Genomic DNA, 57,454 nt, shown 5'->3' with positions numbered 1-57,454 from the left:
TGATCCTGACAAAGGTGCGCGATCCGCAACTGGCCGGTGTCAGCATCTCGCGGGTCGAGGTCAGTGATGACCTTCAGAATGCCAAAATATTCTTTACCATCCTTGGTGACCGCAAGGCGGTGCGGGCGGCAACGGAAGGACTGGAGCGGGCGAAGGGGTTTATGCGTACCCATCTCGCCAGGACCATGAACATGCGCTATACCCCGACCCTGCAGTTCAAGTATGACGAGGTAGCGGAGAAGGTCGAGCACCTGGATAGTATTTTCCAGGAAATTGCAGATGAGAGGGATCACGGTGACGGGAATTCCTGAGGCCATAACGAAGTGTATCTCCGACAATCAACGTTTCGTTCTGTTGACCCATATTCATCCGGATGGCGATGCGCTTGGCTCGATGTTCGGGCTTGCCGATGTCCTTGAAAGTCTCGGCAAGGAGGTCTTCTGTTTTGTCGAGGAACCGGTGTCGCAGCTGTACGCCTTCCTTCCCGGTGCCAGCAGGGCCAGTTGCGATCTCGATGCCCTGCATGACTTTGCCCGCCAGGTGCAAGACAAGACGGCGGTCATCGCCCTTGACAGCGGCGACGACAATCGCCTCGGCAAGTACAAGGATGAACTGCTGGCCATCACCTCTCTGATGGTGATTGATCACCATAAATCCCATAAGGAGTACGGCGTGTGCCGCTGGGTCGAGCCGAGCCGATCGTCTACCGGTGAGATGGTGTACGAACTGGCCATGGCCCTGGGGGTGGAGATATCGTATTCCTGCGCCTTTCATCTCTATGTGGCGATCTGTACCGACACAGGATCATTCCGCTTTGACTCGACCCATCCCCGAACCTTTGAAATTGCAGCCAAACTGCTTGAAGCCGGGGTCAATCCTGCCGAAATTTCCTGTAAGATCTATGATAATTACAGCGTCGTCCGGCTGAAACTGCTGCAGCTCGTCCTGGCGACGCTGACCCTCTACGCCGCCGACCAGATCGCCTGTATCCACGTGACGCCGGACATGTTCGTGGCGAGCGGTGCCGCGGCCCAGGACATTGAGGGATTCATCGATTATCCGCGGTCGCTGCAGACGGTGAAGGTCGCTGTTTTCATCAAGGAGGTCCAGCCGGGGAATATCTCCGTCAGCCTTCGGGCCAAAGGTGAATGCGATGTGGCCGAGATCGCGAAGATGTTCAATGGCGGCGGACACCGTAACGCTGCCGGTTTTCGTTTCGCCGATAAAAACCTGGCCGAAGTTCGAACCGAAGTGCTCAGCGTCCTGAGTCAGGATCTTGGCGTACAGCTGGACAAAACCGTCGGTTGATCGGTAATGGACCCAGTCGCATTGCCGGATAGCGTTGCCAGGGAACTGTCGTTTCAGGACACCGGCGGGATTTTTCTGGTCGACAAGCCCGCCGGTCCGACGTCTTTTGCCATGGTGCGGGGGCTTCGACGTGTCCTGGGCCTGAAAAAGGTCGGCCATGCCGGCACGCTTGATCCGTTTGCCTCCGGCCTGCTGATCCTCTGCGCCGGAAGGGCGGCGACCAGGTTGATTCCCCGATTTATGCACGGTGAGAAGGAGTACCTTGCCACCCTCTGTCTTGGCGTGGAGACGACAACCCTCGATCCCGAGGGAACCGTCACCAACCGTTGTGCTGTCGGCAGAAAAGATGCCGTCGAGATCGAACGGGTTTTGGCTGGATTCCGAGGCTCCCAGTTGCAGACCCCGCCGGCCTTCTCGGCTCTCAAGCATAAGGGCAAACCACTGTATCACTACGCCCGGCGGGGGATCACGATCGTCAAGGAGCCGCGGGAGGTGAATATCTTCGTGCTCGAGCGGACCGACGGTGAACATGATCTTGTCGGCGATGAATGCCTGCTTCGTCTGCGGGTGGTATGCAGCAAGGGCACCTATATCCGTTCCCTTGCCGCCGATATCGGGGCGAGCCTTGGCTGTGGCGCCTATCTCAAGGAACTCCGGCGAACGCGGAGTGGATGTTTTTTCCTCGACGGCAGTCTGTCCGGTGATGTGCTGAGAACTGGAGCCGACCGTCAGCAGGTGCTGAACGCGGCCATGTCCGTCGAGGATGCGTGTAATCTCTTGCAATAATCAGGATAGTCCGATAATATTGCACTCCGCAGAGGAAGATCATGATCTTGAGAAGTACCCCAGGGGACGCCACCTTGCTTTGGGAACTTCAGGGCATGATTGGAAGAGGCGGTCGAGCTGGTGATCAGGCTCACCCGAAACGAAAAGAAAAAATACCAACTTCATGATATCAACGAGCGTCTTGCTTCAGGAGGATCTGTTGTGGCTCAATCAGCAATAAAAAAATGTGAAATCATCGAGAAGTATAAAATCCATCCATCCGACACCGGTTCTTCGGTGGTGCAGATTGCACTGCTGACCGACCGGATCAAGTATCTGACAGAGCATTTCAAGGTCCATGCCAAGGATCATCATTCCCGTCAGGGGTTGTTGAAGATGGTCGGACAGCGCCGCAGCCTCCTCGATTATCTGAAAAAAAAGGATGTGCAGCAGTACCGTACCCTGATTCAGGACCTTGGTCTGAGAAAATAGTCCCATTCCCTGGTGTAGGGATCGAGTGGAGACGTACGTCGGTGCCATTGTGACGCTCAGCCTGTTCCGGACTGCCGGGACGGGCTGAGCTTTTTGTAGTTGAAGGCCATCGGATAAAAAAGAGCATACGGGGCTGGTGGATAATCCAGCCAGGAAAATGGCGCTTGGTCGTTCCCTGATGCTGAACATCTGGAGAAAACATGTATACAAAAGTTGAAGCCGAGATCTGTGGTAAGGTCATCTCCATTGAGACCGGTAAATTGGCGAAGCAGGCGTCAGGATCTGTTGTCGTACGGTGCGGCGGTACCATGGTACTGGTAACGGCGGTGGCGGCCAAGGAAAACCGGCCGGATGCCGGGTTTCTGCCCCTGACGATCGAGTATCAGGAGAAGCTGGCCTCGGTCGGCCGGATTCCCGGCAATTATTTTCGCCGTGAGATCGGGCGTCCAAGTGACCACGAGGTTTTGACCTGCCGGATCATCGACCGGCCCATGCGTCCGCTTTTTGCTTCCGGTTTCAGTGCCGAAACCCAGGTTATTGCCACGGTTCTTTCCGCTGACCAGCAGAACGATCCCGATGTCCTGGCGTTGACCGGGGCGTCCTGCGCCCTGACGCTCTCCGACATCCCCTTTGACGGGCCGGTTGCCGGCGGTCGGGTCGCCTATAGCGATGGGCAGTTCATCCTCAATCCCACCGCCAAGGAACTGTCCGGGTCAGCGATGGACATGATCGTCGCCTGTACCCGCAACGCGGTCGTGATGGTCGAGGGACGGACGGATGAACTGAGCGAGGACATTGTCCTGTCGGCGATCTTCTATGCCTTTGAACAGTTGCAGCCGTTGATCGATCTGCAGGAGAATCTGCAGCAGTCCAACGGCAAGACCAAAAGGGTTGTGGAGCAGATTACCGTCGACGAGACGCTTCAGGCCAAGGTCAGGGAAGCCGCCGCCGCCGGCTTGGATACGGTCATATCCACCGCCGACAAAATGGAACGAGGGCGCCTGTATGACGAATTGAAGGCAATGGTCATCGCCCAGGTTGACGACAGCGGTGAAAGAGCGGGGCAGATCAGCGACATGCTGTCATCCTACAAAAAGGAATTGATGCGGTCGATGATCGTCGACCGCCAGGTCCGGATCGATGGCCGGAGTTTCGACCAGGTCCGGCCGATCAGTTGCGAGGTGGGCTATCTGCCGATGACTCACGGTTCAGCGTTGTTCACCCGCGGCGAAACCCAGGCCCTGGTGTCCGCCACCCTCGGCAGCGAACGGGATCAACAGCGGGTCGAGACCTTGACCGGCGAAGAGAGCAACCGCTTCATGCTCCATTACAATTTTCCCCCTTACTGTGTCGGTGAGGCCAGGCCGCTTCGCGGACCGAGTCGACGCGACATCGGTCACGGCAACCTGGCGATGCGCGGCCTTTCCGCCGTCCTGCCTTCAGCGGAGGATTTCCCGTATTCGGTGCGGGTGGTTTCCGAGGTTCTCGAATCGAACGGTTCTTCGTCGATGGCGACCGTCTGCGGCGGCAGCATGGCCCTGATGGATGCCGGCGTGCCGGTGAAGGCGCCGGTGTCGGGCATTGCCATGGGGTTGATCAAGGAAGGCGACAAGGTCGTCATCCTCTCCGATATCCTTGGCGACGAAGACCATCTCGGCGATATGGATTTCAAGGTCGTCGGCACGCGCCACGGTGTCACCTCGTTGCAGATGGACATCAAGATCGCCGGTGTCGACAAGGCGATCATGGCGGCGGCCCTGGAGCAGGCGAAAAGCGGACGGATCCATATCCTGGGAGAAATGGAGAAGGGGATCTCGAAGGCCCGGGAAGAGGTGGCCGAACACGCCCCGAAATATTTCGTTCACAAGATCAATCCGGACAAGATCCGCGACCTGATCGGCCCCGGTGGCAAAGTTATCAAGGAGCTGTCGGCCGAGTACGATGCCAAGATCGAGGTCGACGATTCGGGCCTGGTAAAGATGTTCACCATCAACGGGACACTGGCCGAGGCCCTCATCAACCGGGTGCGCGAGATCACCGCCGAGGTCGAAATCGGTGCGGTATACAAGGGAGTCGTCAAGACGATCAAGGATTTCGGAGCCTTCGTCGAGATCCTGCCTGGTACCGACGGATTGATCCACATCTCGGAGCTCGATGTCAAACGGGTGGCGAAGGTGACTGATGTCCTCAAGGAAGGCGACGAGGTCGAAGTCAAGGTCCTCGATGTCGACAACAGGGGCCGTATCCGCCTGAGCCGTAAAGCGTTGATGGAATAGGCTCGGGATTTCGCAGTAATGAATCAGGAGATGCCGGCCCGTATGAGCCGGCATTTTTTTTAGGGGGTGTCCGGTGGGGCCAGGGAAATCGAGCGAAACGGAGAGAGTCGTCGTCAGGTTGCGCTGGTTGGATCCGCTGAAGACACAGGATCTCGATCTCCCCCGTTACCACTCCGCTCTTGCCGCCGGCATGGATGTCCGGGCGGCGGTGGAGCAGGATGTCGAGATCGATCCGGGGCGGATCGCCCTCGTTCCGACCGGCTTTGCCGTCGCCATTCCACCGGGGTATGAAATCCAGGTAAGGCCGAGAAGCGGCCTGGCCCTGCGGCATGGCCTGACCCTGATCAACAGTCCCGGGACGATCGACAGCGATTATCGCGGCGAAGTCAAGGTTGCGCTGATCAACCTTGGCGTGGCCCCCTTTCGGGTCAGTCGCGGCGATCGAATCGCTCAGCTGGTGCTGGCGCCGGTCATCCGGGCGGAATTACGGGTCGTCGAGCAGCTTGACGCCACCGACCGGGCTGCCGGCGGCTTCGGTCATACCGGTATTTGAGATGCGATTTTCCGTGCTCGGCAGCGGCAGCAGAGGGAACTGCGTCTACATCGAGAGTGGCGGGACAGCCATCCTGATCGACGGCGGCTTTTCCGGCAAGGAGATTGTCGGCCGGCTCAAGAGCATCGGCAGGGATGCCGCCGATCTTGACGCCATCTGCCTCACCCATGATCATAACGATCACATTGCCGGTGTCGGCGTCCTGTCACGCCGCTGCAGTCTGCCGGTCCATGCCAATCCCGGCACTTTTGCGGGTGGTGAGGCCACTCTCAAAAAACTGTGGAAACGGCAGGAATACGAGACCGGTGGCGAATTCACTGTCAACGATCTGATGATCCGGTCGTTTCGGATTTCCCACGATACCGCTGATCCCGTCGGTTACGTGATCAAGAGCGACCGGGTGACCCTCGGCTACTGCACCGATACCGGGCGGGCCAGCCATCTCATGCGGCAGCGGCTTTCGGCCTGCGACGCCATCATTCTCGAATTCAATCACAATCTACAGCTGTTGAAAAACGGTCCCTATCCACCGGCCCTGCAGCAGAGGGTCCGCTCCTCCCAGGGGCATCTGGCCAATGAAGATGCCGCGGCCTTCCTCCAGACGCTGCTCCATGAAGATCTGCAACTGGTGGTTCTCGCCCATCTCAGTGAGATGAACAATACCCCGCAGCTGGCAATGGCGGCGGCCAACCGTGTTCTTACCGATTCACAGCGGCCGGAACTGCTTCTTGCGAGCCAGGGCGGGGCCACTCGACTCATCGATCTCGTTTGACATCCGGGAAAGATATCCGTTGCCGCCAGTTGCCGCAAACGGGAGGGTGAAGGTCTGCCGCGGTCCCAATTGGAGCCGCAGTCAGCCTGACAAGATCAGGTGTCAAAATCCGGCAGGCCCTGTGAGGGGCGGGAGGATCCGGGTTTCAACCTTTCGGCAATACCAGCTGCTTTTCCTTCGGTCGTTCCGGATTTTTCCGGTAGAGGAGGACCGTCTTGCCAATGAGTTGGACGAGGGTGCTCTGTGTCGCTGCAGCAAGGGAACTGGCGGTTTCATGTTTTTCGAGGCCGCTGTTGTTGCCGATTTTGATCTTGACCAACTCGTGTCGGGTCAGTTCGAGATCGGTTGCACCGATAAGCCGGTCGCTCATCCCCTCTTTGCCGACCAGTATCACCGGAGGGAGATCGTGGCCGAGACCTTTGAGGAATTTTTTCTGACGGGGCGTAAGAATGGAGGCATATTGTTCTGTTATTTCGTTCATATGGGTAAATTACGATCAATAATGAGAGGTGGTGTCAGCCAACAAGATCACTCAGGATCCTGTAGCCGCCGACCCATGTGCCAAAGGCCGAGCCCAGGGTGGTCAGGAAGAAAACGAGAAGAACCCGCAGGAACTTGTTGCGCCACCAGCCCTTGAGCGTGGTCATGTCGACCCCGGCTGTCTCGAATTCGCGAACGACCGGCGGGCGCTGCATGACCTGGATGAAGGCGGTGACGTAACCTGCTCCAATCAGCGGGGTAAGACTGGTAAAAGGAGCGGCGGAAAATGCGCCGATGGTCGTATAGGGATGGGCCAAGGCGATCATGGCCCCAAGGGCGGCTGGAATGCCGTGAGCCAGGACCCAGAACAGAAAGTTGGCGCCGGCAACCGACGCCCCTTTCTGAATGCCGATGACAACGAGCGAGCCGATAATGAAGATTGGGATCCCCCAACCGGCAATTTTCCAGGTCGATGACACCTCCGGAATGGTGCTGATGTCGGCAATCCGCTGCCGATTGTCGATTGCCAGTTCCCGTACAATGCCGCTGATATGGCCGGCGCCGACAATGGCAACGAGGCGTTGGCCCGGCGAACTCTTGATCTTTTCGGCGAGGTAGATATCACGCTCGTCGATCAGGACGCGCTTGAGATCGGGAAGGGTCTCGCCCAGTTCGTCCATCAGCTCGGTGAGAACGTCCTTTCGCTTCAGTTCGCTCAGCTTTTCCTCGCTGATCTCGGTATCGTCAAAGATACTGGCGAGCAGCGAGGTCACCAGATAGCCTTTCTTCCACAGAGAGGTTGATTTCCAGGCGCGGCGGAGAGTGATCCGGATATCCCGGTCACAGAGAGAAACCGGGATCTGCCTGTCTTTGGCGGCTTGATCGGCGGCGAGCAGTTCCGCCCCCGGGGTGACTCCCAGTTTGTTGCCGAGTTTTTTCTGGTAAGAGGCCATGAACAGACTGATCACCAGGGTCGACAGTTGCTTGTTGCGGATTACCGCTTTCAGATCAAGGGATTGCCATCGTTCTTTCTGGGTAAGGGCCTGGTATCTTTTGTCATCAAGTTCAAGACAGACGCAGTCCGGTTGCATCCGGTCGATGACCGTTCGTGCAAGGTCGACTGATTCCTGGGAGATATGGGCAGTTCCGACCAGAATGATCTCCCGATCTCCATGCCTGAGAAAATGGACATCGGGACCGTATTCGTGAGTTTCAGCAGTTGCAATCATGAGACCATGTTGAGCTGGTTGAGCGATACCACCGCTCGCGAGCGATTGTTCGGAAGACGTTCATGCAGACAAATGTAATACGTGTCCGACGAAACGGAAAGGCAGGAGCCCCTGATTATGGTGCCGTAGTGAAAAAGAGGAGGTGATTACTTCAGACTCCTTTGACTTTCAGCTGGCTTCCAGGATGGATGACGTTGGATTTCAGGTTGTTCCACTCCTTGATGTGAACGGAGGAGACATTGAATTTTTTGGAGATAGTCCACAGGGTATCCCCATCTTTCACCTGATACAAGCTGTAGCTGTCTTTGAGCTTGACTCTGTTGCCATTGCTTTTCTTCTTGAGCGAATTAGCCAGGACGGTCTTACCCGTAGAGGAAGAGAGCGTTCGGGAGGTTTGGGCGGAGGATATGTTTTTCTGCACCGTCTGGGCGGAAATGGTCTGGGCGGTGTGTATGCGTGCTCCCCTGACGCTCGTCTTGTTCTGAGCGTGGGCAATGGCGCCATTTTTCCTGCTGGATGCCGCGACCGTGGTCGGCTGGTGCGACATTTTTTTCTTATCCGCTGTCAGCACCCTGACCGTATCGCTGCCGGAACGGGGGGCGGAGGCGGTTCCGATCTCGTCATCCTCCAGCGATGCAATCGTCACTGCCCCCGGGATGGTTGTTATCGTCCTGTCGGCCGGATACAGCGCCAACTGCTGACCGACGGAGATCTTGTTGACACTGCTCAAGCCATTCCAGGAGGCGATCATCTGGGGGGTGACGTTATACCTGGAGGCGATTTTCGAGATGTGCTCTCCCGCCTTTACACGGTGCAGGATCAGGTTGCTCTTGTTGGCGGCAAGGGCCATTTTGCTGCCCTCGGGCAGGATTTGATAGGACACGGTGTTATAGGGAATACGGAGGTACTGGCCGCGGGTGAGTTTCTTGCTGCGGAGATTGTTGACCTTGAGGAGGGTGGTCTTGTTGATGCCGTAGGTGCTGCAGATCGACGACAGTGTATCGCCGCGTTTGATCCGGTAGGATTTGAAGCCTGTCGTGACGACGCTATGCAGCCGCGAAATGTTCCTGCCGGCGATTTCCTGGGCGGCGACGGGAATTTTGGCCTCGTAATCGGGGCGATTGGGCGGGGTCTTGCCCTGACGTAATTCCTGGTTGAGAAATTTTATTTCCTTCACCGAGGTGTTGCATACCACGGCGAGGGCATCAAGGCTGAGTCCGGGCGGGACCTTCATCGTCGCGTATTGAAGGGGGCGGAACTTCTGCACCTTGGTGAATCCGTACTTTTCAGGATTCTTGCCGATGATGATGGCGGCAATCAGTTTCGGGACGTAGCGTTTTGTTTCCAGGGCGAGATAATCTTCCCGGGCAAGTTCCCAGAAACTGGAAACATTGTATTTCGTGAGACCCCTGCCGATCTTTCCCGCTCCGGCGTTGTAGGCGGCAACCGCCAGATGCCAGTCACCGAATTCCCGATACAGTTCAGACAGGAAGGCGGCAGCGGCCTTGGTCGACTTTTCGGCGTCCCGCCGCTCGTCAACAAAGGTGTTGATATCGAGATTATACTGCCTGGCAGTACCATCGATGAACTGCCACAGGCCAACGGCGTTGGCCGGAGAGCAGGCGCGCTGATTGTAGCCGCTTTCGATCATCGAGAGGTAGATCAGTTCGCGTGGCAACCCGGCGTTCTTCAACTCCTTCTCCATCAGCGAGAGATAAATCGAAGATCGGGAAAGCCATGATTCATAGATTTTACGATGCCGGGTCTGAAAGAGGTTGAGGTACATCTCGACCTGTTTGTTCATCACCAGTGGGAAAGTGTCGATAGATCTTTCCTTATCCCGCTGGGTGACGGGAGAGGTCTCGCTGTCCCACATCCCGGTCTGGCGCAGGGCCGCCATTTCCTGTTCAAGGCTTCCCTGGGCCTCGACGTCTTCGAGACTGAGGTCGGGATCCTCGCTTCCGTCTGCATTTCGCCTGTCGGACGACAGGGAGGACGATGGATCCGAAAGTGGGTTTAACCGGCTCTCACTGGCGCAACCGGTGAGTGACAAGGCGAAGAGGAGGACAAGGAGGAGGTGGAACTGTTCAAGGTGTTTGTAGAACATGCGTTGTCCCGTGTGTCTACAGCCTTTCGAGGAAGTGCGATCCGCGGCGTTTCTCTCTTCCAAAAGCTTGTTGAGATATCTTAAGTAACCATGTACATTGCACATCTGCCGATTCGGCACTGCTCACGCTGAAGTAGTTAAAACCGATGTTGTGAAGAATTGCAAGACATTATCCGCCCGGAAATGGTTTAAAGACGCCGTTGCGCCGTCGAGAACACACCAGGGGGAATCATCTTCCGGGGAACTCCCATGTTGAAGAAATTCGTTTTCCTCATCCTTACCCTTCTATGCGTTGGTGTAGCCGGTCTGGCAGCGACATACTACTGGTTTGTCGTCCTGCACCCAGGCGATCAGATAACAGTTGAAAATATTAAAAAAATTCTCAGCAAGGAGAGCGATGTCTACTACAATGACGGCGTTACCAAACTGGGAGTTTTTTTCGACGACGCCCACCGCCAGTACGTCGATTTCGAGCAGATGCCGCAGGCCTTTGTCAATGCGATGGTTGCCTCGGAGGATAGCAGGTTTTTCTCTCATATCGGATTCGATGCGGTCGGCATCATTCGTGCCGCGCTGAAGAATCTTCAGGCGCGAAAGGTCGTTCAGGGGGGCAGCAGCCTCACCCAGCAGACGGCAAAGAACCTGTTCAAGCGGACGGACCGGTCCCTGCGGGCGAAGTTGAAGGAGCTGCTGTATGCGCTGCGGCTCGAATACCACTATCCGAAGGAGAAGATTTTCGAGTTCTACGCCAACCAGTTCTTTGTCAGCGGCAATGGTCATGGCCTGGGGGTGGCGGCCCGCTATTACTTCGACAAGATGCCGGAAGAATTGACCCTGGTGGAGTGTGCGTTTATTGCCGGCAGTGTCAAACGGCCCAATTTTTACAATCCTTTCATCAAGAAGACCGATGTGGACGAGGCCGAGGCGCGGCGTCAGGCGGAGATCCGCAAGGACTATGTGCTCGATCAGATGCACGAATTGGGCATGATCAATGAGCCGACCTACAATCAGGCCCGTGGAGCCGCCATCCGGTTCAAGCAGGGGAGGGTAGGCTATTCCCTCAACTATGTCATGGAGATGGTCAAGGACGCGGTCTCCTCGGCCGAGGTTCAGGGGGCCTTGGCGGTCCACGGCATCGACAACATCGCCACCTCCGGCGTGCGGGTCATCACCACAGTTGACAAGAATCTGCAGGATCAGACTCTCTATGCCTTGCGTCGGGAACTGTCGAGGCTCGATGTTCGGCTCAGCGGGTATGAACGGGCTGAGGTCCAGGCCAGATTGAAGGAGCTCGACTATCAGGGTGACGGCGTGCTGAAAGAGGGGGCCTTCGTCTTCGGCGTCATCACAAGGATCGCCGGCAAGGGCAAAGAAGTGACGGTCGAGGTTGCCCTCGACAACCGACTGGGGCTGGGAACGATCGATTATCCCGGCCTCTCCCGTGTTGTCGAGGCCCGGGTCAAATGGGCCCAGGATTTGTGGTCGGAACCGTCGCCCAGGGATGCGGACCGTCTCCTGGCACAGATCAAGGAGGGCGACAGGGCCTGGGTCAGCATCCGCAAGGTCAGGGAGGATGGCACGGCGATCCTTGATCTGGAGAAATTTCCCGAGATCCAGGGCGGGGCACTGGTCATGAAGGACGGTCGGATCCAGGCGATGGCCGGTGGTTCGGAGAACCGCTTCTTCAACCGGGCGGTATATGCCCGAAGAACCATGGGCTCCTCGTTCAAGCCTTTCGTCTATGCCGCGGCGCTGCAGCTCGGCTGGAACAGCGCCGACCTGCTCAGCAACAAACGTGATATCTTTATCTTTCAGGGTATGCCGTATTTTCCCCGCCCTGACCACGTCAGTCCATTCGAGTCGGTATCGATGAGCTGGGCGGGGGTGCACTCGGAGAACCTCGCCTCCGTGTGGCTCGCCGCTCATCTCTGCGATCATCTCAATGCCCAGCAGTTCCGGGAGGTCGCCGAGAGGGTGGGTCTGGCCCCATACAAGACCGGAACTGCGGAGGAGCCGTACAAGACCTACCGGGGCAGGCTTCGTGACAAACACGGCATCCAGGTCAGCGACGAGGTCCTGCGGGCGGCCGCGTATACCAGTGCCGTCATTAACCTTGAGGCCGATTTCATCTTCGAAGGGATGGCCGACGAGTACAGAAAGCTGAAGAAACTGCATTACGGCCTCGGCTTCGAAAAGATTCGCCAAAGCGTCTACCGCGAATTTGCCAGCGGCCAGGCCGGAAATATCACCAACGAACGCCAGGAACTGGGGCGGCGGCAGAAAATCCTGTCCGAATCGTTTCTGGCTCTCGCCGATCTGCGTCGAAAATTCCGGGCCTATGTCCTCCAGGCCGAGACCCCGCTTGGCCCCTTCGAACCGGACTCATTCGGTTCCGGCGTATCTTCCGCCGACCTCTATTATGACCGCTCTACCGGTCAATATTATTTTCAGGGAGCCAACTCCGTCTCACCTTCGCTGCAGCGTGTCGGCAGGTCGGAGGTGCAGGCGGTCCTGCTGAACCACGGCGATGCGGAGCGCAGGGATTTTTTCAGCCGGGTCAAATTGAACGGGGTTCTGTCCGTCGCTGCCTATGATCTGGCGGAGCGGCAGATCGAAACGGAACTGCAGCGGCTGAAGCAGCTTCCGCCCTATAGTTTCGAGGTCCTGTCCGTCGTCAGTGATTTCCGGGTCCTGGTGGGCCTGAAGTACCTCGTTGAATTTGCCCGGCAGATGGGGGTCGGCAGCAACCTCGAGCCGGTCCTCTCCTTCCCTCTCGGCGCCAATGTCGTCACCTTGCTGGAAATGGTCAGAACATACGAGGGGCTGGTGACGGGGACAGTCAGCACCTATGGCTATGAGAACGAGGAGGACAAGGATCTCCTGGCGGTTCTGGACCGGATCGAATCGGCCGGCGGCGAGCTCCTCTACCGACCGCACCGTCGGGCGAAGCAGGCCGTCGATCCACGGACCAGCATCGTTCTCGGTCATATCCTGGAAAATGTGGTCAAATATGGTACCGGCCGACAGGCGGACAAGGGTGTCAGAGTTCACGGGGAATCGCAGGGCAGCGGCACCGGCACCGGGGCGCCGCTGCCGCTGATGGGCAAAACCGGAACCGCCAACAGCTACACCAACGCCTCGTTTTTCGGCTATCTGCCCGGCCTGTCCAAGGCAGGGGGGGCGTTGACCTTGAAAGATGGCTACGCCGTCGGCGTCTACGTCGGCTACGACGACAACCGCGTCATGCGCCGCAGCAGTACGCGGATAACCGGGGCGGCCGGGGCCTTGCCGGCCTGGATCGATATCGTCAATATGCTGATTCGCGAGAAAGGGTACGCGGAACGGCTCGGAGATGCAGTGCGGACATCGGCGGGGATCTCCCTGGTTCGTGACGACCTCGGGCAGTTCAACTTCGCGGCGGATGCAGAGCGGGGCGGGGTGGTAAGCGAACCGCCGCGGGTGATTGCCGAAAGCGACCGGTATCGGTCTTCGATTCTGACCTTCGGACAGCCAGGTGCCGGCGGCGGGATTGTTCTCGGCCGAAACTACCGGCCGTTCTGGAGGAACAATGGCAAGGCCGGGTTTACCAGCGATTGACCCGGTCCCGTTTGTCGGTTGGCCATTCATCGATGTCTCTGGCTTAGCCTTGGCGGCCCGAGGCATTCTGTGGTAGATTCACGGACGGAAGATGATGCGGAGGAAGGTCGGATGGCCGGCTGTCGACGGGATATAAAGATCCCACCCGGTCCTTTGTGTCGTTTGACTACCAATTTCACTCAAACATATCGATATTGTCATGCATAAGACACTTGTAACGGCTGCGGCCCTGTGCGGTCTGCTGGCCGTCGGCGGATGTGCCCACCCCGGCAGACAGACGACGCCAGCACCGGAGCCGGTTGCCGGCCCGATACTGGAACGGACGATCAAAGGACCCCTCGAGCAACAGTCGGTTGGGGCGGCGGCGGGGGCATCCCTTCGTCAGCCAGCCGTGTCCAGGAATCTCGATGAAGCCCTCCGGGAAGAGGCCTCGGGGGCCTTGAAGCCCCCGTCGCTCGAGGCCATCACCGCCCGCATCGAGGCCTACAGCGGCAAATTCCGGCGCTGGAATGAGCTCAACACCGGGGCCGGTCGGCAACTGAGCCCGGACCAGCGGGCCATGATGGGCGACTGTTATCGGCAGATGCAACGAATTCTCGCCGATTACAACATGATGCGCACCGCGGTCGAAACCGGCGACAGGAGCGATGTGACGGCGAACAGCATCTACAGCGGCAAGATGCTGGTCCTGCAGCAGCGGGACCTGGATTTTGTCGAAAGCGACTGTGGCCGGCTGGTCGGGCCGGTGGCTGTGGCCACTCCCGGAGGGCGGCCGGATCAGGGTGGGCAGTCCTTCGACGGCCGGATCGCCGCCCTGTCGACAGAGAAGAAGTATCGTGAGATTGAACAGGCCTGGCAGGGGCTGTCGCCGCAACAGCAGGAACAGACCAGTCTCGACGCGAAGATGCTGTATGCCGATGCCCTGGTGTATCTGCAGAAGGAGGAAGAGGCCGCCGACCTGTACCGGGGGATTGTCGGCAGGATGGAGGCGGACGGCCGTTCTCCGGCCGAGCTCCTGCCGTTGCGGAAAATCCTTGCCGATCTCTGCATCGCCATCGGCCGTTATCAGGACGCCCAGGCCCAGTATGTCCAGATTTCCAAGGATTATCTCGCCCTGGCCAGTGTCGACGCCTGGGCCAGGATGCATCTGCCGCTGCTCGGCGGTGACCAGCAGGCCAGTCTCGAGCTCGCCGCCTATTCCGGCCTGGTCCGCAATTATCTGGGGTACCTGCCGGAACAGGACGGCTTCCGGATCGTCTGGGAGGCCGAGAAATATCTGGCCGATTATCCCCGCTCGTCGGTCGCCGCAAATGTCAAGGCGATCCGGGATGAGATGAACAAGGCGGGCGATGCCTGGTTCAGCGGCATCGTTGCCGAGATCGATCGCCTGGCTGGAGCAAAGAAGTACCAGGAGGCGGCGGCCATGATCAAGGCCCAGCGGGCCGACATGATCAACGACCAGCAGCGGGATCTCCTCAACGCCAGGCTCGATGAGCTGGGCCTGGCGGAAGCAGCCGAGCGGGAAACCACCAAGATGGCGCAGGAGCAGGAGTTGGAGCAGCGGTGGAACAACGGTCTGCAGCTGGTCAGCTCCGGTCGGTACGACGAGGCGATCAAGGTTTTCGACGGGATGACGGAAACTGAACTCGGGGCCAGGGCGGATGCCAAGATCGTCGAGATCTCATCGATGGCGGCCAGGGAAGACCGCCGTAAAGCGGCCGATCTCTTCATCCGCTACACCAGGACCGGGGATGTCGAGGTCAGGAAAAATCTGCTGATCGAATCCCGTCGCCTGCTCAAGGGGATTCTGGTCAAATACCCGCGTGCCGACATCACCGACAAGGTTCTGGGCAATATCCAGCGGGTCGAGCAGGAGATGAACGCGATCGACCCCAATCTCATTGCCGAGGTCGACAGTCGCGATACAGGCGGCAAGGTCCGGGAAAATGGCTGGGCGCCGGCATACGAGCCGGATGATCCCTTCGGAGCTCAACCGCAGGGGATGGGGGAGCCGGCCAGGCAATAGTAGCCGGCCCGAACCCCAATCTACCGTTGCTTCGCACGAGGTCCCCGGCAGCATTTCCGGGGGCCTCGTGCTGTTCCGTATCCCCCCAAGTAAGCATGCCGCCGCTGGCAGCGACCTGTGCCATCCTTGCGGCCACCAGGATCTGCGATGCCGCTGTTTCTCGATATTCTGATCATCGTCCTGCCGGTCTTTCTTGTCATCGGGCTCGGGTTCGGCCTGAAAATGGCGCAACTGGTCGATGACAGTTTCCTTTATCAACTCAACCGGCTGGTCTATTTCCTGGCGCTGCCGGCCCTCCTCTTTCACGAAATCGCCCGGGCCGATTTTTCCACCAGTTTCAACGGCCTGCTGCTCGCCGGGATGCTGGCTGCCGTCCTGCTGACCTTTTTCCTCGCCTATGGCTTTGCCGCCTGGCGCGGTTATCCCCCGGAAGCCCGCGGCAGTTTCTGCCAGGGGACCTTCCGCGGCAATATCGCCTATATCGGTCTGGCGATTGTCTTCAACGCCTACGGCGGCGAGGGCCTCGCGGCCGCCGGCATCCTCCTCGGGTTCCTGGTGCCGTTTTACAATTTTTTCGGAATCCTCGCCCTGCTGCTGCCACACCGGCAGCAAGGCCGGAATCTCGGACCCTGGTTCTGGATCCGCCAGATCGGCGGCAATCCCCTGATCATCTCCTCCTTTGCCGGCATCCTGTGGAGCTTTCTCGACATCCCCCTGCCGCAGGTGATCGAGCGCAGTCTGCATATCGTCGCCGGCATGGCCCTGCCGCTGGCCCTGCTGGCCATCGGCGGTTCCTTTTCCCTGCAGCGGCTGCGCGGCGATATTTCAAAGTCTTTGATCGCCACCGCGATCAAGCTGATCTGGCTGCCCTTGATCACCGCCGGGATCCTGCTCGTGTTCGGCATCCGCGGCAGGGAACTGGCCATCGGCGTGATCTTCGCCGCGACTCCGACCGCCACCGTCGCCTACATCATGGCCCAGCAGATGCGGGGAGACGCCGAGCTGTCCGGCTCGATCATCATGCTCTCCACCCTGCTGTCGTTGATCACCTATACGCTGGCACTGGTGCTGCTGGAAGGATTGGGTTTCTAAAATGCAGGAGATGATCGAATCGATCCGGCGACGGCTCCTTCCCTGGTTCCGGCGGACGCAACGCGACCTGCCGTGGCGGCGGACTTACGATCCCTATCACGTCTGGATCTCCGAGATCATGCTGCAGCAGACTCAGATGGAGCGGGGGGTGGCCTACTTCCACCGCTGGATCTCCCGCTTTCCCGACCTGGCTGCCGTTGCCGCGGCGACCGAGCAGGAAATTCTCAAATACTGGGAGGGGCTCGGATACTACGCCAGGGCCCGCAACCTGCACCGCGCCGCCCGGCTGCTGATGGATCGCTACGACGGAGATATTCCTTGTGATTACAGTGAGCTGCTGTCTCTGCCTGGGGTGGGTCCCTATACCGCCGCCGCCATCGCCAGCATCGCCTGCGGTCAGGATATCGCGGTCGTCGACGCCAATGTCGCACGGATCCTGGCCCGTCTCTACGATATCGAACAACCGGTCAAGACAGCCGGCTGCCGGCAACGGATCGACGCCCTGGCCGCGGCCCTGCTGCCTCCCGGCAAGGCCAGAATCTTCAACCAGGCCCTGATGGATCTCGGCGGTCTGATCTGCACTCCGAAGAACCCGGACTGCGACCATTGCCCGCTGGCAGAGGTCTGTCGGGCGCGGTTGCGCGGCACGGTGGCGGACAGGCCGGTACCGGCCAGTCGTCGCGAGATCGTCCTGATACAGATGGCGACGGCCATCCTGTCCCACGCAGGGCGGGTTTTCATTCAGCAGCGACTGGCGGACGATATCTGGGGCGGCCTGTGGGAGTTTCCCGGCGGCCGACTGGAGGATGGAGAGAGTCCGGAAGAGGCGGTGATCCGGGAGTATCGGGAGGAGACCGGGTTCGAGGTGAAGATCTGTCGTCGCCTCACCACCGTCACCCATTTTTATACCCGCTACAAGGTCGTGCTCCACTGCTTCGCCTGCCGGCTGGTCGGCAGCGATACGGTGGCCCGGCTTGCGGCGGCCCAGGACTGCCGCTGGGTGACGGCCGGCGAATTGTCGGAATATGGTTTTCCGGCCGGGCATCGGAAACTGCTGGATCACCTGGCCGCGGTACGGCCGGATTTCTTTATCGATCCATGCCGGTGATAGCGGAAAACACCGCGTGCAGACAGGGGCGTTGCGGCGGGTGGAGAACAAGGATATCCGATGCGCGGCTCAGGCTGAAAAGTCGAGCTGCACCGGACAGTGGTCCGACCCCATGATCTCCGGGAGGATGACGGCATTCCTGACTTTGTCGCGGCTGGCCTGGTCGACGCAGAAGTAATCGATGCGCCACCCGACGTTCTTGGTCCTGGCGTTGAAGCGGTAGCTCCACCAGGTGTACTGTTCCGGCTGCTGGTTGAACATCCTGAAGGTGTCGATAAAGCCGGCGTCGATGAACGAATCCATCCAGGCCCGCTCCTCCGGGGTGAAGCCGGCGTTTTTGACGTTCGCCGCCGGGTTTTTCAAGTCGATCGGTTTGTGAGCGACATTGAAATCGCCGCACAGGATCAATGCCTTGTCCCGGTTCAGGCGGCCGGCGAAATCGATCAGCTCGCGGTTGAAGCGAAGCTTGTAATCAAGGCGTTTCAGCCCCTCGCCGCTGTTGGGGAAATAGATGTTGATGAGGTAGAACGTCGGAAATTCGAGGGTCAGCACCCGGCCTTCGCCGTCGAATTCCGGGATGCCGATCCCGGTGATGACCTGCTCCGGTGGAAGGCGGCTGTAAATGGCAACCCCGGAGTAGCCCTTGCGTTCGGCGCTATGCCAGTACGAGGTGTAGCCGTCGATGTTCTTCAACTCGGGCGGGAGCTGGTCGGGGTGGGCCTTGGTCTCCTGGATGGCGATGATGTCGGCATCGAAACCGGTCAGGATCCCGTGAAACCCTTTCTGCGCCGCTGCCCTGATGCCGTTGACGTTCCAGGAGATGAAACGGAGGGGGTGTCTGGTGTCGCCGGCGGATTTTTTCATAATCTTTCTCGGGGTGACGCCGCGTTGCGGACAGCGGCCAAGGAGCGGGCAGGCATCGCAGTGGGGGCTGACGGGCCGGCAGATGGATTGGCCGAAGGCGACCAGCAGGGAATTGACCCTGAGCCAGTGCCGCTCCGGCAGGACTCGGCGCAGGGCCATTTCGGTCTTCAGCGGGGAGTCGGTGTCGACGTATTCCCAGATGTTCATGATGCGGTGGACATGGGTGTCGACGCAGATCGCCGGTTTGCCGAAGGCCACACTGCGCACGAGATTGGCGGTTTTCCTGCCGACTCCGGGCAGGGTGACCAGGTCGTCGATGGACTCGGGGACCCGACCGCCGAATTTCTCCAGTGCCTCGGGCAGGCGCACGAGATACCCGGCCTTGCTTCTGTAGAACCCGACCGGGTAGATCAGGTTCGCGATCTCCGCTTCGGCCAGGCGGGCCAGTTTGTCGGCGGTATCGGCGACGCGAAAGAGCTTGTCGGCCGCTACCGCGGTGACTTCATCCTTGGTACGGGCGGAAAGGATGGTGGCAACCAGAATCCTGAAGGGGTCCCGGGTCTGGACGGCGATCAGGTCGACCACCGGGGTCCGGCTCTCGGCGACAGTCCGGGCAACCGTGTCGAGGAAGGAGTCGATGTCGATGGGCATTGAAGGCGATCGCCGGGGCAGAGGGTGACCCCGTCATGGGGATCATGACGGGGACGGAGAACGGCCGGTGCCTGGCGCTACCAGCAGCGGACCTGGCCGGTATCGAGATGCAGGAAATCAGATTTGGCGTAATATCCGACCCCTCCGCACCGGAGCTGCCTGGCGATGTCGCGCAGTTCCCGCGTTTTTACATCGGTGAGACGGACATCGATCGCCATCCCCTGCATGTGGAGGCTGTCCTTGGCCACCTTCGGACTTTTCCGCCGCAGATAGGCGTTGGTCCGGGGGGACCGGTAGCCGGAAAGGACCTCATAGACCCCCTTGCTACCGCTGATCCGCTGGATTCGGCTGAGGATTTCCATCAGGGTCGGGTCGATGACGTGGGTGTCGCCGGTACGGTAATCACGGAGGAAGGTCTTCAGCTGTGATTTTGCCGTCTGAGGATATCTGCCGGGAATGTAGGGGATTTTCAGCTGCTCTCCGGTGTGGGTGTGAACGAATGAGAGGGTGTGCGATTCGGTGGGAGTGGAGAGGGCGTCGAGGGGGGAACTGAGGAGCAGTCCGAGCGCCAGTTGAGCCGAGGCGGTGAGGAACTTGCGGCGGCTCAAGAAGAATCGCTTGATTGTCTCGTTTGTTCTCATCTGTCGTCCTGGTTCTAATTGTTCAAGTTGTTGTTTTTTTCCAATAATGCGAGGGAAAGTTCGGTGTCCCTGCCATAAACGTCCCTATTAAAATGGATTGATCCCTCTTTGTCAACCCATGTTGTCTGATAAGTGAGATGAACGGTGAGGGGGGCCGACAGATTCACGACCTTCCTGCGGCCGCTGTCGATCGTGGCCTTGATCTTTTCGACGGTCCAATCCTGTTTTTCCCCTGCCAGGGCGTATGCGGCCAGGGCGATGGGATCGCTGACCCGGATGCAGCCATGGCTGAAGCTCCTCGTCGACTGGCTGAACAGGTCCCGCTTCGGGGTGTCGTGCATGTAGATGGCGAAACGGTTGGGGAAGATGAATTTCATCCTGCCGAGGGCGTTGAGCGGTCCGGGATCCTGGCGCAGCTTATAGCGGGCCATCTGCTCGGGGGAGATGGCATGCCAATTGATCGTGGTGCTGTCAAGTTCGACGGCATCCTGGTCCCAGCTTGAGTACAGGCGGACGTTGCGGTCGACCAGATAGCGGGGGTTCTGCCGCAGTCGCGGCAGTTCCTCTTTGCTGGCTATACTGCGGGTGATCACCCAGTACGGATTGAAGTCGATGTATCGGATCAGGTCACTGAAGATCGGGGTCTGGTTCTCCAACTCGCCGACGATGACCGGCATGTCGAGGACAACCTCGTCCTGTTCAACGACCTTGAGGTTGTAGCCGGCGATATTGACGAGGACGTATCTGTTACCGAGGTCGTGGGCCTGCCAGCGCCATCTGGTCATGTTGACGATGATCTGTGAGACGAGACGTTTGGCCGGGATATTCATCGCGGCGATTGTCTGGTTGCCGATGGCGCCGTCGGGATCGAGGCCGTAGCGTTTCTGGAACGTGATGACGGCCTTTTTCAGGGATTCGTCGTAGAAGGTGTCGCTGTGGTCGATGGTTTCAAGATCACCGGTGATGTGCAGACGGATGCGGATGGCGGGGATTCGCGGATCGATCTCTCCCGGGCGGATCGTCCTCCCGGACGGGACCGATTGCCATCCCCCGGCGGCGGCGAGTTCCCGGTATTTCTGCAGCGCCGTCTTCAGGGCGCGGTAGTGCCGATGTACCGGCGGCAGGGATGCCAGGTGGGCGTCGAGATCCGGGGCGGCGACGATTGAGCGCATGGCGGCGAGGGGATCGAAATCCTGCCTGCCGGTATCGTGGAAGATCTTGGGATTGGTCGAACGGGATTCGAGCTGGCCGTAGCTGACGTCATGGGCGTAAAGCAGCAGGTTGTAGGTCAGCAGGGTGTCGAGCAGGGCCAGATCTTCCGGGCTCCGCAACGGCCAGAGGCGGATGATCTCCGGGACGGCATAGTCTTCGGGGTAAAGGCCTTCCGCGGCGGCGGACTGGAGGAAGCGCAGGGCAATGGCCGCCCGTTCGCTGGGGCCTTCGTCGGTTACCCAGATCGGCAGGTTCCCCACCGCATGATAGACGGCGGAGATGCAGAGGTCCTTCGAGGCGATGAGCGGTCCCGGTGGCGCAAGGGCCTGAACCTGTTCCGGAGTGTATTTGATATGACTCAGCAGTTCCCGGGAGATCGGCAGCGACACCTCGTCGGCAGCATCAGCGGGGCGGGATCCCGCCACGCAGCAGAGAAATACGAACACGGCGAACACGAAGGAAAGACGGGGCAATCCGCATCTTGGACTGTGGGTAGGCACGGCTGGCATTGGATGCATGGGCGCAGAGACAGGGGGAAAAAGGCGGAGGGATTGAGATTATGTAATTGGAAGAATCATTTGTACCATCTCCGAAGGTGGATTGTAAAGCACAGAGAAGGCAGGTGAGAGAAATTATTAACTTCGACTGGATCGGAGTGTCGGTGAGGGCGGGCCGTTCCTGGCGGCGCCGCCCCGTGGTGGGATGGTCAGCTCGAGGGGGCAAGCGAATCCGGTTCGAAGTCGAGGGTGGCGAAATAGTCGCTCATCCGTTCGCCGCGGCGGATCAGATCGACGCCGCCATCGGCACGGAGCAGCAGTTCTTTGGGACGCAGCGTGCCGTTGTAGTTGAATCCCATGGCATGACCGTGGGCCCCGGTATCGTGGATGAGCAGAATGTCGCCGTCCTTGATTTTCGGTAATTGCCGTTGGATGGCGAACTTGTCGTTATTTTCGCACAGGGAGCCGACGACATCGACAACCTCCAGGGGCCTGTCATGATCGTCGCCGATGACGTCGATATGGTGATACGCCCCGTAGAGAGCCGGCCGCATCAGGGCATTCATGCAGGCGTCGACGCCGACATAGGTGCGGTAGGTCTCCTTGCGATTGATGGCGGTGACGACGAGGGCGCCGTGCGGACCGGTGATGTAGCGGCCGCTTTCCATGAAGAGGGCTGGACAGTACCCGTGGTGCCGGCGGAAGCGGTTGAATTCGGCGGTTATTTCCCGGCCCATGGCCTCGATCTGCAGTTCCCTGGCCTCCGGCAGATAGGGAATCCCCAGTCCGCCGCCTATGTTGATGAATTCGAAGGTGATGCCGAGGGCGCTGCCGATGTGTGCGGCAAGTTCGAGCAGCATGGCGGCGGTCTGCACCATATACTGGTAATTGAGCTCATTCGAGGCGAGCATCGTGTGCAGTCCAAACCGCCTGACGCCACGGGCTCGTGCCCGGCGGTAGGCGTCGACGATCTGGTCATGGCTGACGCCGTACTTGGCCTCGACCGGGTTGCCGATGATGTCGTTTCCGACCCGCTTCGGCCCGGGATTGTAACGAAAGCAGACCAGTTCCGGCATGACCGGAACCTTGTCGATGAGGGAGATGTCGTCGAGGTTGAGGATCGATCCTCCGGCGGCGGCGGCTTCGATGAAATCCTCGTGGCTGGTGTTGTTGGAGGTATACATGATGTCTTCGCCGCATGCCCCGACCCCCCGGCTCAGCTTCAGTTCGGAGGCCGAACTGCAGTCGAGGCCGAACCCCATGCTTTTCATGATCGCCAGGATTCTCGGGTTGGGCAGGGCCTTGACGGCAAAGTATTCACGAAAGGAGTCGAGACCGGCAAAGGCGGCCTGCAGCCGGGCCCCGGTCTCCCTGATGCCGGTCTCGTCGTAGATATGGAAGGGGGTGCCGAAATGGGCGACGATCTTCGGCAGTACCGGCAGCAGGCGATTTTTGCAGGCTTGGGACATGGGCATGATCTGCTCTCTTCAATTATGGGATGGGAATGCGCGCGGTTTCCTTGTAGGTGGCGAGGACCGGCAGGGTGTTGGTGGCGACGACGCCCTTGATCGTGTGCACCTTGGTGCGCAGCAGCCGGCCCAGGGCGTCGGCGTCGGCGGCCCTGAGTTTGACGAGATAGCAATCTTCGCCGGCGATATAATGGACCTCCTGGATTTCCGGGACCGCAGCGAGCTGGTTGCCGATCTCTGTCTGGTCAGGTTGTTCGTGGACAGCAACCCGGACGAAGGCAATCTGGCCGCTGGCGAATCTTTTCGGATTGAGGCGGACCTCGTAGCCGTCGATGATCCCCTGTTTCTCCATCTTGCGGATGCGCTCGAGGACTGCCGACGGGGCGAGGCCGATCTGCCGGGAGACCTCGACATTGGGAATACGGGCCTTCTCCTGCAGGATGCGCAGAATCTCGAGACTGACGTCATCAATCATTTGTGTTCTTCTCCTATGACTGTGAAAATATTCTCTCTATGAATAATCGTCAAGAATAATATTCTGTAAAAATTCAATATTCCAGAATCTATGCAAAGATGCGAAATCGAACGGGCGGTAGAACATGACCAATGGCGGCCGGGCGGCGAGGGGACAACGGCTCAGGAGGGAAGCGGCAGCTGGATGGTAAACCGGCCGCCGCCGAGCCTGCCGGTGTCGACGGTGATTGTTCCCCTGTGTTCCCTGACGGTCTGGCGGGCGATGGCCAGGCCCAGCCCGGTGCCGTCAGCCCGGGTGGTGTAGAAGGGTTCGAATATTTTTTCCCTGGTGTCTTCCGGCACCCCCGGCCCGTTGTCGGAGATGGAGATCACGACGACCTCCTGACCGTCCGGCGCGGGCGGGACCTCGGCGTCGATTTCGATCCGTTCCTGACCTGGCGGGCAGAAGAGGATGGCGTTGTGGATCAGGTGGATGAAAACGGTGAACATCTGTTTCTGATCGGCCCAGAGATCGAAGTTGCGATCGAAATTGAGCTTGAGGGAGCTGGTTGCCGGCCACTGCGGGTCGGCCATGCAGACCTGGATGACCTCGGCCAGGCAGGAGTGGAGGGAAAACCATTCGCCGTGAACCGTTTCCGGCCGGGAAAACTTGAGAAAATCACCGATTGTGTGGATCATCCGGTTGGATTCGCGGACGATAATCTCCGTCAGTTCGAGATTCATCCGGTTGCCGGGGTCTGCCGAGGAGAACTCCTGGGCCAGGATCTGGGCCGATCCGGAGATGGCGGTGAGCGGATTCCTGAAATCATGGGCGATCCCGGCGCTCATCATGCCGATGGCGGCGAGCTTTTCCGACTGCCGCATCTGCTGTTCCATCCGTTCAATCTCACTGATATCGCGCAAGGTTATGATCTTGTGGATGTCGTCGGCGGCAGGGGCCGTTCCATCCGGGGGGAGGATCGGCATGTGGGAGTAGCCCAGCTTGATCGTGGTGCCGTCCGGTTTGGTGAAATCGGTCGCCAGGCGGAGGTCGGTCCCGGTCAATGTCATGTGCGGGATTTTTTCGCCCAGCGTGCGGCCGATGAGGTCTTCCGGCAGGTAGCCGGTGATGGCGGCGGTGGCCGGATTGGCCGAGGTGATGACCTGGTTGCCGTCTATGGTGAGGATGCCGGTCGATATATTGTCGAAGATCTGTTTGTAGAGGTTGGCCAGCCGGTCGAAGTTGCGCAGCGAGTTTGTCAGGGCCTCCTCCGTCGTCTGCAACCGTAGTCCGAAGATGGCGCTGAGGATCGCCGCGAGAAAGAAAACCAGGCCGAGGACCCCGAAGTGGTTGATGCTGACGAGGGGGTTGGTGGCGGCCCTGAAGCCGTAATCGGCAAGGTAGTCCGGGATCACCCCCAGCAGTTCCAAGAACAGGATGGCCGCATACTGCAGCGATGCCGCGGCGGCGGCAACCAGTCCGCCCTTGCGCGGCAGGATCAGGCCGCCGGCGATGATCGGGAAGAAGTAGACGGAGGTGAAGATGGACTGCGAGGAGCCGGTGTAGTAGACGAGGAGCGACGCGAAAAAGGTGTCGAGCAGGTTCTGCAGGAATCCGAAGATCCGCAGCTGGTAGGGCAGCAGCAGCAGGAGAACGGCGGAAATGATCGTCGTCAGGTAGACGAAGAGGAGAAAGAGGATCAACAGGTTGCGCGGCGGGGTGATGATCTCGAACCGGGTGTTCTGGAACAGATCGCTCAGCCCCATCAGCACGGTGTAAAGGACGATGCGCAGCAGCAGCATCCACAGCAGTTGCTGGCGCAGATTCTGTTCGATGCTGCCGTTCTGCCGGGCCAGGGTGGCGAGCATTTTGAAATTCATGTCATCAGTCGAGTCCGTACTTCTTGACTTTATAGCGGAAGGAACGGAAGCTCATCCGCAGCAGGTCGGCCGCCCGCATCTTCGAGTTCTGGGTCTTCGACAGGGCGTGCTGGATCAGGCGTTTCTCGAGGTTGGTGACAACCGTCTCGAGGCCGAGGTCGTACAGTTCCTCTTCGCTGGCGACAACCTGAAACAGGGGTGGAGCCGTACCGTCGCCGGTCCGCCGTTTGTCGTGGGTCAGGCCGGTGGTCAATGACAGGCTTTCCGGCAGGATGATGTTCGAGGACTCGAGGGCGACGCCGCGTTCGATGATATTCTCCAGCTCCCGGACATTGCCCGGGAAATTGTAATTCATCAGGACCTGCAGGGCGTAGGAGGAGATTTCCTGCACCTCCTTGTGCAGCTGGCGCGAGTATTTCCGGAGGAAATGGTCGACCAGCAGCGGCACATCGCTCTTGCGCTCGCGCAGCGGCGGAACGCGGATCGGCACGACGGCGAGCCGGTAAAACAGGTCTTCCCGGAACCGGCTGGCGAGGATCTCCTCCTCGAGCACCCGGTTGGTGGCGGCGATGATCCGGACATCGATGTGCTTGATGCGGGTGCCGCCGACCGGCTTGATCTCTCTCTCCTGCAGCACCCTGAGGAGCTTGGTCTGGATGATCGGGGTCAGTTCGCCGATTTCGTCGAGAAAGGCGGTGCCGGTATCGGCCTCGTTGAACAGCCCGGGCTTGTCGCTGATCGCGCCGGTGAAGGCCCCCTTGACATGGCCGAAGAGCTCGCTTTCCATCAGTTCTTCGGGGATGGCGCTGCAGGTGATCGGCACGAAGGGGTTGGCGGCGACCTTGCTGTGGGCATGGATCGCCTGGGCCACCAGTTCCTTGCCGGTTCCCGATTCCCCGTAAATCAGGACATTGGCCGGGGTGGGGGCGATGCGGCGGATCATGTCGAAGATCTTCAGCATCTCCCGACTCTCGCCGATGATGCCGGGAAAGGGTTGAGCGGCCGGAGCCGCCGCGGCCGGCCTGTTCTTTCTGGTCGCCGATTCGATGACCGATTTGATCTCGTCGACGTTGAACGGTTTGCTGATATAGTCGAAGGCCCCGTTCTTCATCGCCACAACCGCATCGTCCGGCGAGGCGAAGGCCGTGATCATGATGACCGGCAGTTCGGGATTGTGGTCCTTGACCGCCTCGAGCAATTCCAGCCCTCCCATCCCCGGCATGCGGATATCGGTGATGACAAGCCCGAACTCCTGATCGTGCAGGCAGTCGAGGGCGTTTTCGCCGTTGGGCGCCGTCGTCACCGCATATCCTTCCTTCTGCAGCAGGATCTTGAGAAAATCGCGCATGCTGCGTTCGTCGTCGACGACGAGGATGGATATGGCGTCCTCTGCGGTTCTGGTCGCCATCGCTCTGTGGGTGCGGATGCCTGTGGGGGTGGCGGGGTCGGTCGTCATGTCCTGGAGGTCACCGTAGAATGCCTTTGATGAAAATTCAAGCCATCAACCTGAGCGGGAGAGACTCTGCCGTGTCCTGCTCCAATGCGATCAGGGCCTTCTTGGCGGTCGCCGACAGGTCCTTGATGGCGTGTTCCCGTTTGCAGGCAGCGGAGCGGGAAGGCTGGCGTTCGAGGAAGACCAGCCGGACCGGTTGCCGTGACCTGGTGTAGCGGGCTCCGCCCTGGGCCGAATTATGCTCGGCCAGCCGCCGGGCCGGGTCCGTGGTGACGCCGGTGTACAGGGTGCCGTCACCGCAGAGGACGATGTAAGTAAACCAGCTTCCGGTCTGGGGTCGGGTGTGGCACGGCTGCATGGCGGCTCCGTCGTCTCTGCTTGTCCGGGAATAGATGCGAGGATGAATCGAGTATAGCCGATATGGCGTGAAATCCTAGACAATGAGGACAAGACATTGCAAATTTATCGGCCAGATGGTATGTCTCACGGAGTTTTTCCTCTCCCTTGCGTCGCTGGCGGCCAGCCCTGCCGATCCTGCGGCTGACGGAGTCCGAATGTCTTGTCGAGAAGGCGCAGCCTCAGAGCATCATGGAACAGAATACTCCGCCGGAGTCGTTTGAGAAACAGGCCCTGACCGAACATCTGCGGGAACTCCGCTCCTGCCTCGTCATCTCCTTTGGTGCCGTGTTTGTCGGCTTCTGTCTGGCCTACACCGTCATCCGTCCAATCGGCACGTGGTTCTTCAAGCCGCTCACCGAGGTTCTGCCCAAGGACACCTCGCTGATCTTCACCTCGTATCAGGAAGGGTTTTTTTTTATCTGAAGCTCGCCCTGGTGGTCGGCATCCTGCTCGCCTCCCCGGTCATTTTTTCCCAGCTATGGCGCTTTATCGCCCCCGGTCTGTACAAGCATGAAAAAAAGGTTCTGATCCCCTTCTCTCTGCTGTCGACGTGCTGTTTCGTCGGCGGGGCCGCCTTCGGCTACCTCGTCGTCTTTCCCCCGGCCTTCCGCTTTCTGGTCGGTTACAATAACGAGTTTCTGACCTCATTGCCGGCGGTAAGCGAGTATTTCACCCTCGCGACCCGGCTGCTGCTCGCCTTCGGGGCCATTTTCGAGATGCCGATCCTGATGGTTTTCCTGGCCAAGATCGGCATGGTCAACGTCGCCTTTCTCAACCGCAACCGCAAGTATGCCATTCTGATCAACTTCATCATCGCCGCGGTCCTGACCCCGACTCCGGATGTCGTCAACCAGATGATGATGGGGATTCCGCTGCTGGTCCTCTACGAGATCAGCGTTCTTGCCGTGTGGCTTTTCGGGCGCCGGAGTTTTCGGGATTTTGAGTCGGCGCCCGAGGATGGATCCGATCACGCACCATCCTGAGAGATAACCTAATGTGCTGGGCAGGTCCCGGCTCCATTTTTCTGCTCAGGTTTGCAGACGATCCTCAACAGCAGCGATCCCCCTGCCGGAGCCACCGCCACTGGTCGAACCGTCGGGCAGACAGAGCCCTCGGGCCGGCCGGGAGTCGTGCCGAAACCCCGGCGGTGGCGCCGGGGCTGCAGCTCTGGGGCGAAAAGGATGCCTTTCAGGATCCGTAACCCTGGATTTCTCCATCTCGTTTGTATTATAAAGAGATATGTGCGTCAAATGTCCAGCCGCAATCTCTATCCATAAAGGGAAAGGGACGCTGAACGATACTGAGAACCCGAAAAATGGAGGTATGGATGAGCGACAACACGGATTTCGAGAAAGTCCTGAAGATCGGCCGGCCACCGAACATTAGCCGCCTGTTTCCACACTCAAAGGCCTTGCTGGTAAGCGGCAAGGTTATCGACAGGGCCCTGCTGGCAAAGGGTCAGGCGATGACCATGGCGGCCAACGGCCGCAATTTCTTTATCATTCGCGGCGCCTTGCAGGCCGCTCAGCGGGCCGATGCGGCGATCATCATCGAGATCGCCCGCTCCGAATGCGCCTACTGCCCGGTCAATTTCTACAATATCGCCCGGCAGGTCGATGCCGTCTGCAATGAACTCGGGATCACCGTCCCGGTTGCGATTCACGCCGATCATTACGGCATCAAGAGCGAGGCCGACCTGCCGTTCGCCAAGATGGAGATCCCGTCGATGTTCGACGCCGGTATCACCTCGATCGCCATCGACGCCTCGCACATGCCGGATGACCTCAATCTGCTGGCCAACATCGAGCTGAACAGCTATATCCCCACCTGGGCCGGTCTTGAGACCGAGGTTGGGGAGATCAAGGGGGCGGAAGGGCTGTCGAGCGTCGAGGATGCCTCGTTCCTGATCAAGGGGCTCAACGCCAACGGGATCTCGGCCGATTGGATTGCGCTCAACAACGGCACGACCCACGGGCTCGAGGCCAGCGGCCAGGGCATCCAGATCGAGTTGACCGCCGAGATCCACCGCCATCTCGAGCCATATCGGGTGTCGGGCGCCCAGCACGGCACTTCCGGCAATAATTCGGACAAACTGCGGGCCATCGCCGCCCAGACCCATACGACCAAGGCCAATGTCGCCACCGCGCTGCAGATGGTGTCCTGGGGCCTCGAGGTCAACGATTTCGGCAACGCCATCCGCGATGACAACGGCAACTTCCGCAAGGTCGTCGGCGAAGGGGTGTCGGAGGAGAACTGGCAGAAGATGGTGGCCTATGCCGAGGAAAAAGGTTGGAAGGGCGGCAACTACAAGAATCTCAATCTTCCCTTCGAGCGCCTGCTGCTGGCCCAGGAGCGCGAAGTCCGCGAACGGATGTGCCACCGGGTGGAGGAATTCGTTTACAATATGCTCGTCAACGTCTTCAATGCCCTGGGAACCGCGTCGATCGCCCGGGAGATCATCCTCGCCGCCGGATCCTACGATCTCGGGCCGAAGGCCGAGCGGGTCGAAAGCCCGGCGGAATGGACCCGTGAAAAAATCATCGACAAGGCGAAGGCCCTGGCCGGCGACAAGGGACCGGCCGGTAATTTCGACGATTGAACGATCAATGAAACGACACGGCCGGGGGGGCAACAGTCCCGGCCTGTGGCACCGGACCTGCCGGGATCTCAGACGATGGGATCCCGGTTTTTTATGTCTCCCAGGGAAAAATAGATGCAGAAGATACTTGTCACCGGGGCGGCCGGCTTCATCGGCGCCCATCTTTCACAGCGGCTGATCGCCGGCGGCGCCGAAGTGGTCGGACTCGACAACCTCAACGATTATTATGATCCGGCGCTGAAAAGGGCCCGCATGGCAGCCCTGGCCGAGGGGGAACGGTTCACCCACATCGGGATCGATATCGCCGACCGTGGGGCCGTGGCCAGGCTGTTCAACGAGCATCGTTTCGATGTCGTAGTAAACCTGGCGGCCCAGGCCGGGGTCAGGTATTCGCTGATCAACCCCCACTCCTACGTCGACACCAACCTCGTCGGGTTCGTCAACCTGCTCGAGGGCTGCCGCCATTCCGGCGTCGGCCATCTGGTCTATGCCTCGTCGAGTTCGGTCTACGGCGCCAACACCCGGATGCCGTTCTCGGTGCACGACAACGTCGACCACCCGGTCTCGCTTTACGCCGCCTCGAAAAAGGCCAACGAGCTGATGGCCCACACCTACAGCCACCTGTTCGGCCTGCCGACGACCGGCCTGCGCTTCTTCACGGTCTACGGGCCGTGGGGCCGTCCCGACATGGCCCTGTTCCTGTTCACCCAGGCGATCCTGGCCGGGCAGCCGATCGATGTCTACAACAACGGCGAGATGGAGCGTGATTTCACCTATATCGACGATATCGTCGAGGGGGTCGTGCGGGTCATCGACCGCGTCCCGACCGGCAATCCGGCCTGGAGCGGCGACAACCCCGACCCCGCAACCTCCTACTGTCCCTGGCGGGTTTACAATATCGGCAACAACAGCAAGGAGAAGCTGCTGCGCTACATCGAGGTGCTGGAGAACTGCCTGGGGCGCAAGGCCGACAAGAACTTCCTGCCGATGCAGCCCGGTGATGTCCCGGCGACCTTCGCCGATGTCGACGATCTGGTCCGGGATTTCGACTACAGACCGGGGACGACTCTGGAGCACGGGATCGGCCGCTTTGTCGAGTGGTACCGCAGGTATTTCCGGGTTTAGCCCCAGGCTGTCAGGTTTCCCGGGCGATTTTTCAGATGTAGCAGCGGTCGCCGTCCTTGACCCGAGAGAAACCGGGCATCAGGGTCTGGGTCGAGACCACCCCTTTCCAGCTGCGGATCGTTGAATTGACGAACTCCGAGATGAGCTCGGCGTCGGAGGCCAGCAGGTCACGCATCAGGGTGATCTTGACGATGATGTCGATCGAGCCGTGGACGCAGTGCAGTTCCCGGACCTCGGGCAGTTCGAGGAGTTTGTCGACGATCTTGTGCTCGTGGATTCCCTCGACGTTGATGAGGATGAAAACGGTGATCGGCCGGCGCATCTCCGGGTAGCCCTGCTCCTTGTGCTCTGCCATTTTGTTGCGGAACTCCTCCATGTTCTTGGGAATCAGCTTGTCGACCTCGATCCCGTACTTCCGTGATCGCCCTTTGAGCCACTGCTGGACGGAGATGTAGAGATAGAGATCGTCGACCGTTCGCCCCTGGAAGGATGCGACCAGGCCGCTGTTCCTGATCAGGGTCGCCAGCGGGTGGTAGATCGAGCGGTACCAGTCGGCGGCGGCCTGTTCATAGGTGACGTCCTGTTTTCTTTCCCTGCCCAGGTAATCCCGGTGCTCGTTGATCTGCTGCTCGAGCAGGTGAAACTGGCCGGGCTCGGTGAGATCGATGGTCTGGTTGAGGCCGGCCCGGTCACGGAAATCGATCTTCTCGAGGTAGAGGCGGTTTTCCAGGGTGTCCTTGGACGGCAGCAGTTCGAGGATGCAGGCGTTGATCTCCTTGTGGCCGAGTTTGCGCGCCGCGGTGAAGCGGTGGTGGCCGTCGAGGATGAAGTACTGATCCTTGATCTGGTAGAGCGAGATCGGCGGCAGCTGCCGCCCTTCCTGCAGCAGTTTGAGGATGGCCTCCTCCCGTTCGTTGCCGTCCGGGGTGCGGGGGATGAAGTGACTGTCGAAGTCATGATAGCGGCCGACACTGCCGACAATTTTCGCGATCGGCACCATCCGGGTGCCGCGCTTGATCGAGGTGTAGGCCTCCTCATCTTCCCGGCGCTCGTCGAAACTGGGGACGCAGTCGTCCTCGGGCGGGCATCCGCCGAACCCGAAGATCTTTTTCAGGTACTGGATCGGATTATATTTCGAAGGTGCAGTAGCCATAGCTGTTGATGACCCTGGTGGAGTTGACGGTCGTCACTCGTGCCGCCTCATCGGCGAACTGGGAGTGGATGTGGCCGTGGACGAGGCAGGCCGGGCGGTAACGGGCGATCAGGGCGTTGAAACTGGCGAACCCTCGATGGCAGCGGTCTTCGGCGTCGTGGATATGGCGGGGCGGGGCGTGGGTCACGACGAGGTCGACCCCGCGTGAGAGCCACAGGGACAGACGCAGACGGCGGATGAAGGCGCTCATCTCCGTTTCGGTGAACTGGTTGACATTGCCGTTGTACCACCGGCTGCCGGAGAAGCCGAGGATGCGCAGGCCGCGATGGGTGACGAGCCGCCGGTCGATGCAGCGGCAGCCCAGGGGCGGCGAGGCGTCGTAGCGCAGATCATGGTTGCCGAGGACGTAGAGGAGGGGAACGTCGTAGCGGGCCTTCAACCGGGCCAGAAATTCCGGCGGCAGGTCGCCGCAGGAGACGATCAGGTCGACGTCGGCGAGGGCAACGGGTGCAAGCGCCGGTTCGAGCAGGACGCTGGTGACACGGTCGGCGACGGCGAGGATCTTCATGTCAGGTTCCGGCGGGGAGTCATGGGCTGCCGAGGGTTGCTGTGGATCCCGGTCCCGGCGCGTTCCCGGCGATGCCCCTCAGTCTTTCTGCTGCATCAGGTCGATGGCGGCGCTGATGATCGACGGGGTGTCGAGACGGCTGTTTTTCCACAGCACCGCCTGCGGCCCGTGTTCGACGAATTCGTCGGGATGGGCGAGCAGGCAGGTTCTGACAAAGGCCAGCCGGCGGCTGCCGAGGAGTTCGAGGACCGCGCTGCCGAAACCGCCTTGCCGGGCATTGTCCTCGATCGTGATCACCCGGCCGCAACGCCTTGCCCAGGTGGAGATCAGCTCATCATCGAGGGGCTTGATGAAGCGGGGGTTGATGACGGCGGCGCTGATTCCGACCTTGCGCAGGCCGTCGGCGGCGTGGAGGGCGGGATAGACCCGGTTGCCGACCGGCAGCAGCAGGATGTCGTCGCCTTCGACCAGCACTTCGCCCCTGCCGATTTCCAGTTTCTTCAAGGTCGTCGCCAGTTCGACCCGTTCCCCGGGGCCGCGGGGATAGCGGACGGCGGCCGGGCCGCCGAGGGTGACGGCGGTGTAGAGCATGTGCTGCAGTTCCTCCTCGTCCTTCGGCGCCATCACCACGAGGTTGGGGATGAAGCGGAGGAAGGAGATGTCGAAGACGCCATGATGGGTCGGCCCGTCGTCGCCGACGACTCCGGCCCGGTCGATGGCCAGCGTCACCGGCAGTTTGGGGATGCAGACATCGTGGATGATCTGGTCGAGCGCCCGCTGGAAGAAGCTCGAATAGATCGCCACGACCGGTCGCAGGCCCTGCGAGGCGAGGCCGGCGGCGAAGGTGACGGCGTGCTGCTCGGCGATGCCGACATCGAAAAAACGCTCCGGAAACTGCTGGGCGAAACTGTTCAGGCCGGTACCGGTGATCATCGCCGCCGAGATGGCGGCGATCCGGTGGTCGCTCATCGCCATCTGGACCATCGTGCTGCCGAAGACTTCGGTGTAGCTGATCGAGCCGTTCGACGATTGGGGTTTGCCGCTGGCGATGTCGAAGGGACCGACCCCGTGATACAGGCCGGGATTCTTTTCCGCCGGCAGATAGCCCTTACCCTTCTTGGTCAGCACATGGATCAGCACCGGTCCGTGGATGTTGTCGCGCACCCCCTCGAACGTCTCGATCAGGTCTTCCAGCTCATGGCCCTGGATCGGGCCGATATAGTCGAATTTCAAGGCCTCGAACAGCATGCCGGGGGTGAAGAAGCTCTTGAAGCTTTCCTCGCTCTTGCGCAGGATGTTGAGAATGTTCTCGCCGACGTTGGACAGCTGCCCCAGCCGTTCCTCGATGTGGGCCTTGACCCGCCGCATCGTCTTGCCGCTCAGTTTGCGGCTGAGGAAGCTGGAGAGGGCGCCGACGTTCGGCGATATCGACATCTCGTTGTCGTTGAGGATGACGATCAGGTCGCGGTCGAGGTGGCCGGCGTTGTTGAGGGCCTCGAAGGCGAGGCCGGCGGTCATCGAGCCGTCGCCGATGACGGCGATGGCCCGGTGCGTCTCCTTTTTGATGTCGCGGGCCAGGGCCATGCCGAGGGCGGCCGAGATCGAGGTCGAGCTGTGGCCGGTCTCGAAGACATCATAGCGGCTCTCCTTGATCTTCGGAAAGCCGCTGATCCCCTTGTACTGGCGCAGGGTGGCGAACTGGTCGCGGCGGCCGGTGAGGATCTTGTGGGTGTAGGACTGGTGCCCGACATCCCAGATCAGCTTGTCCTGCGGCGTATCGAAGACGTAGTGCAGGGCGATCGTCAACTCGACGACGCCGAGGCTCGGGGCGAGGTGGCCGCCGGTCCGGGACACGGTCCTGATGATCAGGTCGCGTATTTCCTGGGCCAGGTCGACGAGTTCGGGGATCGCCAGGCCGCGGATATCGGCCGGCGAGTTTATGTCCTCGAGCAGCGTGCGGTGGCTGATGCCTGTCAGTGTGTTCAGCATGGTAGTGGGTAGGTCTCAACGGGGGCGGGTAATTTCTCGGCGTCGAGGCAATATAATCATATTGCCGCCGCAATGCCTGATTTTTCTTCCATGACCGCCAGAAAGCGGAAAGGTTGGGCCGGACGGCAGATCCTAGCTGGTCCTGGAGTAGATATAATCGGCGAGGGCCCGCAGCGGTTCGGCCTTGGCGTTGAGACCGGCAAGGGCGTCCTTCGCCGCTTCGACGGCGGCGGCGGCCCTGGTCCGGGTCCCGTCGACCCCGAAGTAGGCGGGATAGGTGGCCTTGCCGTGGGCGGCGTCACTGCCGGCCGCCTTGCCCAGTGTGGCGGTGGTGGAGGTGACATTGAGCAGGTCGTCGACGATCTGGAAGGCAAGCCCGATCTGGTTGCCGAAACGGACCAGGGCGGCGGTCTGATCGCCGTCGGCCCCGGCGCCGATCGCCCCGGTCTCGACGGCACAGGTGATCAGGGCCCCGGTCTTGCTGCGGTGGATGGTCTGCAGGGTGTCGAAGGAGATATCGCTGTTCTCGGAGGCGATGTCCAGCGACTGGCCGCCGACCATCCCCAGGGGGCCGGCGGCCCTGGCGATGCGGTGGGCGATGGCCAGACGCCGCTCGGCCGGGATCGTGGAGGCGGCCGGGTCGGTCAGCAGGTCGAAGCCCCAGGTCAGGAGGCTGTCGCCGGCGAGGATCGCCGCCGCCTCGCCGTAGAGCACGTGGTTGGTCGGCTTGCCCCGGCGCAGATCGTCGTCGTCCATCGGCGGCAGATCGTCATGGATCAGGGAATAGGTGTGGATGCACTCGAGGGCGCAGGCGACGGGCAGGAGACCGGCGGCGGTGGCGGGGCTGTCGTTTATCGCTTCCCCCGCGGCGAGACAGAGGATCGGCCGCAGCCGTTTGCCGCCGACGAAGAGGCTGTAGCGCATCGCCTCGATATGGCGGGCGAAAGGTCCCTCGGCCTCGAGGGTGCAGCGGCGCAGGGCCTCCTCGACGACGAGCCGCCGTTCATTCAGGTAGGTCCGTATCTCCACGATCCAATCCTTCAAAGGGGACCGACTGCAGGCGGCCGTCCTTTTCGAGCAGCATTTCCACCCGGGCCCGGGCTTCGGTCAGCTGGGCGTTGCAGAATTCGGCCAGCTTGACGCCTTCGTCAAATTTTTTCAGGCTCTTGTCGAGACTGATATCCCCGCTCTCGAGCTCTTCGGTGAGCTGTTCAAGACGGGCCATGGCAGCTTCAAATGTTTTCTGGGCCATATCGATAGGTTCGGGCAGTGCAAAAGATCGTTGAATCGCCTCTTCTTTCCGGCTAGAACTACAGGCGTCCGGATGAGCCCAGTATATTCGACAACCTGTCGAACCTGCAAGGCCTCATTGGCGCCGATGCCGGGAAACGAGGCGAGCGTCATCGTCGCGATGATTACCGGCGACCTGCCGGACTCAAAAAAACGCAATCCCCAGGTACGATGGAACAGTGCATACACCTCTTCAGCCGCTGGCTCGAGACCGAGAAGGGCTACTCACTCCATACCGTCAGCGGCTACCGCCACGATCTGCTCGAATTCGCCGCCACCCTCGGCGACGACAGGTCCGTGGCATCGATGAGCCCGGCGACGGTCCGCGCCTATGTCGTCAGCCTGCACCGGACCAACGGTGCGGCGACGGTCTGCCGCAAACTGTCGGCCCTGCGGACCTTCGTCCGCTTTCTGCTGCGGGAGAAGATCCTGGCCGCCGATCCGCTGATCGGGATCGCCGGGCCCAAGGTCCATCGCTACATTCCGGTCTTTCTCACCGTCGACGAGACCTTCCTGCTGCTCGACACCCCCGGTTCCCGGGACACCTTCATGGCCCGGGATCGGGCGATCCTCGAACTGCTCTATTCGACCGGGATGCGGGTGTCGGAACTGGTGTCGCGGGATGTCGCCGATCTTGATTTCGCCGAGGAAGTGCTTAGGGTACGCGGCAAGGGGAACAAGGAGCGGCTGGTGCCGGTCGGCCGGCCGGCAATCGAGGCGGTCAGGAACTGGCTGCCGCAGCGGGACCGGCTACTGGCGGAGCGGGCCGGCCGCAACCGGGCGATCGACCCGGCGCCGCTGTTTCTCAACGGCCGGGGCGGCCGCCTGACCTCGCGCAGCGTCGAGCGGATGGTCAGGTCCTACGGCGAACGGGCCGGCATCAGCCAGATCGTCACCCCGCACGCCCTGCGCCACTCTTTCGCCACCCATCTCCTCGAGATGGGGGCGGACCTGCGTTCGGTCCAGGAACTGCTGGGCCACGCCAGCCTGTCGACCACCCAGCGGTATACCCACCTGACCCTGGACCATCTCAGCGAGGTCTATGACAAGGCCCATCCCCTGGCCCGGTCGAACGATGAATGAAGCGCCCTGTTCTTCCGAACGGGCAGTCCACTTTCCACTGCATGAGAGAACGATGAAGATACGATCGACAACCATTCTGGCGGTACGCCACAAGGGCCAGGTGGCCATCGCCGGTGACGGCCAGGTCTCGCTCGGCAACACGGTCATGAAGCACCAGGCCCGCAAGGTGCGGCGGCTCTATCACGACAAGGTCATCACCGGTTTCGCCGGGGCCACCGCCGACGCCTTTACCCTGTTTGACAAACTGGAGCAGAAACTGGAGCAGTACAACGGCAACCTGATGCGGGCCTCGGTCGAGCTGGCCAAGGACTGGCGGATGGACAAGATGCTGCGTCGGCTCGAGGCGATGCTGATCGCCGTCGACCGCGACCATTCGCTGCTCCTCACCGGTGGCGGCGACGTCATCGAAGCCGACAAGGGCGTGCTGGCGATCGGTTCCGGCGGCCCGTACGCCCAGGCCGCCGCCCTCGCCCTCGTCGACCACAGCGACCTCGATGCCGCGGCGATCTGCCGGGTGTCGATGGACATCGCCGCCTCCATCTGCGTCTTTACCAACCATTCGATAATCGTGGAAACGATATGATAGAAAAAGAAGCCCTGACCCCGCGGGAAACCGTCGTCGAACTCGACAAGTACATCGTCGGCCAGGCCGCCGCCAAGCGCTCGGTGGCCATCGCCCTCCGCAACCGCTGGCGCCGCCGCCAGGTGCCGGCGCCGCTCAGGGAGGAGATCGCGCCGAAAAACATCATCATGATCGGCCCCACCGGGGTCGGCAAGACCGAGATCGCCCGGCGTCTGGCGACGCTGGCCCAGTCGCCCTTTATCAAGGTCGAGGCCTCGAAGTTCACCGAGGTCGGCTACGTCGGCCGCGATGTCGAGTCGATGGTCCGCGATCTGGTGGAACTGGCGATCAGCATGGTCAAAGAAGAGGAAAAGAAACGGATCGAGGGGCTGGCCGAGGCCAACGCCGAGGACCGCATCCTCGACCTGCTGCTGCCGCCCGGGCCCTCGTCGCTGTCGACCACCGGCCCGGCCGGGGACAACTCGTTCACCCTGATGAAACCCGAGCTGCCGGTCGGCGCGGGGACGGTGCCGAAGGAGAGCGCCACCCGCGAGAAGTTCCGCCAGATGCTGCGTGACGGCAGGCTCGATGACCGCGAGCTGGAGGTCGACCTGCGCGAGCCGAAGTCGTCGCCGATGGTCGAGATCATGACGACGTCGGGGCTGGAGGACATCCAGTCGAGCATCCAGGACGCCCTCGGCAAGATGTTCCCGCGGCAGAAGAAAAAACGGACGATGAAGGTGCCGGAGGCCCTCGCCGCCCTGACCCGGGAGGAGGCGGAAAAACTGGTCGACATGGACAAGGTCATGAAGGAGGCCCTGCGCCGTACCGAGGAGTCGGGGATCATCTTTCTCGACGAGATCGACAAGATCTGCTCGCGCGGCGGCGGCGCCCACGGGCCCGAGGTCTCCCGCGAAGGGGTGCAGCGCGACCTGCTGCCGATCGTCGAGGGGTCGACGGTGACCACCAAGCACGGCATGGTCAGGACCGACCACATCCTGTTCATCGCCAGCGGCGCCTTCCACGTCAGCAAGCCCTCCGACCTGATCCCCGAACTCCAGGGACGGTTCCCGATCCGGGTCGAGCTCCACTCGCTCGGCCAGGATGAGTTTGTCCGCATCCTGACCGAGCCGGAAAACGCCCTGACCAAGCAGTATGTCGCCCTGATGGCGACCGAGGGGATCGAACTGGTGTTCGAGGACGAGGCGGTCGCCGAGATGGCCCGGATCGCCGTCGAGGTCAACCAGCGCACCGAGGAGATCGGGGCCCGGCGGCTGCATACGGTCATGGAGCGGGTCCTCGACGCCCTGTCGTTCGATGCCTCGGAACGGGGTGAGACCCGCTTCGTCGTCACCGGGGCCTATGTCCGCGAGCAACTGCAGGCGATCATCGAGGACCAGGACCTGAGTCGCTTCATCCTGTGATATGAGCGTCCGTCAACAAACGATCTGAGGAACGGCGATGGGAATTTTTTCATGGTTCAGGAGAAAGGATGGGCCGGCGGCAGGGACGGGACCAGCCGGCGACGGCAGCGATCCCGGGCTGATGTACTGTCCGCGGTGCAACGGCGAATACCGGGCCGGGATCGTCAGCTGCGCGACCTGCGGTATCGGGCTGATCAGCGGCGCTGATTGGCAGGCCCTGCGCCGTGGCGGCAACCGCCGTGCGGTGCGCGGCCCGGCGGAGATTACCGCCGAGGATACCCTGATGTCCCTGCGCCGCGGCCAGCTCAAAGACATCAAGTATCTCAAAAAACTCCTCGCCGCCGAGGGCATCCCTTCGATCATCGGTGGCGAGGGTGCCTCCAGCCGCACCGGCTGACGCGGCGGCCCGGAAGTGGACCTCCAGGTCAGGGAGGGCGATATCCAGGACGCGGCAGCGATCATGGCCCGGGAGTTCCGGGAGAGCACCGCGCTTGCCGACCACGATCTCAGCCATCTTCAGGCCGCCTTCGATCCCCGGGCGACGCGGACGATCTGTCCGGCCTGCGGCTCGCCGCTCGCGTCGTCGGCCACCACCTGTCCCGACTGCGGCCTCTGCATCGGCTGAGGGAAGAACGCAATCGCCCTGCGGTCGCGGATCGCCCGGGAGGTTGTTCACTGATGATCTCGACAGGAACATGATTCCCGGATATGCTGTCGGTGTCTGAGTCGTCAAGGCCGCACCGGCGGCGTTTCATCCTTCACCTCTGGACCAGTTTATGATTTCTCTGTCTCAGGCGCACCGGCATATCGGCGCGCTTCGTCCCCTGCAGCCGGTTACGGTGCCGCTCAACGAGGCGTTGGGGATGGTCTGCGCCGAGGATGCCTGCGCCGTTGTTCATTGTCCGACGGTCGATTCGTCGCTGAAGGACGGGTTTGCGGTCGTTTCGACCGATATCGCCGCCGCCTCGCCGGCCAATCCGGTGACTTTGCCGGTGACCGGGGCGTTGGCGGCCGGCGACGATGAACAGGGGTTTTTTGTCGTGGCGGGTACGGCGGTGCGGATCATGACCGGCGCCCCGCTGCCGGCCGGGGCGACCGCGGTGCTTTCGTCGGAATTTGCCCGGGTCGACGGCCAGACGGTGATCATCACCGCCGATTCCCGGGTCGGCAAGAATGTCCTGCGCCGGGGCAGCGATATCAGGCAGGGGCAGGTGGTGCTGACCCGGGGGACCGTGATCGTCCCGGCCCATCTTGGTCTGCTGGCGGCCGCCGGACTCGATCGCGTCGTCTGTTACCCGTTGCCGCGGGTGGCTGTGGCGGCGACCGGCAGTGAACTGGTGTGGCCCGGCGAACCGGTCCCCGCCGGCAAGGTCGCGGCCAGCAATATGGTGATAGCGGCCGCCGAACTGCGGAGCCTGGGCATCAGCGCCGCTGCCGTCATCCTGCGTGACAGCCTTGAGTGCCTGGAGGACCATTTCCGGCGCATCGTCTCCCAGGTCGATGTGCTGATCACCTGCGGCGGCGTGCTGGACGGGGACAAGGACCTGACCATGCGGGCGATGGAGCGGATCGGGATGGAGAAGATCTTCCACCGGGTCCGGATCGGCCCGGGCAAGGGCGCCTGCATGGGAAGGATCGGTGACACGATCGTCTTCAACCTGCCGGGAGGGCCGCCCTCCAACCATGTGGCCCTGCTGCTGCTGGCCCTGCCCGGTGTCCGCCGTCTGATGGGCTTCACGGATTGCCTCCCGGAAAAACAACAGATCTTCGTAACCGAAGAACTTGCCGGTCAGGAAGATTGGACCCAGCTGGTCTACGGCCGGGCGCACTCTGTCGACGGCGCCGTTGTCGCCGTGCCGTTACGCCGGATGGGAAGGTTCGAGGCGATGGCCGCCGCCAATGTCCTGATAGAGATTCCTGAAGGATCTGCGGTCATCAGGAAGGACTCTCTGGCGGCGGCATGGTTTTTCGGTCATCGCCACCCGTCGCTTGCCTCTGCTCCCCCTCACCCCTGCCGATAGGGTTTCTGCCAGGAGTCATTTCCGCTGGCGCTGTAATTGCTGAGCGCGAGATAAAAGGCCCCGACCACCAGCTCGGCACAGTGGGTGTGATCGGCCGGCAGGGTCTCCAGGTAGTCGATCAGGTCGTCCGGGGTGACCTGCCAGCTGTCGGCAACGCTTCTCCCTTCAACCAGAAGAGCCAGTGTATTGGCGCAGGCGTTGGTGTTCAGGCAGCCCTGGATCTGGAATGAAACCATCTGAATATGACCGCCGAGAACGGACAGATACACCTCGATGACGTCACCGCAGTCGCCGATCCGTTTGCCGTAACCGTCCGGATGTTCCAGGATTCCAAGGCGGTTGGTCCTGGAGGCCATGTCGATGTAGTGTTCCGAATGCACCTGTCCGCTGAGATGTGTGTCCATGGTTGTTCTCTTTGTTTCTCCGGTATGGCCTCTCCTGGTCGGGAAGGCGGGAATGAAGTTCGAAGGGATCGATCCTGCAAGCACCGGCCGTCGTTTCTCGTCCTCCGGTCAGTGGCGTGTGCCTGGCCGGGGGGGGGGAAGGCAACGGCGGGGTTGTGAGTATATGCCTGATTCGATGTCAGTGATAGCTGAATCGGCGGGGGTCTGTCAAGTCGGAGAAACGCAAGGTCTGATGAAAAAACTGTCATAACCCGTCAACGGCGCAACGATCCTTCTCTGTATCCGGTTGATCTGTTACAAGATATACCGTGCCCCGGCAGCTCCCGGCAAGACACGATCGCCAAAGGCGTGGTGGAGAGCGGTTACGGCAACTCCGCCCGTGCAGTGACAGGGGATGATGCGCTCCGGTGACAATTCGCGCAGGGCCGCAATGGTTTGCTCCAGGCGCCGGGAGGCGGCATTGAGCAGATGAAAGCCGCCGATGACGGCCCTGATCGGCAGGTCGTCGTTGCATTGCCGGGCATGGAGCAGGGTGTTGACCAGGCCGGCGTGGGCGCAGCCGACGACCACGATCAATCCGCTTTCGGTGCGCACCCAGAGGGCGAGGTCGTCATCGATCGGGTCGGGCCGCTGTCCCTGGCGGTCGAGGAAAAACGGCCCGCCCGTATCTTCGAATCCGGAGACCCGCGGGATCGGGCCGCTCAGGCCGATGGTCCCGGTCAGGGAGTGCGGCCGTTGCATCCAGTGCAGGCGTTCCAGCGGCAGCCGGTGAAGGGCGATCAGCGATGCCGACGGCATTCGGAGATCTCGCGGGGTGCCGTTGCGGATACTGTACCGCGATGAGACAATCGCCGGGTGGCAGTACAGATCGGCCTTTCTCGCCCGTCTGAGGATCTGCGGCAGCCCGCCGCTGTGGTCGTAATGGCCGTGGCTCAGGACGATGGTGTCCGCCAGGCCCGGATCGATCCCGAGGGTCTCGGCGTTGCCAAGGAAGGCTTCGCCCTGCCCGGTGTCGAACAGGATCCGCCGACCTCCGGTTTCAAGCCACAGCGAAAAACCGTGCTCGGCCTTGCAGCCGGCGACAGCTTGATTGTCGATCAGGATGGTGATCCGGGTCGGAGCGGTTGTCATCTTTGCATGATCTCTTTCATGGTATGAAAGTCGGGATGCTCCGCCGGTTTTCGGAACCAGACAAGAGCATCGCCCCGGCTGCCTATTCGTCGGCCGCTTCCGTTTCGAGGTCCTGGAGGCGTCTGGTGATGATTTCCAGGTCGGCCTTGAGGGCCTCGGCCTGGTTTCTCAGGATATTCTTTTCCTGCTCGGGTCCCGGCTGGGCCTGCGGGACGCCATAGCCGCCGAAACGCAAACGGCCGGACACCCCGGCGATCGCCGGCATGTTCCGCCGTCCCCAGCGGCCGGCGCCGAATCCCAGACCCTGACCCCAAGTTGGACAGTTGCGCCCGAATCCGGCGCCGGCGCCGCGTCCGCCAAATGTCCCTGCAAAACCTGGAACTCCAGTGCCTGCACAGTACCCGCCGCCATGGCCTGTCATTGTCCCGGCTCCCATTGGGCCTGTTCCGTCTCCTCGTGGCATGGTGCTACCCCCTTCGGTGAAGATTCATATTTTCCGCCGCCTGGCTGCGGCCTGGCAGGCTGAATGTCTGCCGTGCCGTGCAATTCGGAGGCGGTCTTGCGGTTCGTTTTGCGCCTTGAGCTCCTCAGGTGCGACGTTCTCCAAAGAAGCGTCTCGCGACCGTCTCCCCCAGCGCCGGCGGCAACCCGGCATCGCATTGGCGTCACCGGCAAGTTTCCCGGCCAGCCAGAGGCGTACGATGGCGTCAAGATCACCGGCGATAAAGGGAACAACCGTGATTCCGTAGAACACGGCCATCTGGCGAACCTGGCTGGAGATCGCGCCGCAGACAAGGCTGTCAACCTGTAATTCAACCAGGGGCAGAAGCTTCGCGGTCGGGTGGCCATCCGCCAGAGTCACCTCGGTCTTGCCGGTGGTCATCCCCGCGTCCGACGTCACAACCAGGATCTGCCGGGCGGTATCGAACACCGGGGCGATGCGATGGCGCCAGTATGGAAAGGCCGTTTTCATCAGATCTCCCCTCCGTTGTAATAGTATAAGCAAAAGTAGTGCCAGAGTATCAGATAGCAGCCGATAGGTATGTAAATATCTAATTTTAAACTGTAAAAATCGAGGGAATGCGGAGCCGAGGACGTCGCAGGAAAGCAACAACGCCCCTGTACCAGTCATAATTGTGGTGCGAAAAGGCTACTGTCAAACTTAGCGGCGGTTGCGTCCGTCCTTGACCGGCAGGGGTATGCCGAGTTTTTTGAGCCGGCGGAACAGGGTCGTTTTATGAATACCCAATTCCCGGGCCGCTGCCAGGCGGTTGAAACCGTTGCGCTCCAGCGCTGTCTGGATCGCCTGGGCGTCGACGGTGGAGCGGACGGTCCGCAGGTTGGATTTCCCGGCCGTTGCCGGGTGATGGGGAAGCAGTTCGCCGGGGAGGTGGGCAAGGTCGATGTTCCCCTCCGTACAGAGAATGAAGGCCCGTTCGACGAGATTTTCCAGTTCCCGGATGTTGCCGGGCCAGTCGTGGGTCATCAGCAGGGACAGGGCCTCCGTACTGATGCCGGTGACGGCTTTTTGCTGCCGCCGGTTGAAGCGGTCGATGAAGCGGTCGACCAGCAGCGGGATGTCTTCCTTGCGGTGCCGCAGGGCCGGCAGCTCGATGCGGATGATGTTGATGCGATAGTAGAGATCTTCACGGAAGAGATCCTTTTTGACCAGTGCGGTGAGATCTCTGTTGGTGGCGACGACGACCCTGGCATTGGTCGTCTCCGACCGAACGGCGCCGAGAGGTTCGTAGCATTTTTCCTGCAACACCCTCAGCAATCTGACCTGGAGGGCAGGAGTGATATCACCGATCTCGTCGAGGAAGATCGTTCCGCCCTCGGCCAGGGCGAAACGTCCCTGTTTGTCCTTGGCCGCTCCGGTGAAGGCCCCGGCCTTGTAGCCGAAAAGCTCCGATTCGAGCAGGGTGTCGGGCAGGGCCCCGCAGTTGACGGCGATGAACGGCCTGCGGCTGCGGGGGCTGAGGTCATGGAGGGTATGGGCCACCAGTTCCTTGCCGGTGCCGGTTTCGCCAAGGACGAGGACCGTGCTTGGACTGGCGGCGATGGCCGGCAGGATGGCGAACAGTTTCTGCATCACCGGGCTCCTGCTGGTCAGGTCGCCGACGTGGGCCTTGCCGTTGAGTTCCTGGCGCAGTGCCTCGACCTCGGAGAGATCGCGAAATGTCTCCGCCCCGCCGATGACCGTGCCGCCACTATCACGCAGGACGGCGGTGGAGATGCTGATCGGGATGCGGTCTCCGTCGGCATTGATGAAATAGCCGGATCTGCCGATAATCGGGCGGCCGCTTGTGAGGGTCTGCTGGAGGGGGCAGTGGTCGCCGCACATGTTCGAACGGAGGACCTCCGAGCACGGCCGGCCGATCGCCTCCCGACGGGGGATGCCGGTAATCTCCTCGGCGGCCCGGTTGAACGATGCCACGTTCCAATCCCTGTCGACCGTAAAGACTCCATCGGAGATGCTCTCGAGGATCGCTTCGGTTGAGGCGGGTGTCGTGTTCGCTGGTTTTTTCGTACCCATCGCCGTGGCTCGCCCCTCGTCCGAGGTTGCTTCGGGCATCTTACGCCCTGCTCACAAGTACCCGGGGAAAATGCATGTGGTTGTTGCCGTCGCATCCCAACAGCAATGGTCGGCGGATCCAGGTTGTCTCCGGCACGGCGCCGGGGAACATGGAGCCGCCGACCTGCGGGCAAAGGGGGCGGGGTGTCTTAGCCGTTCCTGACCTTCTGCAGCGCCTGTTCGGCGGCAATCGTTATCGGCTCGGCGCTCGGTTCGGAGGAGATGTCCGGGTTGCAGGCCGATGTGAACGTCGTCAGGTCAGCCATGGTTTTCCCGCCGAGGATACATGCGGTAACGGCATCGATTTCTCTGGCAGGGGCGATGGCCTGGCTGACGATCTGGCCGCCGAGCAGTTTGCGGGTGTTTTTGTCAAACACCAATTTCAACTTCCACGGCTTCATCCCGGGAATCATGCCATGTTTGCTGCGGGAGTCAACGACGGCACTCACGGGAGTAAACCCCTCTCTGATCGCGTTTTCTTCGGTGAGTCCGGTGGCGGCGATCGTCATGTCAAACATCTTGCAGCCGCCGGCATCGAGTACCCCGGGGAAGGCGATATCGAACCCGGCAAGCCGTTTGGCGGCCAACCGACCCTGGACCACCGCCGGCCCCCTCAGTTGTCCCGGCGTCGGTTTGCCGGTGATGAAATTGATTTTTTCAACACAGTCCCCGCCGGCCAGGATGTGTGGATCGGACGTCTCCTGATAGGCGTTGACCTTGATCCCGAACCGCCCCATCTCGAGGCCGATATCGGTGGCGAGCTGCGTGTTGGGGCGCACCCCGACATTCATGAACACCATGTCGGCGTCAAGGGTTTCGCCGGAAGACAGAGTAACGCCGGTGACTTTCCCGTCTTGTCCTGTCAGCTTTTCGACCTTTACTCCTGTCCGGATTTGCAGACCTTTGCCCTCGAGATATTCCCGGACAACATCGCTCATGTCTTTGTCGAGCATCAGGGGAAGCGGTCGATCCATCAGTTCGACGACGGTGATAGCGAAGCTGTCGGGGTTGGTCTCCGCCAGCAGCGACGCGATCTCCATGCTGATGAAACCAGCGCCGATACATACGATGTGTTTGGGTTTTTTTTCGGCCAGCCAGGTCTTGATCTTCTCGGCATCGGGGAGCCCCCGCAAGGTCATGACGCCTGCGAGATCCCTGCCTTCGATCGGCGGGACAAACGAACTGGACCCGGTCGCCAGGTAGAGCTTGTCATAGGGATATGTACCGCCGCCGGATACAAAAACAGCCTTTTGAGCGGCGTCCACCCTGGTCACTTCATCCTGAACAACATGAATACCCATGCCTGCAAGCATCGTATCGGGAACAACAATTGATTTACTGGCAGCCAGACCGGCTACGACATGCGGAAGCGCTCATCTGACGATGAAGAACTCCTCTTTGCGAATGATGGTGACATCGATTTCCGGCATGAGTTTTTTTGCCATCATGGCGGCGGGGCCGCCTGAACCACTGCATCCCACAATTACCAGTTTTTCTCCTTTTTTCATGTCGTCTCCCTTGATTGTTGTTGTGAATTGAGCAATTGACCCGGCAGCCTGTTGATTTTTGATCAATCCCTTCATCCCTGTTCCGGGATGGAGAGCGACCGGTTCGGCATCGTCGCCTTTTTCCCTTTGCTTTCACGGACCAGTCGGAAGGCCTGGATTTGCCGCATGGTCCCATTGCCGTTGGGGTCGACGGGTGGCGTCAAGATTTCAAAACCCTGAATGGGTCCTTCGGGGCCGATAACGCATCCGCCTCTCGAGAACTGAGAGCAGTGGTCCACGATCGTTGTGGGAAATTATGTGTATATGTTATATTGTGGTATTGTCATCATGCTGTCAAGATGGGTTGTAATGATTTGTTGTAAATGATGGTTGTCAAGAAATGCCGGCGTAATGAAAGGGAGGTTGGGGGGTTGGGACCGGCCGGATTTTCTCCGCCTTGCCGGGAAAAAGCGGAGAAGAACTTGCCAACTGCCATGTCATTGTGATCAAATCAGAAATGAATGCAATATGGGCAGGTTGACTGGCCGGGTCGATGATGCTGACGAATTGTCTTCCCGATGTAGCCGCCTGGATCCGAAACAATCGCAAATCGACTGTATGCCGGATCGGGATATCGATTTTCGATTGCTTCCCATCGAGCTACTTTGAAGACCGCAAGGGTCAAGGCCGGCGGCCGTGATCAGACGCCATAAACACCGACGGGGGAATATTCCATGAAGAGCTTGTTATCTCGCTTGCTGCTGTCCGCTTCTCTTATCCTGGCTGCGGCCGTCACCACCCACGGGGAGGATGCCGGTATCAGTCCGGAAACCGAGGAGTGTCTTGGTTGCCACCGCGAATTGCATCCCGGGCTGGTGGCCTCCTGGGAGAAGAGCCGCCACAGCCGGACGACGCCGGCGGGCGCGCTGCAGCAGGAGGCGATCAGTCGACGGGTGTCGGCGACGGAGATTGCCGAACCGCTGCGGGACGTGGTCGTCGGCTGCTACGAGTGCCATTCGCTGCGCCCCGACCGTCATGCCGACTCCTTCGACCATAACGGCTACAAGATCAACGTCGTCGTCAGCCCGGATGACTGCGCCACCTGCCACAGCACCGAGGTCGCTCAATATGGCAAGAATATCATGGCCCATGCCTACGGCAATCTGGTCGACAACAGCCTGTACCGTGATTTCATCGCTGCCGTCAACACCACCTATCAGCGGCAGGACGGCGAGCTGGTGAAGGGGGAGATCGACGACCGCACCGAATACGAGTCATGCCTGTACTGCCACGGCACCAGGATCGAGGTCAAGGGGATGGCGACCAGGGAGTCGGACTACGGCGAGCTGGAGTTCCCGGTCCTTGAAGGCTGGCCCAATCAGGGGGTCGGCCGCATCAATCCCGACGGCAGCCGGGGCGCCTGCACCGCCTGTCACGGCCGCCACGAGTTTTCCATCGAGATGGCGCGCAAACCGTACACCTGCTCGGAGTGCCACAAGGGGCCGGATGTCCCGGCCTACAAGGTCTATGAAGTCAGCAAGCATGGCAACATCTATAATTCCCTGGGGAAAAACTATAATTTCGACAACGTGCCGTGGGTCGTCGGCAAGGATTTCACCGCCCCGACCTGTGCCGCCTGCCACGCCAGCCTGCTGGTGTCACCCGATCAGACGGTCATCGCCGAGCGGACCCATCAGTTCAACGACCGTCTGGCCTGGCGGTTGTTCGGCGTCCCTTATGCCCATCCCCACCCGGTCCATGCCGATCTCAAGGAGGTGCGCAACTCCATCGGCCTGCCCCTGGCGGTGGAGATGGACGGCACTGCGGTCGCCGCCCATGTCATCACCAGGGAGGAGCAGGAGGTGCGCAACACCAGGATGAAGACGATCTGTCTGTCCTGTCACGCCACAGGCTGGGTCGACGAACACTTCCTCCGCCTCGACAACACCATCGCCCGCACCAACGCCAATACCCATGAAGCCACCAGGATCATCATGGATATCTGGGAGAGGGGCCATGCCCGCGGCCTGCCGCAGAAGGACAATATCTTCGACGAGGAAGCGGAACGGATGTGGACCTCGATCTGGCTGTTCAACGCCAACACGACGCGGTTTGCCTCGGCGATGGCCGGCGGCGGCGACTACGGGGTGTTTGCCGACGGTCGCTACCAGACGACCGAACAACTGTATCGCCTCCACGAACACCTCAAACTCTATGATAAACTCGACGGCAAGGCGTCGAAAAAATGAGCGCCTCGGCGTGAGCCGGCCGCAACAGGCAACGATGACGGTTGCCGGTCCGCGACGGCCGCAGGAAAGCCCTGATGTCGGCAGGAAAAAAGGCGGGAACCGTCGATGACATGGCCGGGGGGGTGATGAGATTCAGGAGGGAGGAACAATCCGGATAGACGGTCAACGGGACTGTCTGTCATTCTGCTGCATGACCGATGTGGTACCAGGGAGCAGAGATGGCCAGGTCGCTGTCGGCAGGTGAGGCCGACCAACTCAGGTTTTTCCATCATCGCAACCGGTTGTTGACGGCGATCAGGGAACACAGCCTGTGCGAACCGGAAGAACAGAGCCAGCTGTTCATCTTCCAGCAATGCTGCGCCGTGCTGAAAGAAGTCGTCGGCTGCGATTCCGTCTGGGCCGGGGGGATAGACAGAGAACGGCATCATTATGTCCCTTTCGCCTCCGTCCCGCCTGTGACCTCCGCCGATACCGTTATCCAGAGATCGATCGCCGACAGTATCAAGACCCGCTTCGGTTATGATCCGGTTGCCTTCACCGAGCCGATTTCCCTCGGCCTCGATGCCCCCGGGGCGAACAGGGGCATGGCCGTCGGCAACTATCTGGTCTGGCCGGTGGGATACCTTGGCCGGTTCTACGGCTTCGTCACTCTGGACCACCAGCAGGGCGTTGTCCTCGATGACAAGAAAAAAGAATGCGTCGGTCACATCATCGACGATATCGCTCTGGCGATCTTTGCCCTCGATACCGCCCAGAAGCTGAAGATCGAGCGGGATTTCAACAAGGAGATCGTCGATACCATCCAGGCCCTGATGGTGACCATCAGTCCCTGCGGGACGATCCTGTCCTTCAACCGCCGGGCGGAACGGGTCAGCGGTTACAGAGAGAGGGACGTCACGGGCAAATACTGGGTCGATGTCCTGATCAGTCCCGACAAGCGGCTCGAATGCCAGCAGACCTTCTCCGAGACCCTGAAGGGGGCCCAGGCCTATATCAACTTCAAGGCGCCGCTGCTGACCAGGGAGGGGACGGAGCGATCGATCAGGTGGCACGGCTCCATCCGCCACAACATCGAGCAGGGGACCGTCGGTCTGGTAATGATCGGCATCGACGAGACCGAGTCGCTGGCTGCCGACCAGCAGCTCAACATGCTGACCGCCCGCTGGGAAAAGATCTTCATCGCCATCCAGGACCCGGCCCTGGTGGTCTCCAACGACAGCATCATCATCGAGGCCAACCCGGCCACCTGCGCCGCCGCCAAGAAGCGTCGAGAGGAGGTGGTTGGTAAGAAAGTATGCGATATTCTTCACCTCGGGCATGGGGAGGGAAATCGCTGCCCGCTCGAGGATTTCATCGGTTGCCGCAGGACGCAGATATCGGAAACGGAGCTCCATGGTCTGCACGGCACCTATATGCTGACCGTCAGCCCTCTGGTGGAGGAAAACGGCGACATCAACGCGACACTGCTGCTGGCCCGCAACCTCACCGAGGAGGAAGTGGTCCGGGCCGAGGCGATCCGGGCGGCGCAACTGGCGGCCATCGGCGAACTGGCCTCCGGCGTGGCCCATGAGATCAACAATCCGATCAACGGTATCATCAATTACGCCCAGATCATCCTCGATGATCCCCAGGATCCTGACAATACCGACAACCTCTACAATATCATCAGCGAAGGCAAGCGGATCGCCGGCATCGTCTCGAACCTGCTGGCCTTCGCCCGCCACCGTGGCGAGGAACTGGCCCTGTCCAGGATCGAGTCGATCATCGCCAACAGTCTCCATCTCGTCGCCCATCTGCTGAAAAAGGACGGCATTGTCTGCTCGGTGAATATCATCGATTCTCTGCCGCCCCTGATGTGCAATGAGCAGCAGCTGCAGCAGGTCTTCCTCAACCTGATCAGCAATGCCCGGTATGCCCTGAACAGCCGCTATCCTCAACCTTGCGCTAAAAAACGGCTCGTCATCGGGGGCGAGATGAAACAGCAGGATGGCCGGAAATACATCTGCCTGACGTTCACCGATTACGGCATCGGCATTACCCCGGAGATACAGGAGCGGATTTTCGATCCCTTCTTCTCGACCAAGCCGAAGGGCGAAGGGACGGGGCTGGGGTTGAGCATCAGTCACGGGCTGATCCGTGATCATGGCGGTTTCATCCGGGTACGCAGCAAGGTGGGGGAATGGACCCGGTTTCAGATCGACTTGCCGGTGGAAGCGGACGGGGGGATGGGATGAGGGACCAGGTCTGGACAAAAATCTATGTGGTGGTTGGATTCATTCTCTATGCCGGCCTGATGCTGATGCTGCAGGGGACGGGGAGTGGTGCGGGGGAAAACGCCATTTTCGTCAGGTTCGGCCTGTTGGCTGTGCTGCTGGCCCTGGTTCTGTACGTCGTCCAACGCACTCTGCACCGGCAGCAGGAAACGTTGGCCGGTCTGCGTGAGGAGTTGGAGGCACAACGGAACCGGTCGGGTCAGATGCAGAACCAGTTTGCGGAACTGATCGAGAAGAGGGTGTTTGAGCTCCAGGTCATCAACGGCGCCCTCAATCGCGAGATCGCGGAGCGGACCCAGGCCGAGGAGGAGGTCCGGGGCCTGCAGAAGCGGCTGCACCTGATCCTCGATTCCGCCGGTGAGGGAATCCTCGGCATCGACAACCAGGGCCGGGTGATGTTCATCAACCGGGCCGCTTCGCTGATGTTGGGCCGGGAACCGGAAGAACTGATCGGCAACGGCCATCACCGGTTGATCCACCATACCCGGCCGGACGGGTCGCCGCATCCGATGGAAGAATGTCCGATTTACATGGCCTACAAGGACGGTCTGGTGCACTACCGGAGCGATGATGTGTTCTGGGGAAAGAACGGCGCCAGTTTTCCGGTCGAATACGTCAGCACCCCGATCAGGGACCGCGGCATGCTCACCGGGGCAGTCGTGGTTTTCCGCGACATGAACACCTTCAAGTAAGGGTTGAACCGGCTGCGGCCGGTCAAATCAACGTCATGATGCCGAACGAGATGATACCTGCCGCGATCCTGGTTGTCGATGACGAGCCCAGTCTCCGCAACACCTTCCGCACTTTTCTGAAGCGGGCCGGCTATCAACGGGTCGAGGCCGTGGCCTCGTTCGGCGAGGCGATCGAGGCGGTGACGGCCCGGAGCTTTGACCTCATCATCTGCGATATCGTGCTCGAAAGCCATTCCGGCATCGATCTGTTGAAGGAGTTCCGCAGTCTCGGCACGTCCTGCCCGGTGGTCATGATCACCGGCTATCCCCACGTCGAGACGGCGGTGGAGGCCGTGCGGCTCGGGGCCTTCGATTACCTGGCCAAACCGGTGGAAAAGGAGGTCCTGCTCAAGACCGCCCGCCTGGCAATCCGCCAGCATCGCCTGGTCCAGGAGAAACTGGCCGCCGACTCCGCCTGCGAGCGTTACCGGCGATTTCTCGAAACGCTCTTTCGCAGCGTTTCCGACAGCATCGTTTCCGTCGATCAGGATCTGACCATTGTCAAGATGAACCAGGCTGCCGGCCAGCTCTTCCATGCGCTACAACCGGCTCTGCAGGAAGGGGGCCGGCTCGATCTCCTCTGTTATAACAAGAACTTCTGCCGGCTGACGGAGAGCGTCAGGGACGTGATCGTCAACGGCACGGAAGTCAGTGACCATCGCCTTGAGTTCTTTCCGGACGGAAGCTGCCGAGTCATGAGCATCTGCGTGTCGCCGCTCGATGACGGCACCGGCGTCCCCGCTGGGGCAGTCCTGGTTTTCCGGGACATGAGCCGGCAGAATCGCGGCGACGAGGAGGGGAAGGTCCGTCTCCATCGGCTGATCGGCGCCAGCCCGGCGATGCAGCAGGTCTTCCTGATGATCGAGAACATCGGCCGGGTCGACACGACCGTGCTGATCACCGGCGAGAGCGGCACCGGCAAGGAGCTCGTGGCCCACGCCCTGCACCAGGAGAGCAGCCGCTGCAACCGGCCGCTGGTGATGGTCGATTGCGCGGCGATGCCGGAGAACCTGCTGGAGAGCGAGCTGTTCGGGCACCGCAAGGGCGCTTTCACCGGAGCGGAAGAGAACCGTACCGGCCGGATCCTGCAGGCCGACGGCGGCACCCTCTTTCTCGATGAGATCGGCGATATCTCCACCGCCATGCAGCTGCGCCTGCTCCGCTTTCTCCAGGAAAAGACCTTCTATCCGGTCGGCAGCGATCGCGAGGTCCGGGTCGATGTCCGGGTCGTTGCCGCCACCAATGCCGATCTGAAGGAAAAGGTGGGCAATGGCAGTTTCCGGGAAGATCTGTACTATCGCCTGCTGATCATCGATATCCATCTGCCGCCGCTCCGGGAGCGGGAAGGCGATGTCATGCTGCTGGCCAACCACTTCCTGGACCGGTATGCCAGCAGGATGGATAAGGGCATCAGCGGGATTTCCCAGCAGGCCATGGAGCTTTTCTGCCGTTACCGCTGGCCGGGAAACGTGCGCCAGCTCGAACATGCCATCGAACGGGCCTGCATCCTCTGCCAGGGCACGACCATTTCGACCGAACACCTGCCGGATGAGATTCTGGACGGTTCCGGGGAGGGGCTCCGCTCCCCGGCCCCGATCGCGGAGCCTGTCTGGCCGCAGGCTGCCGGCCGTCCGCCCTGTGGCGTTCAGGACGACCAGGCAGGGCAACGGATCGTCGCCGCCCTGCGCACGGCCGGCGGCAACAAGGCCAAGGCCGCCCGTCTGCTCGGTGTCGACCGCTCGACCCTGTATCGAAAGATCCGTGAGCTGCATATAGTGCTGGATCTCTGAACCAACCCCTCCATCCCACACAAGTGTGGCCACAGTTCTGTGGCCACACTTGTGTCGCATTTGTCGCCCATCGCTCTCCGCTCCCCAGTTCATCGTCATCTGCCGACCGCCTGAAGTCATCGCGAGGCCTGATTCCCTGCGCCTTGGCGGGGTCCTGGAAAAAAAATCCACCGATAATCCGGTCGGCCGTCAAGTTGGCATTGCCTATGCTATTGAATGATACATCAGGGGATGGTGCTCCACCTGCACGGCAATGACAGGAGGCGTCAACGATATGGCCGGGACGAGCAGAACAGGGATCAACAGCCGTTTTACCAACGAACATGCCTGCGTCACCTATCTGTTTCGCCGCCGCTGGCCGCTGGGATTCAGGTGTCCGTTCTGCGGAGCGGTGCAGAAGGAAACGGCCCCGGCCTACACCGTCGTCTGCCGCTACTGCCGCAAACAGACGTCCATCACTGCCCAGACGATCATGCATGGCAGTAAGAAGGACCTCGGCGCCTGGCTGCAGGTGGCCTCGCTGTTCTGTTCCCGCAGTCAAGGGCTGAGCGCCCGCGAACTGCAGCGCTTGATGGGATTGACCTGCTATCAGACGGCCTGGAGCTGGCTGCAGAAACTCAGGCTGGCTGCGGCGCTGGCGGAATCGGCCGGCTGTCGCGGTCAGGTTCTCTTCGATGTCGTCGCTCTGTCGGCAGCGGCCGGGGGGCGGCTGGTATCCCGGGAAATCGCCATGGCGCTGGAACTCAACGCCCGCAAGGCCGATTCGGCGCGCGTCAGATTTCAGGTCCTCCAATCCCGGACCCCGCCGGACTTGGCTGCCGCCATCTCTTCTCTGGTGATGAAGAATTCCAGCCTGCAGGTAGGCGACGGGCGGAGGGCGGAGTATGCCGGCCTTGCCGGCGCCTTCCATCTCGGAATGGCTGCGGCGGAGCAGCGGCAGAAGGGCCGGGATGTGGTGGAGCAGGCGGAGGCCTGGCTGCAGCGCGTCTTTCACAGGGCCGTCGATGGCGCCTATCTCCAGACGTATCTCGATGAGTTCAGCTTTCACTGGAATACCGCCTTCTGGCCTGACCGCCAGGCGGTGCTCGATCATCTCGTCACCGCCCTGCTCTCTTCCGACGGCGGGATGTCCCCATATGTGGTCAGGAGAGGGTGAGGGCCATGCGGAACAATGTCCAGCTCGGATTGTTTCTGATTCTCCTGACCGTTCTCGGCGTCCTGGGATACAATGTCTGGCTGCTGGAGACGACCCCGCCGGAACGGAGTTATTCCGCCTTTGTCGACGATCTCAGGGCCGACCGGATGGTGGCGGTGGCTATCCGGGGGAGCGAAATCCGGGGACACGACCGGGGGGGAACGGAGTTCATCACCTATTCTCCGGATATTACCGCCGTCATGCCGCTGCTGGATCAGAAGGATGTCGAGGTCAAAGTCAGCCCGCCGCCGAGCCCCTTCACCAGGGTTATGGGCCTGGTGCTGCTGTCGATGATTGCGGGCGGAATCTGGCTGATGTTCAGCCGGCGCTCGACCTACGGTGACAACACGATCTGGAAGGACAAGCGCTTCCAGATCAGGACCGGACCGGGTGAGACCAAGACCTTTGCCGATGTCGCCGGCATCGACGAGGTGCAGGAAGAGCTCAAGGAGATCGTCGACTTCCTCAAAAACCATCAGAAATACAACCTGCTTGGCGGCCGGATCCCCAAAGGGGTGCTGCTGCAGGGGCCGCCGGGAACCGGCAAGACCCTGCTGGCCCGGGCGATAGCCGGCGAGGCCTCGGTACCCTTCTACTCCATCGGCGGCTCGGATTTTGTCGAGATGTTCGCCGGCGTCGGTGCATCCCGGGTCAGGGAGCTGTTCGGACTGGCGAAGAAGACCGCCCCCTGCATCGTCTTCATCGACGAGATCGACGCCATCGGCAGCCGGCGGACGAGCGGCGGCTCCAACGAGGAGCGGGAGCAGACGCTCAATGCCCTGCTGGTCGAAATGGACGGCTTCTCCAGCAACGAGACCGTTATCCTGATCGGCGCCACCAATCGTCCCGACGTCCTCGATCCCGCCCTGCTCCGGCCGGGGCGCTTTGATCGTCAGCTCACCGTGTCGCTGCCGAACCTGCTCGGCCGGGTCCGGATCCTCGAGGTCCACACCCGCCAGGTGGCCGTGTCGCCCGGCCTGAACCTGACCCTGATCGCCCAGGGCATCCCCGGGTTCAGCGGCGCCGACATCGCCAACCTGGTCAACGAGGCGGCCCTGATCGCCGCCCGGCGGCAGAAGCAGGCGGTGGAAATGGACGACTTCGAAGACGCCAAGGACAAGATCCTGCTCGGTATCGAACGCCGCAATGCCGCCATCAACGAACGGGAGCGCCGGGTGATCGCCTACCACGAGGCCGGTCACGCCATCGTCGCCCAACTGCTGCCGGAGACCGACAAACTCCACAAGATCACCATCATCCCGCGGGGCATGGCCATGGGCCTGACCCAGCAGATTCCCTTCGAGGAGCGTTATACCTATTCCCTGGTGTACCTGCTCAACCGCATCAAGGTCCTGCTGGGGGGACGGGTCGCCGAGAAGATCGTTTTCAACCACCTGTCGACCGGGGCCGCCAACGACATCGCCGCCGCCACCGATATCGCCACCCGACTGGTCTGTGAGTGGGGGATGAGCGCCTCCCTCGGTTCCACCGTCTACCGTCACAAACAGCACCAGTTCCTGGGCGACATCGCCACCCGTGGTGATTTCAGCGAGGCGACGGCGCGGGAGATCGATCTCGAGGTCCGGCGGATCATCACCGACTGCACCGAAGAAACCGAAAAGCTGCTGCGCAGTCACAACCGTCTCATCCATGAGCTGGCCGAGGTGTTGCTGATCAACGAAACGATCGATGCCGAGGAAATCAATATCGTCATGCAGTGCTATATGAGTTCGGTCGGCGGTATGCAACCCGACCGAACGGAACAGGCCGTTGCTGTCCCGTCGGTCGCGGCTGTCCAACCTACAAGGGGGATTCCGGTATGAAGTGGGCAAAGAGCGTTCGAGCGATCTGTTGCAGTCTTGTCGTGACCGCATTGACTGTGCCGGTCATGGCGATGGAGGCGGAGGATGCGCCGGAGACGGTCAGCCTCGACGTCCTCCAGCGTCTTTACGAGGCGGTGGAATTCGACCACCGCCTCCATGCCGACGGATTTGAATGCGCGTCCTGTCACCACCACACGACTGGAGGCGGGACCCGGCAACCGGTCTGCGTCAAGTGCCATGCCGATTCACCCGAAGCGGCGGAAGTGGCGTGCTCCGCCTGTCATTCGGCGGAGGGGCCGACCTTCGGCAGGACGGGGGAAAAACAAGAAGATCGCTATCACATCGATACCCCCGGACTTCTTGGCGCCCTGCATCTGCAGTGCCTGGGGTGTCATCGCACCGAGGGCGCCGGGGTGGGCTGTGAGGACTGTCATCGGCTATCCCCGGCCGGGGTCGAGCGGTTTTCGGCGCAACGCTGAATCCGCCCGGTGGGGACGTTGCCGGGTCAAGGTTATCGGGACGGAGTGTGAACCTGGGGGGAAGGAGGAAATGTTCATGGGTGAGAAAACAACACGCAGAACCATGCTGAAGAGCGGGGTGGCGGCGGCCATCGCGGCACTGCTGTCGCCGCGGCAGAGCAGCGGCCATCAGGTGAAG

At 60.9% G+C, this 57,454-nt stretch carries 49 protein-coding genes and 2 pseudogenes (2 of these 51 only partly in view); 27 read left to right on the top strand and 24 right to left on the bottom strand.

The window, feature by feature from the left end; all coding sequences use genetic code 11:
- The 7 genes from rbfA to HNQ81_RS07360 form a co-directional block, all read left to right on the top strand.
- Positions 1–311, top strand: the 3' portion of a protein-coding gene (gene rbfA / locus HNQ81_RS07390) for a 30S ribosome-binding factor RbfA (protein ID WP_183349847.1). It extends 112 nt beyond the left edge of the window; the window shows 311 of its 423 coding nt (coding positions 113–423); its start codon lies beyond the left edge, outside the window; the stop codon is at positions 309–311.
- Positions 280–1,308 carry a DHH family phosphoesterase gene (locus HNQ81_RS07385; RefSeq protein ID WP_183349845.1) on the top strand — a complete coding sequence of 343 codons (1,029 nt, stop codon included), beginning with the start codon at positions 280–282 and terminating at the stop codon, positions 1,306–1,308. The genes rbfA and HNQ81_RS07385 overlap by 32 nt, the downstream gene beginning before the upstream one ends.
- Before the next feature lie 6 nt (positions 1,309–1,314).
- Positions 1,315–2,094: a tRNA pseudouridine(55) synthase TruB gene (gene truB / locus HNQ81_RS07380; protein ID WP_240191615.1), complete on the top strand. Its 780-nt coding sequence runs from the start codon at positions 1,315–1,317 to the stop codon at positions 2,092–2,094.
- A gap of 201 nt (positions 2,095–2,295) precedes the next feature.
- Positions 2,296–2,565, top strand: coding sequence for a 30S ribosomal protein S15 (gene rpsO / locus HNQ81_RS07375; protein ID WP_183349842.1), 270 nt, complete (start codon positions 2,296–2,298; stop codon positions 2,563–2,565).
- A gap of 200 nt (positions 2,566–2,765) precedes the next feature.
- A complete protein-coding gene (pnp, locus tag HNQ81_RS07370) occupies positions 2,766–4,841 on the top strand; it encodes a polyribonucleotide nucleotidyltransferase (protein ID WP_183349840.1) in 2,076 nt (691 codons plus the stop codon).
- 73 nt (positions 4,842–4,914) lie between these two features.
- A complete protein-coding gene (dut, locus tag HNQ81_RS07365; protein ID WP_205240166.1) occupies positions 4,915–5,394 on the top strand; it encodes a dUTP diphosphatase in 480 nt (159 codons plus the stop codon).
- Position 5,395: 1 nt separating this feature from the next.
- Entirely contained in the window at positions 5,396–6,166 is a 771-nt protein-coding gene (locus HNQ81_RS07360; RefSeq protein WP_183349838.1) for an MBL fold metallo-hydrolase, read from the top strand.
- Between the two features lie 145 nt (positions 6,167–6,311).
- Here the strand turns inward: HNQ81_RS07360 and yhbY are convergent, their stop codons facing one another.
- The 3 genes from yhbY to HNQ81_RS07345 form a co-directional block, all read right to left on the bottom strand.
- Positions 6,312–6,647 carry a ribosome assembly RNA-binding protein YhbY gene (gene yhbY / locus HNQ81_RS07355; RefSeq protein WP_205240165.1) on the bottom strand — a complete coding sequence of 112 codons (336 nt, stop codon included), beginning with the start codon at positions 6,645–6,647 and terminating at the stop codon, positions 6,312–6,314.
- Between the two features lie 34 nt (positions 6,648–6,681).
- On the bottom strand, positions 6,682–7,875 hold the full coding sequence (locus HNQ81_RS07350) for a TraB/GumN family protein (RefSeq protein WP_183349835.1): 1,194 nt from the start codon (positions 7,873–7,875) through the stop codon (positions 6,682–6,684).
- Positions 7,876–8,026: 151 nt separating this feature from the next.
- Complete coding sequence (locus HNQ81_RS07345) at positions 8,027–9,982, bottom strand: LysM peptidoglycan-binding domain-containing protein (protein WP_183349833.1); 1,956 nt, start codon at positions 9,980–9,982, stop codon at positions 8,027–8,029.
- Between the two features lie 249 nt (positions 9,983–10,231).
- Between HNQ81_RS07345 and HNQ81_RS07340 the strand changes: the two genes are divergently transcribed.
- The 4 genes from HNQ81_RS07340 (at position 10,232) to mutY (ending at position 17,805) form a co-directional block, all read left to right on the top strand.
- The gene (locus HNQ81_RS07340) at positions 10,232–13,579 is read left to right on the top strand and encodes a transglycosylase domain-containing protein (protein WP_183349831.1); all 3,348 of its coding nucleotides are present in this window, start codon (positions 10,232–10,234) and stop codon (positions 13,577–13,579) included.
- Between the two features lie 199 nt (positions 13,580–13,778).
- Complete coding sequence (locus tag HNQ81_RS07335; protein ID WP_183349822.1) at positions 13,779–15,605, top strand: hypothetical protein; 1,827 nt, start codon at positions 13,779–13,781, stop codon at positions 15,603–15,605.
- A gap of 147 nt (positions 15,606–15,752) precedes the next feature.
- Positions 15,753–16,697, top strand: coding sequence for an AEC family transporter (locus tag HNQ81_RS07330; protein WP_183349820.1), 945 nt, complete (start codon positions 15,753–15,755; stop codon positions 16,695–16,697).
- Position 16,698: 1 nt separating this feature from the next.
- On the top strand, positions 16,699–17,805 hold the full coding sequence (mutY, locus tag HNQ81_RS17800; protein ID WP_280528107.1) for an A/G-specific adenine glycosylase: 1,107 nt from the start codon (positions 16,699–16,701) through the stop codon (positions 17,803–17,805).
- 69 nt (positions 17,806–17,874) lie between these two features.
- Here the strand turns inward: mutY and HNQ81_RS07320 are convergent, their stop codons facing one another.
- The 8 genes from HNQ81_RS07320 to HNQ81_RS07285 all read right to left on the bottom strand — a co-directional run bounded on the left by HNQ81_RS07320 (position 17,875) and on the right by HNQ81_RS07285 (position 27,284).
- Positions 17,875–19,320, bottom strand: a complete 1,446-nt coding sequence (locus HNQ81_RS07320) for an exodeoxyribonuclease III (RefSeq protein WP_183349819.1) — start codon at positions 19,318–19,320, stop codon at positions 17,875–17,877.
- 77 nt (positions 19,321–19,397) lie between these two features.
- Positions 19,398–19,961, bottom strand: a complete 564-nt coding sequence (locus HNQ81_RS07315; protein ID WP_183349817.1) for a YcbK family protein — start codon at positions 19,959–19,961, stop codon at positions 19,398–19,400.
- Between the two features lie 14 nt (positions 19,962–19,975).
- On the bottom strand, positions 19,976–21,646 hold the full coding sequence (locus HNQ81_RS07310) for a L,D-transpeptidase family protein (protein WP_183349815.1): 1,671 nt from the start codon (positions 21,644–21,646) through the stop codon (positions 19,976–19,978).
- A 233-nt stretch (positions 21,647–21,879) separates the two neighbouring features.
- Positions 21,880–23,145: a diaminopimelate decarboxylase gene (locus tag HNQ81_RS07305; RefSeq protein WP_183349813.1), complete on the bottom strand. Its 1,266-nt coding sequence runs from the start codon at positions 23,143–23,145 to the stop codon at positions 21,880–21,882.
- 16 nt (positions 23,146–23,161) lie between these two features.
- The gene (locus HNQ81_RS07300) at positions 23,162–23,614 is read right to left on the bottom strand and encodes an Lrp/AsnC family transcriptional regulator (protein WP_183349811.1); all 453 of its coding nucleotides are present in this window, start codon (positions 23,612–23,614) and stop codon (positions 23,162–23,164) included.
- A gap of 161 nt (positions 23,615–23,775) precedes the next feature.
- Positions 23,776–25,473 (bottom strand): two-component system sensor histidine kinase NtrB, encoded by a 1,698-nt coding sequence (locus tag HNQ81_RS07295; protein WP_183349809.1) that lies wholly within the window; start codon positions 25,471–25,473, stop codon positions 23,776–23,778.
- A gap of 4 nt (positions 25,474–25,477) precedes the next feature.
- A complete protein-coding gene (locus HNQ81_RS07290; protein ID WP_183349930.1) occupies positions 25,478–26,881 on the bottom strand; it encodes a sigma-54-dependent transcriptional regulator in 1,404 nt (467 codons plus the stop codon).
- 85 nt (positions 26,882–26,966) lie between these two features.
- Entirely contained in the window at positions 26,967–27,284 is a 318-nt protein-coding gene (locus HNQ81_RS07285) for a GIY-YIG nuclease family protein (RefSeq protein ID WP_183349806.1), read from the bottom strand.
- A gap of 230 nt (positions 27,285–27,514) precedes the next feature.
- Here HNQ81_RS07285 and tatC point away from each other — a divergent pair.
- From tatC to HNQ81_RS07265, 3 genes and pseudogenes are all read left to right on the top strand, one after another.
- A pseudogene (gene tatC / locus HNQ81_RS07275) lies at positions 27,515–28,308 on the top strand (twin-arginine translocase subunit TatC).
- 344 nt (positions 28,309–28,652) lie between these two features.
- On the top strand, positions 28,653–29,924 hold the full coding sequence (locus HNQ81_RS07270; protein WP_183349800.1) for a class II fructose-bisphosphate aldolase: 1,272 nt from the start codon (positions 28,653–28,655) through the stop codon (positions 29,922–29,924).
- Between the two features lie 114 nt (positions 29,925–30,038).
- Positions 30,039–31,049: an NAD-dependent epimerase gene (locus HNQ81_RS07265; RefSeq protein ID WP_183349798.1), complete on the top strand. Its 1,011-nt coding sequence runs from the start codon at positions 30,039–30,041 to the stop codon at positions 31,047–31,049.
- 31 nt (positions 31,050–31,080) lie between these two features.
- Here HNQ81_RS07265 and HNQ81_RS07260 read toward each other — a convergent pair whose 3' ends face one another.
- From HNQ81_RS07260 to xseB, 5 genes are all read right to left on the bottom strand, one after another.
- Positions 31,081–32,202: an Lrp/AsnC ligand binding domain-containing protein gene (locus HNQ81_RS07260; RefSeq protein WP_183349796.1), complete on the bottom strand. Its 1,122-nt coding sequence runs from the start codon at positions 32,200–32,202 to the stop codon at positions 31,081–31,083.
- Positions 32,177–32,770, bottom strand: a complete 594-nt coding sequence (locus HNQ81_RS07255) for a metallophosphoesterase family protein (protein ID WP_183349794.1) — start codon at positions 32,768–32,770, stop codon at positions 32,177–32,179. The genes HNQ81_RS07260 and HNQ81_RS07255 overlap by 26 nt, the downstream gene beginning before the upstream one ends.
- 78 nt (positions 32,771–32,848) lie before the next feature.
- Positions 32,849–34,759 (bottom strand): 1-deoxy-D-xylulose-5-phosphate synthase, encoded by a 1,911-nt coding sequence (gene dxs / locus HNQ81_RS07250; protein ID WP_183349792.1) that lies wholly within the window; start codon positions 34,757–34,759, stop codon positions 32,849–32,851.
- 132 nt (positions 34,760–34,891) lie between these two features.
- Complete coding sequence (locus HNQ81_RS07245) at positions 34,892–35,788, bottom strand: farnesyl diphosphate synthase (protein ID WP_183349790.1); 897 nt, start codon at positions 35,786–35,788, stop codon at positions 34,892–34,894.
- Positions 35,763–36,011: an exodeoxyribonuclease VII small subunit gene (gene xseB, locus HNQ81_RS07240; RefSeq protein ID WP_183349788.1), complete on the bottom strand. Its 249-nt coding sequence runs from the start codon at positions 36,009–36,011 to the stop codon at positions 35,763–35,765. Before xseB ends, HNQ81_RS07245 begins: the two co-directional genes overlap by 26 nt.
- 209 nt (positions 36,012–36,220) lie before the next feature.
- Between xseB and HNQ81_RS07235 the strand changes: the two genes are divergently transcribed.
- The 5 genes from HNQ81_RS07235 (at position 36,221) to HNQ81_RS07210 (ending at position 41,139) form a co-directional block, all read left to right on the top strand.
- Positions 36,221–37,132 (top strand): tyrosine recombinase XerC, encoded by a 912-nt coding sequence (locus tag HNQ81_RS07235; protein ID WP_183349786.1) that lies wholly within the window; start codon positions 36,221–36,223, stop codon positions 37,130–37,132.
- Between the two features lie 52 nt (positions 37,133–37,184).
- Entirely contained in the window at positions 37,185–37,715 is a 531-nt protein-coding gene (gene hslV, locus HNQ81_RS07230) for an ATP-dependent protease subunit HslV (protein ID WP_183349784.1), read from the top strand.
- On the top strand, positions 37,712–39,118 hold the full coding sequence (gene hslU, locus HNQ81_RS07225) for an ATP-dependent protease ATPase subunit HslU (protein WP_183349782.1): 1,407 nt from the start codon (positions 37,712–37,714) through the stop codon (positions 39,116–39,118). Before hslV ends, hslU begins: the two co-directional genes overlap by 4 nt.
- 37 nt (positions 39,119–39,155) lie before the next feature.
- On the top strand, positions 39,156–39,743 hold the full coding sequence (locus HNQ81_RS18255; protein WP_419249773.1) for a zinc ribbon-containing (seleno)protein DG: 588 nt from the start codon (positions 39,156–39,158) through the stop codon (positions 39,741–39,743).
- A 151-nt stretch (positions 39,744–39,894) separates the two neighbouring features.
- On the top strand, positions 39,895–41,139 hold the full coding sequence (locus tag HNQ81_RS07210) for a molybdopterin molybdotransferase MoeA (RefSeq protein WP_183349775.1): 1,245 nt from the start codon (positions 39,895–39,897) through the stop codon (positions 41,137–41,139).
- On the opposite strand, the gene HNQ81_RS07205 is transcribed toward HNQ81_RS07210, so the two are convergent.
- The 8 genes and pseudogenes from HNQ81_RS07205 to HNQ81_RS17795 form a co-directional block, all read right to left on the bottom strand.
- Positions 41,124–41,543: an iron-sulfur cluster assembly scaffold protein gene (locus HNQ81_RS07205; RefSeq protein ID WP_183349773.1), complete on the bottom strand. Its 420-nt coding sequence runs from the start codon at positions 41,541–41,543 to the stop codon at positions 41,124–41,126. The two genes, HNQ81_RS07210 and HNQ81_RS07205, sit on opposite strands and share 16 nt — an antisense overlap.
- Before the next feature lie 294 nt (positions 41,544–41,837).
- Positions 41,838–42,674, bottom strand: coding sequence for an MBL fold metallo-hydrolase (locus tag HNQ81_RS07200; RefSeq protein ID WP_183349770.1), 837 nt, complete (start codon positions 42,672–42,674; stop codon positions 41,838–41,840).
- An 82-nt stretch (positions 42,675–42,756) separates the two neighbouring features.
- Positions 42,757–43,137, bottom strand: coding sequence for a DUF5320 domain-containing protein (locus HNQ81_RS07195; protein ID WP_183349768.1), 381 nt, complete (start codon positions 43,135–43,137; stop codon positions 42,757–42,759).
- Positions 43,138–43,161: 24 nt separating this feature from the next.
- On the bottom strand, positions 43,162–43,647 hold the full coding sequence (locus tag HNQ81_RS07190; RefSeq protein ID WP_183349766.1) for a NifB/NifX family molybdenum-iron cluster-binding protein: 486 nt from the start codon (positions 43,645–43,647) through the stop codon (positions 43,162–43,164).
- Between the two features lie 189 nt (positions 43,648–43,836).
- Positions 43,837–45,210 (bottom strand): sigma-54 interaction domain-containing protein, encoded by a 1,374-nt coding sequence (locus tag HNQ81_RS07185; RefSeq protein ID WP_183349928.1) that lies wholly within the window; start codon positions 45,208–45,210, stop codon positions 43,837–43,839.
- A 188-nt stretch (positions 45,211–45,398) separates the two neighbouring features.
- Positions 45,399–46,550, bottom strand: a complete 1,152-nt coding sequence (locus HNQ81_RS07180) for an FAD-dependent oxidoreductase (RefSeq protein ID WP_240191612.1) — start codon at positions 46,548–46,550, stop codon at positions 45,399–45,401.
- 72 nt (positions 46,551–46,622) lie between these two features.
- Positions 46,623–46,832, bottom strand: coding sequence for a hypothetical protein (locus HNQ81_RS07175; RefSeq protein ID WP_183349762.1), 210 nt, complete (start codon positions 46,830–46,832; stop codon positions 46,623–46,625).
- 35 nt (positions 46,833–46,867) lie between these two features.
- Positions 46,868–47,011, bottom strand: a pseudogene (locus tag HNQ81_RS17795) (thioredoxin-dependent peroxiredoxin); the annotation flags it as partial.
- A gap of 459 nt (positions 47,012–47,470) precedes the next feature.
- Here HNQ81_RS17795 and HNQ81_RS07170 point away from each other — a divergent pair.
- From HNQ81_RS07170 to HNQ81_RS07135, 8 genes are all read left to right on the top strand, one after another.
- Complete coding sequence (locus tag HNQ81_RS07170) at positions 47,471–48,985, top strand: multiheme c-type cytochrome (RefSeq protein WP_183349760.1); 1,515 nt, start codon at positions 47,471–47,473, stop codon at positions 48,983–48,985.
- Positions 48,986–49,203: 218 nt separating this feature from the next.
- Positions 49,204–51,219: a PAS domain-containing sensor histidine kinase gene (locus HNQ81_RS07165; RefSeq protein WP_183349757.1), complete on the top strand. Its 2,016-nt coding sequence runs from the start codon at positions 49,204–49,206 to the stop codon at positions 51,217–51,219.
- Positions 51,216–51,950, top strand: coding sequence for a PAS domain-containing protein (locus HNQ81_RS07160; RefSeq protein ID WP_183349755.1), 735 nt, complete (start codon positions 51,216–51,218; stop codon positions 51,948–51,950). The genes HNQ81_RS07165 and HNQ81_RS07160 overlap by 4 nt, the downstream gene beginning before the upstream one ends.
- A 35-nt stretch (positions 51,951–51,985) precedes the next feature.
- Positions 51,986–53,779, top strand: coding sequence for a sigma-54 dependent transcriptional regulator (locus HNQ81_RS07155; protein WP_240191611.1), 1,794 nt, complete (start codon positions 51,986–51,988; stop codon positions 53,777–53,779).
- A 274-nt stretch (positions 53,780–54,053) separates the two neighbouring features.
- On the top strand, positions 54,054–54,935 hold the full coding sequence (locus tag HNQ81_RS07150; RefSeq protein WP_183349753.1) for a transposase: 882 nt from the start codon (positions 54,054–54,056) through the stop codon (positions 54,933–54,935).
- A 5-nt stretch (positions 54,936–54,940) separates the two neighbouring features.
- On the top strand, positions 54,941–56,797 hold the full coding sequence (ftsH, locus tag HNQ81_RS07145) for an ATP-dependent zinc metalloprotease FtsH (protein ID WP_183349751.1): 1,857 nt from the start codon (positions 54,941–54,943) through the stop codon (positions 56,795–56,797).
- A complete protein-coding gene (locus tag HNQ81_RS07140; RefSeq protein ID WP_183349749.1) occupies positions 56,794–57,276 on the top strand; it encodes a cytochrome c3 family protein in 483 nt (160 codons plus the stop codon). Before ftsH ends, HNQ81_RS07140 begins: the two co-directional genes overlap by 4 nt.
- A 76-nt stretch (positions 57,277–57,352) precedes the next feature.
- Positions 57,353–57,454, top strand: partial view of a 4Fe-4S dicluster domain-containing protein gene (locus tag HNQ81_RS07135; RefSeq protein ID WP_183349747.1) — the 5' portion only. It continues 831 nt past the right edge of the window; 102 of the gene's 933 nt are visible here — the first part of the coding sequence; its start codon is at positions 57,353–57,355; its stop codon lies beyond the right edge, outside the window.

Source organism: Desulfoprunum benzoelyticum (genome assembly GCF_014201505.1).
GTDB lineage: Bacteria > Desulfobacterota > Desulfobulbia > Desulfobulbales > Desulfocapsaceae > Desulfoprunum > Desulfoprunum benzoelyticum.
Note: the sequence above shows the minus strand (reverse complement) of the source record. Positions and strands in the feature narration are given on the sequence as shown.

Excerpts from the sequence above, each read along its gene's own strand:
- HNQ81_RS07385 (WP_183349845.1), top strand. The coding sequence starts at position 280 with ATGAGAGGGATCACGGTGACGGGAATTCCTGAGGCCATAACGAAGTGT.
- truB (WP_240191615.1), top strand. The coding sequence starts at position 1,315 with ATGGACCCAGTCGCATTGCCGGATAGCGTTGCCAGGGAACTGTCGTTT.
- pnp (WP_183349840.1), top strand. The coding sequence starts at position 2,766 with ATGTATACAAAAGTTGAAGCCGAGATCTGTGGTAAGGTCATCTCCATT.
- HNQ81_RS07360 (WP_183349838.1), top strand. The coding sequence starts at position 5,396 with ATGCGATTTTCCGTGCTCGGCAGCGGCAGCAGAGGGAACTGCGTCTAC.
- yhbY (WP_205240165.1), bottom strand. The coding sequence starts at position 6,647 with ATGAACGAAATAACAGAACAATATGCCTCCATTCTTACGCCCCGTCAG.
- HNQ81_RS07350 (WP_183349835.1), bottom strand. The coding sequence starts at position 7,875 with ATGATTGCAACTGCTGAAACTCACGAATACGGTCCCGATGTCCATTTT.
- HNQ81_RS07345 (WP_183349833.1), bottom strand. The coding sequence starts at position 9,982 with ATGTTCTACAAACACCTTGAACAGTTCCACCTCCTCCTTGTCCTCCTC.
- HNQ81_RS07340 (WP_183349831.1), top strand. The coding sequence starts at position 10,232 with ATGTTGAAGAAATTCGTTTTCCTCATCCTTACCCTTCTATGCGTTGGT.
- HNQ81_RS07335 (WP_183349822.1), top strand. The coding sequence starts at position 13,779 with ATGCATAAGACACTTGTAACGGCTGCGGCCCTGTGCGGTCTGCTGGCC.
- HNQ81_RS07330 (WP_183349820.1), top strand. The coding sequence starts at position 15,753 with ATGCCGCTGTTTCTCGATATTCTGATCATCGTCCTGCCGGTCTTTCTT.
- mutY (WP_280528107.1), top strand. The coding sequence starts at position 16,699 with ATGCAGGAGATGATCGAATCGATCCGGCGACGGCTCCTTCCCTGGTTC.
- HNQ81_RS07320 (WP_183349819.1), bottom strand. The coding sequence starts at position 19,320 with ATGCCCATCGACATCGACTCCTTCCTCGACACGGTTGCCCGGACTGTC.
- HNQ81_RS07315 (WP_183349817.1), bottom strand. The coding sequence starts at position 19,961 with ATGAGAACAAACGAGACAATCAAGCGATTCTTCTTGAGCCGCCGCAAG.
- HNQ81_RS07305 (WP_183349813.1), bottom strand. The coding sequence starts at position 23,145 with ATGCCCATGTCCCAAGCCTGCAAAAATCGCCTGCTGCCGGTACTGCCG.
- HNQ81_RS07300 (WP_183349811.1), bottom strand. The coding sequence starts at position 23,614 with ATGATTGATGACGTCAGTCTCGAGATTCTGCGCATCCTGCAGGAGAAG.
- HNQ81_RS07295 (WP_183349809.1), bottom strand. The coding sequence starts at position 25,473 with ATGAATTTCAAAATGCTCGCCACCCTGGCCCGGCAGAACGGCAGCATC.
- HNQ81_RS07290 (WP_183349930.1), bottom strand. The coding sequence starts at position 26,881 with ATGGCGACCAGAACCGCAGAGGACGCCATATCCATCCTCGTCGTCGAC.
- HNQ81_RS07285 (WP_183349806.1), bottom strand. The coding sequence starts at position 27,284 with ATGCAGCCGTGCCACACCCGACCCCAGACCGGAAGCTGGTTTACTTAC.
- HNQ81_RS07270 (WP_183349800.1), top strand. The coding sequence starts at position 28,653 with ATGAGCGACAACACGGATTTCGAGAAAGTCCTGAAGATCGGCCGGCCA.
- HNQ81_RS07265 (WP_183349798.1), top strand. The coding sequence starts at position 30,039 with ATGCAGAAGATACTTGTCACCGGGGCGGCCGGCTTCATCGGCGCCCAT.
- HNQ81_RS07260 (WP_183349796.1), bottom strand. The coding sequence starts at position 32,202 with ATGGCTACTGCACCTTCGAAATATAATCCGATCCAGTACCTGAAAAAG.
- HNQ81_RS07255 (WP_183349794.1), bottom strand. The coding sequence starts at position 32,770 with ATGAAGATCCTCGCCGTCGCCGACCGTGTCACCAGCGTCCTGCTCGAA.
- dxs (WP_183349792.1), bottom strand. The coding sequence starts at position 34,759 with ATGCTGAACACACTGACAGGCATCAGCCACCGCACGCTGCTCGAGGAC.
- xseB (WP_183349788.1), bottom strand. The coding sequence starts at position 36,011 with ATGGCCCAGAAAACATTTGAAGCTGCCATGGCCCGTCTTGAACAGCTC.
- HNQ81_RS07235 (WP_183349786.1), top strand. The coding sequence starts at position 36,221 with ATGGAACAGTGCATACACCTCTTCAGCCGCTGGCTCGAGACCGAGAAG.
- hslV (WP_183349784.1), top strand. The coding sequence starts at position 37,185 with ATGAAGATACGATCGACAACCATTCTGGCGGTACGCCACAAGGGCCAG.
- hslU (WP_183349782.1), top strand. The coding sequence starts at position 37,712 with ATGATAGAAAAAGAAGCCCTGACCCCGCGGGAAACCGTCGTCGAACTC.
- HNQ81_RS07210 (WP_183349775.1), top strand. The coding sequence starts at position 39,895 with ATGATTTCTCTGTCTCAGGCGCACCGGCATATCGGCGCGCTTCGTCCC.
- HNQ81_RS07205 (WP_183349773.1), bottom strand. The coding sequence starts at position 41,543 with ATGGACACACATCTCAGCGGACAGGTGCATTCGGAACACTACATCGAC.
- HNQ81_RS07200 (WP_183349770.1), bottom strand. The coding sequence starts at position 42,674 with ATGACAACCGCTCCGACCCGGATCACCATCCTGATCGACAATCAAGCT.
- HNQ81_RS07195 (WP_183349768.1), bottom strand. The coding sequence starts at position 43,137 with ATGCCACGAGGAGACGGAACAGGCCCAATGGGAGCCGGGACAATGACA.
- HNQ81_RS07190 (WP_183349766.1), bottom strand. The coding sequence starts at position 43,647 with ATGAAAACGGCCTTTCCATACTGGCGCCATCGCATCGCCCCGGTGTTC.
- HNQ81_RS07185 (WP_183349928.1), bottom strand. The coding sequence starts at position 45,210 with ATGGGTACGAAAAAACCAGCGAACACGACACCCGCCTCAACCGAAGCG.
- HNQ81_RS07180 (WP_240191612.1), bottom strand. The coding sequence starts at position 46,550 with ATGGGTATTCATGTTGTTCAGGATGAAGTGACCAGGGTGGACGCCGCT.
- HNQ81_RS07175 (WP_183349762.1), bottom strand. The coding sequence starts at position 46,832 with ATGAAGGGATTGATCAAAAATCAACAGGCTGCCGGGTCAATTGCTCAA.
- HNQ81_RS07170 (WP_183349760.1), top strand. The coding sequence starts at position 47,471 with ATGAAGAGCTTGTTATCTCGCTTGCTGCTGTCCGCTTCTCTTATCCTG.
- HNQ81_RS07165 (WP_183349757.1), top strand. The coding sequence starts at position 49,204 with ATGGCCAGGTCGCTGTCGGCAGGTGAGGCCGACCAACTCAGGTTTTTC.
- HNQ81_RS07160 (WP_183349755.1), top strand. The coding sequence starts at position 51,216 with ATGAGGGACCAGGTCTGGACAAAAATCTATGTGGTGGTTGGATTCATT.
- HNQ81_RS07155 (WP_240191611.1), top strand. The coding sequence starts at position 51,986 with ATGATGCCGAACGAGATGATACCTGCCGCGATCCTGGTTGTCGATGAC.
- HNQ81_RS07150 (WP_183349753.1), top strand. The coding sequence starts at position 54,054 with ATGGCCGGGACGAGCAGAACAGGGATCAACAGCCGTTTTACCAACGAA.
- ftsH (WP_183349751.1), top strand. The coding sequence starts at position 54,941 with ATGCGGAACAATGTCCAGCTCGGATTGTTTCTGATTCTCCTGACCGTT.
- HNQ81_RS07140 (WP_183349749.1), top strand. The coding sequence starts at position 56,794 with ATGAAGTGGGCAAAGAGCGTTCGAGCGATCTGTTGCAGTCTTGTCGTG.